Origin of the sequence: Parvularcula mediterranea (genome assembly GCF_013085255.1) — a bacterium.
Classification (GTDB): Bacteria; Pseudomonadota; Alphaproteobacteria; order Caulobacterales; family Parvularculaceae; genus Parvularcula; species Parvularcula mediterranea.
This window is the reverse complement of sequence record NZ_JABFCX010000003.1, coordinates 452,988-505,028: the sequence shown is the minus strand read 5'-3', so window position 1 is coordinate 505,028 and position 52,041 is coordinate 452,988. Positions and strand designations below refer to the sequence as shown.

Sequence of the window (52,041 nt, the reverse complement as noted above, 5' to 3'; positions counted from 1 at the left end):
CAGGTTTTTCATGTGGGTGGGGGATACCCCTGTCTTTTATACACATGTAGATGTGTAAAAGAGACACCTCAAAGGATGGTTTCAAAAGCCAACACAGCCCGGCGGCCACCCCCCCCCACCCAAAAAAAAACCCCCCGCCTCTCTTCCGAACCAGAGGCGGGGGTTTTCTTTTGTTTGGGGTGGGCCTGATCTCAGCGCGCTGAGCCGGGCTTTGCCTCAAGGGTCTGGCAATAGGCGCGGTCATCCTGCCCGCCTTCGAGAACATCGGAGATACGCTCCAGTATGAGATGGGCGCCTTCCTTCGAGACATGATCATCATCCACATAGAGAACGCTTTCGCCTTCTCGCACCCGGCAATCGCTATCGCTGCATAAGAGGAGATGAGGAAAGACGAGACGGGCGCCCGTTGTCTCGGCTTGGTCGCAGAGGATACGGTAGCTTGACCTCTGGCGCTCAAGCACCTCCGAGATCGCCGGCTCGATCGTTCTACGAGAGCCGAAGATCTCCCGGCGTGCTAGCGTCTTGGGAACGTCGACCCCGACCTCCGGTACCGGACCGATGAGGACTACATTTCGCTCCCTCGCTTTCGCAGCAGCGATGCTCCGAGCGAGGCCCCTGGCAACAATACCAGGATTGTCGGCACCCGGACGGCTCTGTTCCTGATCGACAAAGAGGTATGGCGATCCACCTTCGGCCTCCATCCTCGTGCCTTCAACGGCGAGGGGCCAGCGGCTTGCGATCAGCACGGTGTCAATGTCGTCCGAGGTTTCCAAGAGCTCCGCAACTTGATCGAGACGCGCGGTGCAAGCAGCACGGTTTCCGAAATCCGGTCGCCACGCTCCGAGAAGTGGAGGGCAGCCGGCCGTTCCGATGAAGCCGAAATCGAACGCTGGCTGATCAAACCGGCCTTGCGCCAGCGCCGCACCGTGAGAGTCGCCCCAGAGGAGAACGCCGGAGGTTCGTGCCGCCTCAAAGCAATCTGAGGACGGAATATCCGACGGAGCCAGCCGCATGCAACGCTCCCTTAGGAGAGGGGTCGGCTCGTACTTGGCAAAAGTCTGCGCTGCGGGCGGAATACGTCCCGGAAGCCCTTCGGACACAGCAAAAACCGAGGCTCCCCCGACGAGCACTAGCGAAGCGGCGATGGCCGAAAGAGTGATGCCCTTGTCCGAGACCTGCTGCTTCTTCCGAAACGGCTGCTCGATGAACCGCCATGACAGGAAACCAAGTCCAAAGATCGGGACCAGCGACGCAAAAGAGAGGATCAATGGGAGATCAACGCTGGAATTGTAAAGGCGGATATAGGCTAGCACCGGCCAATGCCAGAGGTAGAGGGAGTACGACGCCAGCCCGATCGTCACCAGAACCTTGTGACCGAGAAGCTTGCCCAGGGCCGATCCCTCCCGGCCACCTGCATGGATCATCGCAACCGCTCCCAACGTCGGGAGCAGCGCGGCAAGGCCCGGGAAACGGGTCTCGCTGTCAAAACCGAAGGCCGCGACCATGATCGCAGCCAGTCCGGCCCAGCCGATCCCTTCGGAGGTCCGGTTGGACACTCCGGTCCCCACCGCATGGAGGCCCAAGATCCCTCCAGCCAGCAATTGCCACGCCCTAGAGGGGAGAAGGAAGTAGGCACCCCAAAGATGGGTATAGACGGTCACGGCACTGATCAGCAGCGATCCAACTGCCATCACCCAGAACGCGGGAAGGCGAGGAACCTTCAGCGCAAAGAGCAAAAGCATCAGTGGCGGCAGCACGATGTAGAACTGCTCTTCCACACTCAGGGACCACATGTGGAGGAGAGGATTGAACTCCGCCGTCGTGGTGAAGTACCCGGTGGTTTGCCAGAAGTAGACGTTCGACGAGAAGAAGATCGCCGCGAGGCTCGTTTCTCCGAGGTCTTCCAACTCGGAGGGCAGCATGATCATCGCACCGACGATCAGCGTCACCAGCAGCATCCCATAGAAGGCGGGCAGAAGCCTTCGCGCCCTGCGCAGGTAGAAGTTCGCGAAACTGAACGACTTCTGATCGATTTCAGACGCGATGATCCTCGTGATCAGGAAGCCCGAGATGACGAAGAAGACGTCAACGCCGACGAAGCCGCCAGAGAGGGTCTTAAACCCGGCGTGGAAGAAGATGACGAGCAGCACGGCGATCGCCCGCAGGCCGTCAATGTCGGATCGGTATTTCGTTGCGGTAGGGACCATGGGGGAGATGACACTCGCTTGGTACGGACTGACGTTCTATTCGATTCCGGTGGAAAGGCCGTTAGCGCGAAACGCTTGTGGCTGAGTTAGCCCATGGCTACACCCCGGAAATTGCAGATTCCGGAAGTTTTCACCCACATGGCACGCCAGTTCATCTACTTCATGCAAGGTCTCACCAAAGCCTACGGGGCCAAGAAGATCCTCGACAACGTCCACCTTCAGTTTTACCCGGACGCGAAGATCGGCGTGGTCGGGGTCAACGGCGCGGGTAAGTCGACCCTCCTCAAGATCATGGCCGGCGTGGACCAGGAGTTCACCGGCGAGAGCTACGCTGCCGATGGCGCGAAGGTCGGCTACCTCCCGCAGGAGCCTGAGCTCGACCCCAACAAGACCGTCTTCGAAAATGCGGCCGAAGGCGTCGCGGACATCAAGGCGAAGGTGCAGGAGTTCAACGACGTCTCGATGGAGCTGGCGGAGAACTACTCCGACGAGCTCATGGAGAAGATGTCGACCCTTCAGGAAGAGATCGACGCCCTCGACGCCTGGGACATCGACAGCAAAGTCGAGCTGGCGATGGAGGCCCTGCGCTGCCCGCCGGGCGACTGGCCCGTCACCGACCTCTCCGGCGGTGAGAAGCGCCGCGTGGCGCTGGCCCGCCTGATCCTTGAGAAGAACGACCTCCTCCTCCTCGACGAGCCGACCAACCACCTCGATGCCGAGAGCGTCGCGTGGCTTGAGAACTACCTGCGCAATTTCCCTGGCGCTGTGGTGCTCGTGACCCACGACCGCTACTTCCTCGACAATGTCACCGGCTGGATCCTTGAGCTCGATAGAGCCAAAGGCATCCCGTTCGAGGGCAACTACTCCTCCTGGCTCCAGCAGAAGGCCAAGCGCATGGCCCAGGAAGAGCGGGAGGAGGCCAAGCGCCAGAAGACCCTCGACCGTGAGCTCGAATGGATCAACCAGGGCCAGAAGGCCCGCCAGGCCAAGTCCAAGGCCCGGATCAACTCCTACGAAAAGCTCCGCGACCAGGCCGCGAACGACCAGGTCTCCACCGCCCAGATCCAGATCCCCTCAGGCCCGCGTCTCGGCGGCAAGGTGATCGAGGCCGAGGACCTGAAAAAGGCGTTCGGCGACAAGCTCCTCATCGACGGCCTCACCTTCGAGCTGCCGCCGGGCGGCATTGTCGGCGTGGTCGGCCCCAACGGTGCAGGCAAGACGACCCTCTTCAAGATGCTCACCGGCAAGGAGACCCCGGACGAGGGCTCGATCACGCTGGGTGAAACGGTCAAGCTCGGCTACATCGATCAGACCAGGGAGAATCTCACGGACTCAAACTCCGTATGGGAAGAAATCTCCGGCGGCCTCGACATCATCCAGTTGGGTGAGAAGCGCGAGGTCAACTCCCGCGCCTACTGCACCTGGTTCAACTTCAAGGGCGGCGACCAGCAGAAGAAGGTCGGCGACCTCTCAGGCGGTGAGCGCAACCGCGTGCAGCTCGCCAAGATGCTGAAGGAGGGGGCGAACCTCCTCCTCCTCGACGAACCGACCAACGACCTCGACGTCGATACCCTGCGCGAGCTCGAAGCCGCCCTCGACGAATTCGCAGGCTGCGCCGTGGTCATCTCTCACGACCGCTGGTTCCTCGACCGCATCGCCACCCACATCCTCGCCTTCGAAGGCAACAGCCACGTCGAATGGTTCGAAGGCAATTTTGAGGACTACATTGAGGACAAGAAGCGCAGGCTCGGTCCGGACGCGGACGTTCCGCGGAGGATCAAGTACCGGAAGGCGGAGCGGTAGGCTATATTATGACGCTTAGAGAACAGATTGATAACGCTAAGCGGTCCGTGAGTACGGATGAACTCGCAATAAGCATCGGCGAGATTGGGTCGATGTACGAGGCGAAAGAATTACACATCCTACCAGAATTTCAGCGACTGTTTCGCTGGGGGCCGCAAAAAAAATCTGATTTTATTGAGTCGCTTTTGGTTGGGATTCCAATTCCGCCAGCATTCGCCTACGAGAGGGAGGATGCCACTTGGGAGCTAATCGATGGTCTGCAGAGGATTTCGACCGTACTTGAGTTTCAGGGGCTCCTGAGAGATCCCGACAATCCGGACAAACTATGTGATCCCACTACCTTAGTTGGAGCGAAGTACCTTCCCGGACTCGATGGAGTCGGCTGGGTCCACGGCGGGGCAGACGGAAAGGGAATCGGTAAGGAACTGCAACTCTTCATCCGCAGGGCTAGGATAGATTTTCAGATCTTGAAGTATCCAAGTGACGCAACCACAAAATTTGATCTATTCCAACGACTGAACCGAGGTGGCGCCTACGCGAACGCTCAAGAGGTTCGAACTTGCGCAATGGTTCTCGCGAACGAGGAAGCTACTCGAAAAATTCGAGAAATCGCTAAGAGCGAACCATTCCGAACCGTGTTTCGTGTCAATGAGGACCAGTCGAAAATTCAAAAGGATGTGGAGTATGCCGTCCGGCTGCTTGCCCATGCCTCCAAAGCCTACGAAGGGAAGCTGGACGTCGAAGAGTTTCTCGACAAGGCAATCATCGAACTTCTGCAGGAAGACAATTGGAACGCTTTCCTCGATGATGCTGTTTGGTCGGTTGAGACGCTCCACGCGATTGACGGCGATAAAGTACTACTGCCGCCTAAAAACATCGAATTCAAAACGGTGGAGCGGTTCGCTCTCAGGTCACTTGAAGTCATCGCTGTGGGGGTGCTCATAAACGCCTCTGCTATTAAAGCGCTTCCTAAGCCCGAGGAATTTGTTCGTGAGAGAATTACAAAATTCTGGATGCAGACAAGCGCTCTTGAAGGAATGAGTGGGGCTGGACAACGCGGCACAACGCGTTGGGGTAAGACCCTACCGTTCGGCATGGACTGGTTTGATCCTAGATCTGCGAAATGACCCCCGACGAAGCGTTCGACAGGATCGATCAGGCTAGGCTCAGTAGAGCCAGATCGCTATCCAATACGAAGCAGAAATTCACGAGTAATCTTTTCGGCGTAGATACTTCAAATATTGCATCCCAATCTGTCGTTGTCCTCTGCTACGCCCATTGGGAGGGTTTCTACGCTGATTGTGTCAAGACCTACATCGATTTCTTAGTTGCAAGGGGGCAGAGAGTACGAGAAACAAACTGGCTTTTTATGGTCGGGGTTCTCGATGGTGCCTTTCAAAGTCTCGTGGACCGGAATGCATCTTGGGAGGCGAAGCTTGATTTCGTCGAATCTCTTGAAACTAGGCTCGATACTGATTTTTCCGGGTTCAACCGAACTTGCGTTAAGCCGCGTTCTAATCTTGATGCAGATCAAATCGCGTTGAACGGACGAATTTTGGGAATTCAATTTGAACAGGTCCATCATGATCGGCTTCGAATAAACCGACAACTCGTCAAATGGCGCCATGAAGTTGCACACGGAAATGAGCCAGATCTCTCAGATGTAAACATCGTTGATCATTGTAATCTTACTATCAGTCTTCTGCTGCACATCGCGGACAAATTCCAAGAGAAGATTGTATCGCACCTTTGAGCGTCGAGATCACTGGAGCTGAGCCATGCACCCAACGGTTATCGCGGTAACCATCCCTCTGGTGGCATCTCAAAATGGTTCTCGCATTTCCATCGGTGCCACGACGCTTCGCAGACGGTCCGCCGTAGGCGGAACGATCAGTCTGGGGGACTGATCGTAGGCGGAGAGGGCCACGGCAGTGGCCGGCCAATCGTCCATATTCTTCACCAGCCCGTGCTTGACCGGATTATAATACGTGTACGCGATGTGGTTGGCGAGGTCTTGCTCGTCGAGGATGACGTGCTCCCAGAGCCTGCATTCCAGATGCCGCGTTCGCCGTCTCGGCGGCCTTGCGACTTCTCACCTGTCATTCCGGGGCAGCGCCGGACCCGATCCAGGGATGAGCCCGGAACCCATACCTCCGGCTTATGGGTTCCGGGGTTGCTCTTCGAGCATCCCGGAATGACAGCTAGGGGCTCGGCGCCGAAGGGCGGATTGCGGAGCCATCCGCCGTTACTTTCGGGGCGGAACGGACGGCGGATGGCCTCCGGCAATCCGCCCTACAGGCTACCCAACTTATCCCCGCCCCATCCACCCCGCGCTATCATCCCCCCACGGACAGACGCCGGGAGTTCAGGATCCGTCGCCTGATGATCTGTCCGTGCCGGTGTCATCCGGCGGAGCGGGAACGCGCCAGCGCGTGACCTGATCTGCCTACGGACGCTTCTGGGCGTGAGCTAGGGATTGGCCGTTCAGAAGAGCGTGGTGACATCATGATGCGCTATCGCTTCACTAAGTGAGCGCGTGTCGGCGCTCGCGCGCGGGAGGGGTTGGCACCCCTTCACATCGCGGCAAGCCTCAAAACCAACTCCGCTGCGATGACCGCGCGCGAGCCTCCCATCCCCCCAACAAACCGCCCAAGGGCGGCTCTTCGTGCTGGCGCCCCGTCGGGCTGGAGCAGGTCGCTCGCCGAGTCGGAACAGATTGGCCAAGCCCTCATTCTCCTCGCCCGAACCCTGATAGGGGTCCGGGACGACCGGGTTGCCTCGGCTTGCGCTCTGATCGGCCTTTCTCGCCCGCCCCAGCACGTCATTCGCGCGCGCGGAATGGCGCGGCGGCAACATCGCGCGATCTCGCTGACCAGCGCTAGCCTTCTTCTAAACAAGAGCTTTCCAGGGGCGCATTCTGCCCTTCTGGCCCGGGACCTTCCTGCCAGCTTGTCGCAGGGGAGAGACTCTCGTACGCCGTTTAGAGAAAGTCAGGGAGCCCGCCATGTCGTCCGCTATCGTTCACCTCGCCATCCCCGCCGGCAATCTGGCTGAGACGGTGAAGTTCTACACCGAGGTCTTCGGCTGCACGCTGGGCAACTCCGAAGAGGGACGCTGGCAAGACGTGAACTTCTGGGGGAACGAGCTGACCCTGCACCAGTCGGAGGAACAGCTTCCCAGCGTTCGCCACGATGTGGACATGGGCAATGTGCTGGTCCCGCACTTCGGCGTGCACCTCACGGAAGAAGACTTCCAGGCACTGAAGGACCGGATCGCTAAGGCTGGCCTCACCTATATCGACGAGCCGTACCGCCGGTTCAAAGGCGACAAGTACGAGCAAGAGACCTTTTTCATCGCCGATCCGAACAACAATATCCTTGAGATCAAGACGATGAAGAACCCTGAGGTCCTCTGGCCGTAAGGGCTTCGGACTGCGGGCTTTTCTTCCCCGTGCTGACCTGATGGATTAGGCTCCGGCTATGTCCATCAAGGAAAAGCCGCTCATCAACGCGGCATCGAACATGGCCCCGATGTGGAGCCCCTCCAGCCCGTTCTTCGCAGGGGTGTGGTCGGTGCTGCTGGTCTCCATCTGCATGATCGTCACGATCTTTTTCCAAGGCGCAGGACGTGGAGCAGTCACGTTCTCCGAACTGCTCCCCGCGACGGGGGTGGCAATTATTGTTGGGTTTGCATTGATCGTTGGGTCGATTGCGATGCTGTGGCTCAGGATGCTCATCGGCGAAGACGAGGCGAGGATCGTCATACCGTTCACTGCAGGAGCGTTCCTGGCGATGGGGGTGGCCGTGGTCGCGACGGGCGTGCTTGGTGCCGATTTCGTTGTTTGGGTCGAGGGCCTTCCGCCTCTGCACGGCATGGCACCACGCTAGATGGCCTCGCCGCTGTCCCAATCCCTCGGTGAGCTGACGGTTTCGACGCGCCCTCGGAGTTTCACCGATGTGACGCGGGAGCTGAGCTCATGGCTTTCGGGCGAGGGGGCCGCTGACGGGCTTCTGACGGTTCTGCTTCGGCATACGTCCGCCAGTCTCGTTATTCAGGAGAATGCCGACCCTGACGTGCTCAGGGATCTTGGCGATGCTCTGGACCGCCTTGCGCCGGAGGGGCCGCATTATCGTCACGATGCTGAGGGGCCGGACGATATGCCAGCCCATATCAAGGCGGCGCTGACGAGCCCCACGCTGTCGATCCCGGTGCGCGAGGGGCGGATGCAGCTTGGCACATGGCAGGGTGTCTATATCGCGGAGCATCGGTCGAGCTCGCATAGCCGCAAGCTTTCGCTCCATTTCCTCGGCACCCATCTCTGAGCTTTTCTTATCGCTTCGCGATATGGTAAGGGGAGCCCTTGCGAGGGGGGAACACGGCATGAGTAACGAACAGGTGGCAGCGGGCGGCCCGGTCACGGGCGAGCAGCGGCTGGCTTATCTCGACATCCTGCGCGGTTTCGCGGTGATGGCGATCTTCGCGGTCAACATCAAAGCGATGACGATGCCCTTCGCTTATTACGGCAATCCGAGCCTTTGGGGGACGGAGCTGGAGCAGCTGATCGCGGTGATCCAGAAGTTTATTGTCGACGATAAATGGCGGACGACGTTCACCGCGCTTTATGGCGCGGGTCTCCTGATGATCTGGCAAAGGCTCGAAGCGCGGGGAGAGACGCGTGGGCTCCTTGCACGGAGGAATGGGTTCCTTCTTCTCTTTGGCGCGATCCACATGGTGTTCATCTGGGTTGGGGATATCCTGACGCTTTATGCGCTGATTGGTTTCGCTGCGCTGCTGTTTGTCCGCATGGGGCCGATCAGGCTCTGGATCTTTGGCCTCGTGTTCTTGGTCATCGGCATCGCATGGGCTGCCGGGTTCCAGATGCTATTCAACATCGAAGAGCTGTCGGCGAAGATGGCGCCGAAGTTCTGGTCGCCGACTGAGGAAAGCCTCGCCGTGGAGCTTGCGGCCATGGGCGGCGGGATCACCGAGCAGTTGATGTTCCGAGCGACCAGCGCGGCGTTTGTCCTGCCTGTGATGCTTTTGAGCGGTATGGGGATGATCACGCTGGCGCTCATGCTGCTTGGTATGGCGCTGTTCAAGGGCGGTCTCTACCGCGGGGCTTGGCCGTTTACGTTGGCCCTGCCGCTCGCGGTCGTCGCTCTAGGTGCAGCGTGGGGGCTCGATGCGTGGCAGATCGCGCAGCTTAAGGAGAGCGATTACGCCTTCGAGACCTACAACAACCTCATGGCGTTCGCGATGCTCGACGGCGTTCTCGGTGCTTTCGGATATGGCTGCCTGATCTCGGCGCTCGTCAGCCTGGGGATCAAGTTCTCGGCCTTCGCAGCTGTCGGACGGATGGCGTTCACCAACTACATCACCTGCTCCCTGATCGGGACAACGGTAGGCGGTGGCCACGCGCTCGGAATGTTCGGTGAGACACCGCTGACGCTTCTTGTGGCGATCGTGCTTGGGACCTATGTCGCGATGCTGATTTGGTCGCCGCTGTGGCTGAAATTCTTCCGCTTCGGCCCCCTCGAATGGGTCTGGCGGAGCATGGTCTATAAGACACCTCAGCCGTTCAGGCGATAAGGCGGACCCGCTTCCATCTGGCGTCTGGCGGTTTGGCACGAAGCCTGTAAGCCCGCCCGCCATGGACGCGTACCTGATCGCAGGAGCCCTGGGGCTCGCCCTGACCGCCATTGTCTACTCCGTCGTGGGGTGGGGGAACATCCGCGACTGCATGCTGCTCTGGCTCAGGCGTGACTACTGGACCGGGTACAATGTCGTGGAGTTCCTCTCCTGGGCAACGAAGGCGGCGGTGATCGTGCCGGGCCTCGTCTTCGGGATGGAGATCTGGTGGCTCCACATCCTGACGCTGGGGACGTCGGTCGCGCTGATCTGGGCGTCGATGAAGAAGCTGCTGCCGACCCTGATCGCGTTCAACACGCTGTGGATTTTCCTCTCGATGACGGTGATCGTCCGTCATCTGATGGGGTGAGCCCTCGACCGATTACGGCCATCCCGAAATTAAGGCTGCACCTGAACACTCCAGACATTCTCTACTAGCGTTCAAAGAGCTTGTAGGGGAGATCGGGTGATGAGAATCAAGATCAAAGAAAAAGACCTAACCATTTCAGACCACTTGGCGCGCAGTTGGAAAGTTGCGAGCTGGCTTATCTATGGTCTCTTCGCTCTCGTCCTGATCCTTTTCGGCGCGATCCACATCATCGCTGGCTTCCTCCCCGACTCTCCCGTTGCAAACTACATCCTTCCCGAGATTTTCCGGACGGCGCTGGAAGAGGCTCAGGACGCCGATCCGGGGGAGAAAGGGGACTATTTCAACTTCCTCATTGGTGTGCCTCTTGCGGCAGCGGGCTCTGCAGTGGCGGCGGTCGTTGCGGCCTCTGCGAAAAGCGTCGCAAACCGGCAGCGGCTGGTCCAGGAAATGGGGCTGGTCGATTCGAAGTTGACCACAGGCGGGCCGCACTTTCTCCAACTCGTCAACGCGATCGACGACCTCCATGAGCGCGGCCATCAATTTCGACGCCTTGTCAGAGAGATTATCGACGCCGCCCACGCAGAGAGCGTGCATCCCCTTTCGGTCGTCGCCGACGACGTTGCTTCGGATGATCGCCAGATCACTGCAGGCGAGAGCGTCGATAGACTGAGAGATAAGTATCTGCCGCTGATAGAGGAGAATCTCGATGCCATCGGGTGCTGCTGCGAGGTGGTGTTCGACAAGTTCCAAGTCCTCACCTTCGACCCGTTCTGGGCTCGGGCCATCGAAATCCAGGGAAAGCATTGCGCACCGAACTGGTACAGGATCGAAGAGCGGATGCGGGCGGTGCAGGGGACTCCAGCCAAGGACCCGGATGACTGGTCGCCACGTGCCGTCTCGAGGCAATTGAGGCGCTGGACTTTGGAGAATGACGCCGAGCGAGCGCTTCTGACGTTCCTCTATCTTCCGGCCGACGCAACTCCGCTTGAATTCGTCGGGGCAATCATTCGTCTCGAGACCGAAGAAGGTGAGTTTCCGCGGGCCGAAGCCCTCAAAAGATGGTCAAAGGGCGACGAGAGCACTCTTACGATCGTCAATCGCGGTGCATCTGGCCTTTTCACTTTGTTCTATGCCCTGCCGTCTCAGGAGGCACTCCAAGCCACCGTCTTTAGCCTCTTCCCAAATCTCAACACCTACGAGTCCCGCGGATATTTCCGGACACTGGCTAATAAGAGAAAGATTTCGAGCGACGGGATGCTGGATTTCATCGACGACGCTTTCCTTGCAACAGGGTCACTGATCTATCTCCAAGGCATGACGCCTGAGACGATTTACAGTCTTCCGGAGCGGCTGGAACAGAAGGCCACCTCAAGGACCGGCAGTTCACGGAAGAGAAAACGCGAGCCCTTCAAGGGCGTGTTGCCGATGCGTCTTCAGGGTAATGACGCGGTCGAGATAAAGCGCTCGCTCACCGCTCCGCCAGCTTCCGCAAGACCGGCGCGGCCGTCTACGATCAGGCGACGCTAACGACACACGCGGATTAGGGCTTAGGTAAGAACAGTTTTCGCGATCAGTCCGTCTCCCGCGGGCCTTTTTCCGCGGTCATCAGTATCGCGTCGAGTAGCTCTCGGTTCGTGAAGTTGGGGCCATCGCCATAGCCGGCGAACCAGTGGTGGCTGAGCGGGACGAGCTCTCCATTGATCAGCGTAAAGATCGGATAGCCGCTGTCGCCGCTGATCGCCCGGTAGGCGTGCTCCTCTGAGTAGGGGGCGAAGGCGAGACGGAGTCCTGCGCTTCGTTCCCCCACCGTCCGTGCAGGGATCACCTCACGGTGCTGGTTAAGGAGGAGCGCAGGTATCCGGTGGCCTCGGAACCTGAAGGCGCTGTCGCTGCCGACATCGAGAAGCGGGTAGACGGCGACATCGTCTGGCACGGGGCGATCGAGGAAGGAGACCGTAACGTCAGTCTTCGTCACATACTTGCCTGCGCCATCGAGGACCCTGCCGATCCCACGGCGGCCGATGATCTGGCGCTCGATCAGCGTGCCGTCGGGGGTTGCGAAGTAGACCGGGAAGCCCGCCTTCGCACCTGTGTGCTTGCTCGAAAGGAGGATGTCACGGGCGATGAGAATGCCGCGCCTTGGGTGGACGCCTTTTTCGAGGCCCGGCGGATGACTGCTGAAGGCAACGCCTGAGAAATCGAGTGCGGCGAGCGGGTTGCGCGGGTTCGGCAAGACTGAGGTCTCGTTCCGGTAGATGCCCACGTTTCGCGAGGACGGTATGCCGAGCGTTTCGAGCTGCTGAGCGGCGTGCTCTTCGAGACGCTCGGGATCCGTAGAGCCGATCGCCGTCTCAAGACTGAGAAGACGGATACTCTGCTGCGCGAGAGCACTCTCATGCAGGGAGAGCGTCGTGACGATGAGGAGCAACGCTATCTCGATTAATCTCCGTACGCTGATCCTCATGGCCTGCATGTCCCTAGAGGCTCCAGCCTGCCGGGATGGGGTAGGGCTCACCGCTTTGGATCTTGCCGATGCCGCGGATCGAGCGGGTGAGGCCCATGACCCAGGTCCAGAGAAGGCCGAGGCCGCCGACGATGATCATCGGTATGCCGATGATGGCGAGGACCACGGTGGCGGTGAGGAAGACGCCGATCGAGATGAGGGCACCGTTGATGATGCCTGAGATGACGACGCGCCAGAAGAGGCCGATCTGATGCTCAAAATGGGTGTCCATCTCAGGACCTGCTGACCCCTTGAAGACGTAGGCCAGGATCACGCCAAGGAAGTACGGAACGGCGGTCACCACCGCCACGATGTAGAGCGCGTAGATCGCGATCGCCTTGAGCCTGTCTTCCTCGTTCATCATCCTGCCTTCTCCCCGGTTGCGACGCAGCGAAGCCGCATGTAATGGCCGCCCCGCTATCGAACAACCAAAGGGACCAGAGCAATGGCCACCGAACGCACTCTCTCCATCATCAAACCCGACGCTACCAAACGCAACATCACCGGCAAGATCATCGACAAGTTCGAATCTGCAGGCCTCCGCGTTGTCGCTCAGAAGCGCATCCACCTTTCGGACGCTCAGGCTGGCGACTTCTACGCTGTCCACAAAGAGCGCCCGTTCTACGGCGACCTCGTCTCCTTCATGACCTCCGGCCCGGTTGTCGTTCAGGTCCTCGAAGGTGAAGACGCCATCGCGAAGAACCGCGAAGTCATGGGCGCAACCAACCCGAGCGAAGCTGCTGCTGGCACCATCCGCGCCGAGTTCGCTGAATCAATTGAAGCAAACTCCGTTCACGGTTCGGACGCTCCGGAAACCGCTGCTGAAGAGATCAAGTTCTTCTTTTCCGACGACGAAATCGTTGGCTGAGTTTTTTTAAACTCAATCACAAAGCGGGCTGTGAGGGTAAACGACCTCACAACCTGCTGAGTGCGGCGCACCATTCGCACGCCTCTTGCATTGGTACGGGCAGGAGACACGTGATGAACAAGCGCAATCTCAGACTGCTTCAGACCCTCGCCGTCGCAACCACGCTGACGGCAGGTTCCGCCTCGCTCGGTGAAAACGCCAACAACCCGTTCGGCGTTGCTACCGAAGAGCTGCCCATGACCCATGTGCTGGTCGATGCCGCACGCGCCTTCGAGAAGGTCGACGTCGATAAGGACGGCCTGATCACCGAAGACGAATATGCCGGACAGCGGGTCGTCTATGCCCAACTGGCCCGTTTCAACGGTGTGATCCCTGTCGACGGCCAGACGACGGTCCGTATCCCGGTTCCCGAAAGCCTCAAGATGCCGCTGACCGTCTCGGAACGTGCAGCGATCGATGCCGTCGCGCGCCGTGACTATCACCTGCATGCAGCCGGCAAGCCTGGTCTCGATCAGAGCGCCTGGCAGAATGCCCGCCTTGAGCTGTTCATGCTCGCCGATGCCAATGCCGATGATGCGCTGTCAGGCGACGAGCTTGGGACCTATGCCCGCTATATGGCTGGCGAGCTCTCTGCGGGGCTGCCGAAGTCCTGATTGGTCACAGCGTAGAGCGCCACGGCTGCGGCTGTCGCGACGTTGAGGCTTTCCACTTCCTCCGCGAGCGGGATGGACACGAGGTCATCGCAATGGCCTCTGACGCCTTCCCTTATGCCTTTCCCCTCAGCGCCCATGACGAGCGCTAACGGGCCCCTATGCCTGTAGGCGGGGAGGGGGACTGCGCCCTCGCCCGCGAGACCGGCGGTCCTGAACCCCATATCCTGAAGCGCTTCGAGCGAGCGGCTGATGTTGACCGCGCGGATCACAGGCAGCGTTTCAAGGGTGCCTGCTGCCGCCTTGGCCAAAGCGCCTGAAAGCGGCGGCGTGCGGCGGTCCTGAACAATCACGGCTTGGGCGTGGAAGCCCGCGGCGACGCGGAGGATCGCGCCGATGTTCTGGGGATCGGTGACCTGATCCAGGACAACCACCGGACCTGTCCCATCGGGGGAACAGACATCTTTGAGGCGGGCGCGGGGAAGGTCGCTGAAGAGCCCAGCGACGCCCTGATGGACTGCGCCTTGAGGAAGGAGCTTGTCGATCTGGTGAGGCTTGAGGCTCTCAGCTTTGCCGGGCAGCTTGTGCTGCTCCTCGATCCACGCCGCGGCATTCTGGGTGATGACCAGCCGGTCGAGATTGCGGCGCGCATTCTTGAGCGCAGCCAGCACCGCATGGCGGCCATAGAGCCAGACTGGACCGTCCTCGCGGGGCGGTTTGGTGTGTTTTGAGTTCTTGTGAAGAGCCATCGCCGCCCCATGCCGAATTTTCCTCGCAATAGAAAGAGGAAGCGGTTGCGCGGCCTCGCACCTTTCGCTAGTCGGCTGCTTCGCTCTCGAGCGGCCTTGGAGAGGTGGCCGAGTGGTTAAAGGCAGCAGACTGTAAATCTGCCCGCGTATGCGTACGCTGGTTCGAATCCAGCCCTCTCCACCATTCGCCTCTGGTCGGCGAAGTCGATCAAAACCTCCGGGGGAGGTTTTGAAAGCGGCGAATGCCCCGGCAGGGGCTGGCCTTCCCTCTTAGCTACGATTCTGGTCGGCGACTTTTCTATCTCACGGCGTGTGGCGCCTCCGATGGGGCGGGCCTGACCGGCCCGGACGCCCAGTCGGGCGCCTTCGCGCGGAACGGTCGGGATAGGCGCGCGGCGGCAGAGTTGCTGCCGCTTTCCCTCTGGGGGGAGGCCCACTCACCGCATCATCCGACCGGGCTGTCGTTGTCTCTTTGCTCTCCGGCGCGGGCGTTGTTACAGCTTCGCCATAATAATGTGCAGGGAGGATAAGGGCAGTGGCTCTTGAAACCATCGACCTGGCGGTACTCGCCGTCTACGCGCTGGCACTGATCGGCATTGCGCTGATCGTCAGCCGTGAGCCGAAAGGCCATGAGAAGACCACGGAGGACTACTTCCTCGCTGGAAAATCGCTGCCCTGGTGGGCCATCGGCGCTTCGCTGATCGCGGCCAACATTTCGGCAGAGCAGATCATCGGCATGTCCGGCTCGGGCTACGCCGCGGGCCTCGCGATTGCGTCCTATGAGTGGATGGCGGCGCTGACGCTGCTGATCGTCGGCAAGTTCTTCCTGCCGATCTTCCTCAAGAAGGGCATCTACACGATGCCGCAATTCCTCGACCAGCGTTACGGGCCGAGCGTGAAGTACACGATGAGTGTCTTCTGGCTTGTTCTGTACACGGTCGTGAACCTCACGACGATCATGTGGCTCGGCGCGACGGCGATCAACTCGCTGACCGGCCTCGATATGACGTCGGGTATGATCGCGCTCGGTGCGTTCGCGGCGGCTTACTCGCTCTATGGCGGACTGAAGGCCGTGGCGCTGACCGACATCATTCAGGTCGTGCTTCTCGTCTTCGGCGGTATCCTGATCACCTCGATCGCGCTGAACCAGCTATCGGACGGTTCTGGCGTCATGGCGGGCTTCGGTGTGCTGATGAACGAGCTGCCTGGCCGGTTCGACATGATCCTCGACCGCGACAATCCTGAGTGGCAGAACCTGCCGGGCATTGCGGTGCTGATCGGTGGTATGTGGATGATGAACCTCAGCTATTGGGGCTTCAACCAATACATCATTCAGCGTGCTCTTGGTGCCAAGGACCTTGCGGAGGCCCAGAAGGGCATCCTGTTCGCGGCGGGCCTCAAGATGGTGATGCCGTTCATCATCGTCATCCCGGGCATCGCGGCCGTCATGCTGGCGCCGGACCTTGCGCGTCCTGACCAGGCCTATCCTGAGATGATGAAGCTGGCCCCGGCGGGTATCCGTGGTCTAATCTTCGCAGCGCTCGTGGCCGCCATTGTCTCGTCGCTCGGCTCGATGATGAACTCGATCTCGACGATCTTCACGATGGACCTCATCCGTCCGCTGGCGATGCCGAACGCGTCGCAGAAGACGCTCGTGACGATCGGCCGGACGGTCAGCTTCACCGCTTTGGTGATCGCTCTGTTCCTTGCCAAGCCGCTGCTCGGCAACTCGCCGCAGGTGTTCCAGAACATCCAGAACTGGACCGGCTTCTTCACGCCGGGGATCTGCGCGATCTTCTTCCTGGGCATGTTCTGGAAGCGGACGACAGAACTGGGCGGCCTCGCGGTCGTCGTGGGTTCGGTGGTTCTCAGCCTGATGTGGGGCAACATCTTCCCCGACATGCCGTTCATGTGGCGCGTGTTCGTCGTCTTCTGGCTGGCCATCGCGATGGGTGTCGGCGTCTCGCTGATCACGCCGAAGCCTGCGCCTGAAAAGGTCGTGGACCTTGGCGGCATTCAGTTCTCGACCGGACCGGTGTTCAACATCGGCTCGGTGGTGATCGTGGCACTGCTGATCGCGATCTACGGCATCTGGTGGTAACGCCAGTCACTGCCTGACTTAGAGAGGCCCCGGGAGCGTAAGTTTCCCGGGGCTTTTTCGTGCGCGGCTGACGAGGTTTGCCGCCGAGGGTCCCGGCCTTTAGGTTCCCTCCCATCGCAGACCGTCAGTTGGAGTATCCCATGCGCCGCTTTCTTGCCCTCGCAGCCGCGAGCGCCCTCAGCCTGTCCGCCGCGAGCGCCGCGCCCATTGAGGACTTCAAGCTCCCCGGCGTCGTCTACAACAAGGACATCACCACGCCTGACGCCTTCCTTGGCCACGGCCTCGGCGAGAAGCCGATCCGGCACGATCAGATGGTTGCCTATCTGAAACTGCTGGCGGAGCAGTCGGAGCGCCTCTCGGTCGAGACCATTGGCCACACCCACGAGCGGCGGCCGATCCTGTTCTTCAAGGTGACCTCGCCTGAGCATCAGGGCCGGATCGAGGAGATCCGCGAGGCGCATGTCGCATCACTGGCAGGGGCGGAGATCGACGCGGACGCGCCTTCGATCATCTGGATCAATTACGGTGTGCACGGAGCGGAATCAGCTGGCATGGATGCGGCGATCCCGACCCTTTACCACTTCGCTGCCGCGCAAGGCGAAGAGGTGGAGCGGCAGCTCGAGGAGAGCGTGATCCTCATCGTCGCGATCCTGAACCCTGACGGGCATAGCCGCCGGGTCGATCATGTGGAGACGTTCTCCGGCGCGGTGCCAGTGACGGACCCGGCCCATGCAGTACATAACCTGTGGACCGCGGCGCGGACCAACCATTACTGGTTCGACCTCAACCGGCAGTGGCTCCTGCTGACGCAGCCGGAGTCGCAGGCGTGGGTCTCGGCTTGGCAGAAATGGAAGCCGCAGGTCTCAGGCGATTTCCATGAGATGGGTTCTCAGTCCACCTACTACTTTCACCCTGGCGAGCCGAAGCGGAAGAACCCGCTTATCCCGGACGAAGCGCGGGACATCGCCAAGGGCATTGCCGAGGTCCACAGGGAGTTCCTGGACTCCGAAGGCCAGCTCTATTTTACGGAGCAGGGCTTCGACAATTTCTACATCGGTAAGGGGTCGACCTATCCACAGGTCAATGGCGGCATCGGTATCCTCTTCGAAGTGGGCGCGGCGCGCGGCGGTGCCATCGAGAGCCCCTCCGGTGAACGTTCCTACGCTGATAATATCAGGACGCACTTCAGGACGACCCTGACGACCATCAATGGCACGCTCGCGCAGAAGGAGCGGATTGCGGAGTATCAACGGACTTTCTTCGAGAACGCGAGCGAAGCGGCGGGCGACCATCCGGTCAAAGCTTATGTTGTCAGCGCCGGCGAGGACAGGAGCCGTATGGAGCGGTTTCTCGCCTTCCTCGATACCCACGATATTGATGTACACCAGCTGGAAGAAGACATAACTGTTGGTGAGCGGACGTTCAGTCCGTCCGACAGCTATGTCGTGCCCCTCAACCAAGACCAGCACGTCATGGTGCGCGGCGCCTTCGACAAGGTCACCGAGTTCGAGGAGAACATCTTCTACGACGTGAGCGGCTGGACCGTGCCGTTGGCGTTTGACCTCGACTACGCGCCCCTCAAGCTGCGCATCGAGCGGGGCGAGGATGCTGGCCGGTTCAACGCGAACCTGATCGGCGAGAAGGTCGACGATGTCGACAGCCGCGCCAACGGGCCGGTCGCTCGGTCGAACTATGGCTACATCATGCCGTGGACGGATCGTCTTGCAGGCAAGGCGCTCTACCGCGTGCTGGATGAGGGCCTCCTCGTCCGTGCGGCCAATGAGGCCTTCGAAGTGCGGACGAACAACGGTGTTCAGGACTTCGATGCAGGGACGCTCTTCGTTCCGCTGGCAGGCCAGGAGGAAAGCCCTCAGGCCATTCACCGCCTGGTCCAAACCCTGGCGCGGGAAGAGGGGATCGCCGTGATCCCGGTCGCTTCGGGCGCAGGTGACGATGCGACGGCATCGCTCGGCGGGGCCAGCTTCACGCCTATCGAGAAGCCCTCTGTGCTCGTTGTTTTCGACGACGGGATCGCGCGGTACGATGCGGGTGAGGTCTGGCACTTCCTCGATCAGGAACTGCGTATGCCTGTCACGCTTCGGCGCAAAGGCGAGCTCGGCGACCTCGACTGGTCACGCTATACGCACCTCATCATGCCCGGCGGCGGTCGCGTCAGCCTGCCTGAGGGTGCTCACGAGCGGGTCAAGCGGTGGGTGCGGGAAGAGGGCGGTACGCTGATCGCTCTCCGCCAGTCCGCGCACTGGGCTCAGGATGCGATGCTGGGCGGAAAAGACGCTGCCGAACCGAAGAAAGAAGAACCTGCTGAGGATGCCGAGAAGCTGCGCTTCGACTACGCCGAGATGGGCGTGCGGGACGCAGAGCACCTCGTCCGCGGTGCGATCTTCGCGACCGACCTTGACACCAGCCATCCGCTTGGCTTTGGCTATGGTGACAGGGTGCTCCCCTCGCTGAGGAACACGAGCGCGACTCTCGATTGGCCTATGGACAATCCGTATGCGGTGGTTGCTGCCTATCCTGACGAAGGCAGCGTCCTCACGGGCTACGTCTCCGAGATGCGAGAAGGTGAGATTTCTGGGACCCCCTCGGTGATCGCGCAGCCTGTCGGCAGGGGGCAGGTCATCCTGATGGCGGATAATCCGGTGTTCCGCGGCTTCTTCCTCGGCACGGACAGGCTCCTGATGAATGCCGTCTTCTTCAGTGATCTGATCGACAGTCCGTCAGGCACCTACGAAGAGGAGTGAGGGAGAGGTTGGCCTTCCGGTGTTTCCGGCGCTAAGGCGGCGGAAAACACCAGGAGGATAATCATGGAACTCAAGGGCAAGACCGCTCTCATCACCGGCGGCGCATCGGGCCTCGGCGGCGCGACTACGCGGCTTTTCGCCGAAGCTGGCGCAAACGTGCTGATCCTCGACCGCGATGCGGACAAGGGTAACGCGCTGGCTGAAGAGCTAGGCAGCCACGTCGCGTTCACGACGGCAGACGTGACAAGCGAAGAAGAAGTCTCTGCTGCTGTAGACTTGGCTGGCGAGCGTTTCGGCGCGCTGCACATCGCGTGCAACTTCGCCGGGATTGCCTGGGCGCAGAAGACGGTGGGCAAAGATGGCCCCCACGCCCTCGACGCCTTCAAGAAGGTCATCGACATCAACCTTGTCGGCTCGTTCAACGTGATCCGTTTCTCGGCGCTCGCCATGATGCGGAATGATCCCGATGCGGACCACCAGCGCGGCGTGATCGTCAACACGGCATCGGTCGCTGCCTTTGAAGGTCAGATGGGCCAGGCAGCCTATTCGGCGTCAAAGGGCGGTATTGTCGGCATGACCCTTCCCATTGCCCGTGACCTCGCGCGCGACGGCATCCGCTGCAACACGATTGCGCCGGGCCTCATCAAGACGCCTCTGTTCGAGGGCCTGCCGGAAGCAGCTGTCCAGTCCCTGAGCGAGCAGCCGCTCTTCCCGAAACGCCTCGGCGACCCGGCAGAGATTGCGCATGCGGCAAAGTTCATTGTCGAGAACAACTACGTCAACGGCGAGACGATCCGCTGTGATGGCGGCATCCGTATGCAGCCAAGGTAAGCCGTCATGGGACTGACTTTCTATGACTGCCCTCCCGCTCCCAGCCCACGCAGGGCGCGGATTGCTCTTCTGGAGAAGGGCGCAGAGTTCGACACGAAGATCGTGAACCTTGCCGAGGGCGAGCATTTGTGTGACGCCTACAAGGCGATCAATCCGACCTGCACCGTTCCCGCACTGACGATTGATAGCGGCGAGACGATTGGTGACAATCACGGGATCATCGCCTGGCTTGACGCTGCCTATCCCGAGAACCCGCTGCTCGGTGCGTCGCCGCTCGAAAAGGCGATGGTGGCGAGCTGGAGCGCTCGGTGTGAGATCGAAGGCCTGCTGGCGATCGCAGAAATCGTCCGCAACTTCGCCCCTCAGATGAAGGGGCGCGCGCTGACCGGACCGGTTAACTACGACCAGATCCCGCAGCTGGTGGAGCGGGGCGTTGCGCGTCTCTCGCACTTCTGGGGTGTGCTCGATGAGCGGCTTGAAGGTCGGGAGTTCCTTGCAACCGATAGCTTCAGCTGGGCTGACGTGACCGCGCTCGTTGCCGTCGACTTCTCGAAGGTCGCGCGCCAGCGTCCGGGTGATGAGTACACGAACCTTTGGCGCTGGCGAAAGAGCATCGATGAGCGGCCCAGCGTCAGCGCAACGAATGTTGGCGCGAAGGTCTAGAGCGCTTTCAGGATTGCGGCGGTCACGTCTTCCGTGCCCGCCGTACCACCGAGGTCGAAGGGCCTGAGCCCCTCGCGCAGAACGGTCTCGACTGCGTCCTCGATGGACTTTGCTGCGTCCTCCATGCCCGCGGCGAAGCGGAGGAGCATGGCTGCTGACAGAATGGTGCCGATGGGGTTCGCCTTGCCGGTGCCTGCGATGTCTGGCGCGCTGCCGTGGATGGGTTCAAAGACGCCGGGGGTATCTGGCGCACCGAGGGATGCGGATGGCGCAAGGCCGATTGATCCGACTACGGCCGAAAGCTCGTCGGAGAGAATGTCTCCGAAGAGGTTCTCGGTGACCACCACGTCAAAACTCGACGGGCGAGTGACGAGGTGCATAGCCATCGCGTCGACGAGGACGTGCTTGACTTCCACCTCGGGGAAGTCCGCGCTCACATCGTCAATGACCTTCCGCCAGAGGCGAGAGCTGGCGAGGACGTTGGCCTTGTCGACGGAGCAAAGTTTGCCGCGTCGGCCTCGGGCTGCTTCGAACGCGGTCCACGCGACGCGCTCGATCTCGGCGCGGCTATAGGGCAGGGTGTCCAGCGCTTCTTCGTCCCCCTCCCGGCGATCGCCGAAATAGAGGCCGCCTGTCAGCTCACGGACGACAAGGATATCGGTGCCACGGACGATCTTTTCGCGCAGAGGAGATGCACCTTCGAGCGTTGGGAAGAGCCGCGACGGGCGGAGGTTCGCGAAGAGCCCCATCTCCTGACGAAGGGCGAGCAGGCCTTGCTCCGGACGCGGAGCGCCGGCACGGGCGGCGGCGTCATACTGGGGTCCGCCCACGGCGCCGAGGAGGACGCCGTCTGCAGCCTTGCAGGCTTCAAGCGTTGCCGGCGGGAGCGGTTCTCCCGTTGTGTCGATCGCAGCGCCGCCAAAGGGTTGGCTTGCTGTTTCGAGGGAAGTCCCGGCGTTCTCGCAAACCTGCTGGAGAACGCGGACCGCGCTCGCTGTCACTTCGGGCCCGATGCCATCGCCGGGCAGGATGCATACGGATAATGACATCAAAACGCTCCTTGATCGGCTTCGAAGGCTTCGATGTCTGCTACGGCGCCCAAGAGAACGCCCAACGTATCTCGGCCCTCAAGAAGGCACTTTCTGGAGAAAGGCTCGGTCAAGAACGGCACGACGTGGTTGCCGAAGCGGAGTTCTTCTTCTTCCAGGTAAATCGTTACCTCATGGCCATCACACTCCATCAGGAGCCGGAGGGTGACGGGATCGACCTGCACAGGGAGGAGGCCGTTCTTGAGGGCGTTTGAGCGGAAGATATCGCCGAAGGAGCTGCTGATCACGGCCCTGAACCCGAGAGCCGTCAGGGCCCAGGGCGCATGCTCGCGGGAGCTGCCACAGCCAAAATTGTCACCTGCCACGATGACCTTCACCGCTTCGGGATCCCGTGCGTTGAGGGGATGAGCCATCTTGTTCCCGTGCTGATCGAAGCGCCAGTCGCGGAAGGCAAAGTCACCCAAACCATCGCGGTCGGTCGTGGTGAGAAATCTCGCCGGGATGATCTGGTCCGTGTCGATATTCGTCTGGGGCAGGACGATCGTCTTGCTCGTCAGCTTGGTGAAGGCTTCGATCATGCCTCGGCTCCGAGGGTTCTAGGGTCGGTCAAATGGCCGGTGACAGCGCTGGCTGCAGCGGTTGCCGGGCTGGCGAGGACGGTGCGGACGCCTTCGCCCTGGCGGCCACGGAAGTTTCGGTTGGAGGTGGAGACGACGAGTTCTCCTGGCTCGCCGCGATCGCCGTTCATGGCGATGCACATGGAGCAGCCGGGCTCACGCCATTCTGCGCCCGCCTCGCGGAAGACCGCGTCGAGCCCTTCGGTCTCGGCCTCGCGCTTGACGGCCTCGGAACCGGGGACGACCAGCATACGGACCTTCTCATCTACGCGGCGTCCACGGAGGATACTTGCAGCGAGGCGTAGGTCTTCGATGCGCCCATTGGTGCAGCTGCCGACAAAGACGCGGTCGACCTTGATGGAAGAAAGCTCCTGCCCCTCGTGGACACCCATGTAGCCGAGCGCGACATCGCTGGCTGTGCCCTCCGGGACGGATCCTCCGAGGCCTGCAGCTTCATGGGGGCTGACGCCGTAAGTGCCCATCGGGGTGATGGCGGAGGCGTCGAGGGTAACGCTGGCGTCGTATGTGGCATCGGGATCCGAGCGGAGTTCAGACCACGAACGAACGGCTGCATCCAAATCGTCCGGCGCGCCAGGACGGCCCTTGAGATAGGCGAAGGTGGTCTCGTCGGGAGCGACCATGCCTGCGCGCGCGCCTGCTTCGATGGAGAGGTTGCAGAGAGTCATGCGGCCTTCCATCGACAGGGCTTCGACAGCCTCGCCTGTGTACTCGAGGACGTAGCCAGTTCCGCCATCCATGCCGAGGCGGGCAATGACGGCGAGCGCCATGTCCTTGGCCGTCACACCATCCGTGAGCTGACCTTCAAAGTGGACGCGGTAGGTCTTGGGCTTGCGCTGAAAGAGGCACTGGGTTGCGAGGACGTGGCCGACTTCCGTCGTGCCGATGCCGAAGGCGAGAGCGCCGAAAGCACCGTGGGTGCTGGTGTGGCTGTCGCCGCAGACGACAACGCGGCCTGGGTGGGTGCGGCCAAGCTCCGGCCCAACCATATGCACGATGCCGCGACGGGGGTCGTCGAGATCGAGAAGTTCGATGCCATGCTCGCGGCAGTTCTGGCGCAGGGTTTCGACCTGATGCTTGGCTGCTTCGGTGGCGTAGGGGAGCTCTCCGTCCGGACCCGGGGGAAGTGTCGGGACGCTATGATCGATGGTGGCGAGGGTCAGATCAGGGCGACGGACCTTGAGGCCGCGCTCCTTAAGGACCGTGAAAGCCTGAGGGCTCGTGACCTCATGGACCAGATGCAGGCCAACATGGAGGATGGCTGGGCGGTCGGGGGCTTCCTCCGTGACGGTATTCCGTTCCCAGACCTTCTCGAACAGGGTCTTGCCGGTCATTCTGCGGGCACCAGCCTGTTCGATGCGCCCGCGACGAGGGTGCGGAGCTGGTCGTCGGTCACTTCGTGATGCTCGTCGGCAAGGCGCTTAAAGCCTTCGAAGATGGCGTCACGCATGTCGACCGGCGGCTCGTGGCCCAGCTCTTCGAGGCGGGCGAAGAGGGCATGCTTGCCGGAATGCTTTCCCAGGACCAGCGCGGAAACGGGCGCGCCGACGTCTTCGGGGGACATGATCTCGTAGGTCTTGCGGTTGCTCAGCATACCGTGCTGGTGGATGCCTGCCTCGTGGGCGAAGGCGTTCCGTCCGACTACTGCCTTGTTACGCTGGACCTTTTCACCGGTGATATCCTCAAGGGTGCGCGAGGCGTCGAAGAACTTGGTCGTGTCGAGATTGGTGGAGACGCCATAGAAATCACGGCGTGTGCGGAGGGCCATGACAGCCTCCTCCATGGCGCAGTTGCCTGCACGCTCCCCGATGCCGTTGATGGTGCATTCGATCTGGCGAACGCCAGCTCTGACGGCAGCGAGGCTGTTGGCGACGGCCATGCCGAGGTCGTCGTGGCAGTGGGCGGAGAAGACGATGCCTTCTTCGGGCTCCACCGCTTCGATCAGATAGCTGAAGACATCGAAGACTTCGTCCGGCGTGACGTAGCCCACGGTGTCGGGGACGTTGAGAGTGGTCGCACCGGCTTCGGCAGCCGTGCGCATGCATTCCGCGAGGAAGGACTTCTCCGTCCGCATGGCATCTTCGGCGGAGAACTCGACGTCCTCGAAAATCGAACGCGCGTAGCGGACGCCGGAGTCGATGGCGTCGAGGACTTCGCCCTTGCGCATCTTCAGCTTGTGCTCGCGGTGAAGCTTGCTGGTGGCGATGAAGAGGTGGGCACGCTTGCGCTGGGCGGCCATCAGGGCTTCGGCGGCGGCGTCAATGTCGCGCTCGGTGACCCGGGCGAGGGAGCAGACAATCGGGCCGTCGGCCTCTTCTGCGATGGCCTGCACGGCCTCGGCATCACCAGGAGAGGCGGCGGCGAAGCCCGCTTCGATGACGTCGACCTTCAGCTCCGACAAGCGGCGGGCCATGCGCAGCTTGCCCTTCATGGTCATCGAAAAACCAGGGCTTTGCTCGCCATCGCGAAGGGTCGTGTCGAAAATTCGTACGGTTTCAGGCGGTGTGTACGTCATGACGCTTCGCTCCTCAGTAATTAGCGACTTGGGGGTCGAGGCCCTGTTCTCTCAGGGCGCTGATGATACGGTCCATATGTTCAGGACCCGTTGCTTCGACGGAGATGTCGAGGTGTGTTTCTTTTGCGGGCAGGTCGTTGAAGACCTTGTGGTAGGCGACGTCGATGACGTTGCCGCCGGCATCCCCGATGGCTGCGGAGACGCGGGTGAGCTCTCCGGGAACGTCCATCAGGGCGATCCTGAGGCGTGCGAGGCGACGCTGACGTGCGAGATCGCGCATCAGGATCGAGGAGAGGAGGCGGGCGTCGATATTGCCTCCGCAGATGACGCTGCCGACAGTCCTTCCACGGAAGAGGGAGGGGTGCGCGAGGATCGCTGCGAGGCCTGCGGCGCCTGCGCCTTCGGCCAGGGTCTTCTGTGTGCCGAGGAGGAGGGAGAGCGCGCGTTCGAGAAAGCGTTCTTCGACAGTGACGATCTCGTCCACCTGGCTTGCGACGACGCGGCGGGTGAGGTGGCCGGGTGCGCAGACGGCGATGCCTTCGGCCAGGGTCATGCCGCCGCAAGCGCGCTCTGTTCCGCGCACGGCGTTGATCATACCGGGATAGAGAGCCGTCTGTACACCGATCACCCTGATGTCGGGCCTGATCGCGCGCGCAGCGGTCGCCATGCCTGCGATCAGGCCACCGCCGCCGATGGGGACAACGAGGGTGTCGATTTCGGGGCTCTGATCCAGCATTTCAGCCGCGATGGTGCCCTGTCCCGCGCAGACGTGGGGATCATCGAAGGGGTGGACGAGGGTCAGGCCCTCGCGTTCGATCAGCTGCTCGACGTGCGCACTGGCGGCGTCATAGTTCTCGCCGTGGAGGATAACTTCCGCACCGAACCGGCGGGTTTCTTCCACCTTAACCGAGGGAGTGTGGTCGGGCATGACGATGACGGCGCGGATGCCCAGGAGCTCCGCATGCCGAGCAAGCCCTTGGGCGTGATTGCCTGCGGAGGCTGCAATGACGCCAGCGGCTTTTTCCTGGTCCGTCAGTGACAGGAGTTTAGCGAGGGCACCGCGCTCCTTGAAAGCGCCGGTCACCTGCATGTTTTCGAACTTGAGGTGCAGTTCGCAGCCCGTCAGCTGCGAAAGCTTCGGGCTCGGCAGGCAAGGGGTGACGGCGACGTTGCGCCATGCGGGATCAGCCTTGCCGGTGACCGCGCGCCACTCTTCATCGGACAGGCCAAGCGGGTTCAACTGCAGGCGGCGTGGCGCCTCGGCGACGGCAACATCAGATGACGGCGGCATGGGGTATTTCCTTCCACCGGCTGGGTTTTTCGCGGCTGCGGCGCTCGAGCTTCACGCGCCTGACATTGTGAAGGCGTTCGATCTGCAGGCGGAGGGTTTCGATGGAGCGGCCGTTACCCGTGGGCGAGACTTGCACGCGGGTCTCGACACCGCCTCCGACTTCCTCGACGAGGAGGGAGCGCACGCTCCAGCCGCGCTGCTCAATGACGGTCCAGACCCGGCGAAGCGTTCCGTTCACGTCATCGCTTTCGATCGTGAAGGTTTCAATCGTGGCGCGTCGAGTGTTTGGGGAGAGGTGCAGGCTCATCGTATCAGCCCTCCATCATTTCGTCATTGGCCTTGCCCGGCGCGACCAGCGGCCAGACGTTCTCGGCAGGATCGATGATCGCGTGCATCAGGATCGGCCCCTCGGCTGCGAGGAAGCGCTCGATCCCCGGAGCGACCTCGTCGCGGGCGGAGATGGTGAAGGCATCGATGCCGAAGGCCTGGGCAACCTTGGTGAAGTCGGGGTTGTCCGACAGGTCGACTTCGGAGAAGTTGCCGTCGAAGAACAGCTCCTGCCACTGACGGACCATCCCGAGGCGTGAGTTGTTCAGCACCAGGACCTTCAGAGGGATCCGGTAGCGGTTGAGGGTCGCCAGCTCCTGAATGTTCATCATGAAGCCGCCGTCGCCATTGATGGAGACGACGGTGCTTTGGGGCTCAGCCAGCTTGGCGCCGACGGCTGTAGGCAGGCTGAAGCCCATTGAGCCGAGGCCTCCTGAGGTGAGGTGCGCCTGGGGCCTGGTGAAGTGGCAGTGCTGAGCCGTCCACATCTGATGCTGGCCGACGTCGGGCACGGCGACGAACCCTTCGCCTGCAGCGAGGGAGAGGTCGCGGAGGAGGGCGGGCGCGTAGATGCCTTCGCCGGGAGCATCGTATGGCGCGACGTACTCAAACTTCCAGCCAGCGGTGGTCGCGAGCCACGGGTCGATGTGCCCTGGCTCTGGATAGAGGCTGTCGAGGCTAGGCCCGAATTCTCCGTGAACGGAGACGTCGGCGTGGCGGAGCTTGGAGATCTCCGATGCATCACGGTCGAAATGGACCACGCGGGCCTTGGGCGCGAAGCCGTCGAGGCGGCCCGTGGCGCGGTCGTCGAAGCGGCCACCGATATTGATGAGGAGGTCGCACTCCTGCACCGCGAGGTTCGCCGCGCGGCTGCCATGCATACCCAGCATGCCGAGAAGCTGCGGATGATCAGACGGCAGAACACCGAGGCCGTGCAGCGTGCAAGCCGCAGGGATGCCTGCGCGCTCGACCAGCCTGCGGACAGCGTCCACCGCCCCTGCGCGCGTGATGCCGCCGCCCAGATAGAAGAGCGGACGCTCCGCATCGCGAATGGCGGCTTCGCAGCGGCGGAGGCCGTCATCATCGAGAGCGGGGGCAGGTGCGCGCTCGACATTGACCGGCGCGGGATGCGCCGCTGCCTGCTGAACATCTTTAGGGATGTCCACCAGGACGGGACCGGGCCGACCGCTCGCAGCGATCTCGAAAGCCTCGGCGATGACGCCCGGCACATCGGCGGCGTCACGGATGATATAGCTGTGTTTGACGATCGGCATGGTGATGCCGAAGATGTCGACTTCCTGGAAGGCGTCCGTACCCATGACGGGCTGGGCAACCTGGCCGGTGATCGCGACCATCGGCACACTGTCCATATAGGCATCGGCGATGCCTGTGACGAGGTTGGTTGCTCCGGGTCCGGAGGTTGCGAGGCAGACGCCGGGCTTGCCGGTCATCCGCCCGAAAGCCGCAGCGGAAAAGGCGCAGGCCTGCTCATGGCGGCAGAGAATGTGGCGCAGCGATGAAGAAGTCAGAGCGTCGTAGACAGGCATGATTGCGCCGCCGGGATATCCGAAGACGGTCTCCACACCCTGTGCCGCCAGTGCGTCGACAAGCAGCTTGGCTCCTGTCGCGGCCTCTGTCTGAGGTTCTTCGGCGGCTTCCTTCATCGCTGCGGCTGTCATGGCGCGCTGCCCATATATCGTGCGAAGTCGTCCGCCTTCGGACGAGAAGGCTCGCGTGTGGGCGGAGCCTTCATGGGGCGGTGCTGACGCTGGTCAGGGCTGTGGCGCTCTGTCTGGGGAGGCGTCTTGGGCATGGGACTATTCCTGATTGGCGGAGTTCGACCCTGGCTCTGCATTAAGCCAGGTCATCTGTGAGCGGAGCTTGCGGCCGGTTTCCTCGATCGGGTGCTCGAGATCGGCGGCCAGCATCTGGCGGTAGGCGGGCTTTCCGGCCTGGTTCTCGGTGATCCAGTCGCGGGCGAAGGCGCCGGTCTGGATGTCCTTGAGGACGGCGCGCATCTTCTCGCGGGAGTTCTCGTCCACGACGCGGGGGCCTGATTTGAGATCGCCATAGATGGCCGTTTCGGAGATGAACTCGTGCATCTTGGCGAGGCCGCCTTCGTGGAGGAGGTCGACGATCAGCTTCAGCTCGTGAAGGCACTCATAGTAGGCAAGCTCTGGCGCGTAGCCTGCTTCCACCAGCGTTTCGAAGCCCATGACGACCAGCTCCGTCGCGCCGCCGCAGAGGACGGCCTGCTCACCGAAGAGGTCGGTTTCGGTCTCGTGCTTGAAGCTCGTTTCGAAGACCGCCGCTGCGGTGCCGCCGACACCGTCAGCGTAGTGAAGAGCGCGGTCGCGGGCTTCGCCTGACGCATCCTGATGGATGGCGAAGAGGCACGGGACGCCGCGGCCTTTCTCGAACTCCCGGCGCACGAGGTCGCCGGGGCCCTTGGGGGCAACGAGGATGACGTCGACATCTTTAGGCGGCTCGACCTGACCGTAGAGTACGGAAAATCCGTGGGCGAACATAAGGGTGTCGCCAGCCTTGAGGTTTGGCTTGACGTCGTTCTCGTAGATCTCCTTGTGCGCCATGTCCGGCGCCGTCAGGGCTATGTAGCTAGCCTCTTCGGCTGCTGCGGCAGGGGTGAGGACGCGGAAGCCGTCTTCCTCGGCCTTGGTCTCCGAAGCGCCGCCGCGGCGGGCGCCGATGATGACGTCCATGCCGCTGTCGCGCAGATTGCGCGCGTGGCTGCGGCCCTGGCTGCCATAGCCGATGACGGCGATTGTCTTACCACTGAGGACCGGCGTTACGTCGTCCTTGGTGTATGCTCTCAGTTGGTCACCCATGGCTTCAGCCCTCCTGCAAGGTGGTAGCGCCGCGGCTTGCCGATCCGACGAGCGCAGCGAATTTGTCGAAGACACCGCCGAAGCGGTTGGGCTCAGGCATGACGAGGTCTTTCGCCCGCTGGTCCCAGTCGATGGCCGCATCGATGCGGCGGCTCTCAACGTCGATAGTGATGGTGTCGCCTTCGTTCACAAGGGCGATTGGTCCGCCTACGGCAGCCTCTGGCGAGACATGGCCGATGACGAAGCCGTGGGAGGCGCCGGAGAAGCGGCCGTCCGTGATCAGAGCAACCTTGCCCGCAAGGCCCTGGCCTGCGAGGGCGCCGGTGATGGCGAGCATCTCGCGCATGCCCGGGCCACCTTTGGGACCTTCATAGCGGATGATGACGACGTCGCCTTCCTTGATGGCGCCTTTCGAGACCGCCTCGAAGCACTCCTCTTCGCTGCCGAAGACCTTTGCAGGTCCTTCAAAGCGGGAGGTCGAGTAGCCTGCGGTCTTGAGGACTGCGCCTTCGGGGGCGAGGTCACCGTAGAGGATGCGCAGGCCGCCGGTCTGCTTGACCGGGTCCCTCACGGTGCGGACGACTTTCTGGCCTTGGGTTTCCTCGAAGGCGTCGAGCTCTTCGAAGAGCGTCCGACCACTGACGGTCGGCACGTCTTCGATCATGCCCGCCTCGCGCAGGCGCTGGCCGAAGAGACGGCAGCCGCCAGCAGCGGTCAGGTCCTCGGCCATATAGCGGCCGCCGGGTTTCAGATCGGCAATGACAGGTGTCTCGCGAGACAGCTTGTCGAAGAGCTCGATATCGAACGGGACGCCTGCCTCCGCCGCGATCGCTGCGATGTGGAGGACAGCATTGGTGCTGCCGCCCGACGCGACAACGGCGGTGGCCGCGTTCTTGAGCGACGCTTCGGTCACGTAGGTGCGCGAGCCCTTGCCCAACGCATGTTCTGCGATGAGGCGGCCGCAGCGCTCGGCCTCAGCGGCCTTGCCCGCGTCGACGGCGGGGACATCGCCTGCGCCCATCGGCGCTATGCCGAGGAAGGCAAGGGCCATGGCCATCGTATTGGCCGTGAACTGACCACCGCAGGACCCGGCGCCGGGGCAGGCGCTGCGCTCGATCTGGTCGAGCTCGGCTTCGTCGATGGAGCCCTGGGCGTGAGCCCCAATGGCCTCGAAAACGTCCTGCACGGAAATTTTCTTGCTGGCCGAGCAGCCCGCTGCGATCGTGCCGCCATAGAAGACCAGGCCCGGGACGTCGCAGCGGGCGAGCGCCATGGCAGCCGCGGGGATGGTCTTGTCACAACCGACCAGCACGAGGGCCGCGTCGAGGGCGTGACCCCTGACGGCGAGCTCGATCGAGTCTGCGATGATCTCGCGACTGACGAGGGACGCGCGCATCCCCTCATGGCCCATGGTGATGCCGTCGGAGACCACGGGCGCACCGAACTCGACGGGCCATCCGCCTGCATCGCGGATGCCCTTCAGCACCGGTTCTGCGAGGTCTTTCAGGTGCATGTTGCAGGGGGTGACGGAGGAATAGGTGTTTACCACCGCGATGATCGGACGGTCGAAATCCTCATCTTCGAACCCGGTGGCGCGCAGCATGGCGCGCGCGGCCGCCCTTGCGGGTCCTTTGGTGATGGCGTCGCTGCGTTTGGGCGGTCTCATGGGGTCTCTCGGTGGTCGTTCAGAGGGGTACAGGTGAAAAAAAAGCTCCCTGTCGGGAGCTTCGCGTCGGTCAGGCCGTGCCGTTCCGATGCCGCTCCCTAGGGGCTTTCGGTAATAAGGAGGACGAGAAGGACCGATACGACGGGTACGTCGTTTACGGGAAGGGCGAGCTTGTTCAGCGGCGCGTTCATCGGTCGTTTCCACATCGTGGCTGCGTGGGCGTAATCCCTCGCTAGCGAAACTTGGCTAACATGGGATTTATCGCGCCGCAACAGCGATGAAGCAGAAAAATGCTAATTTAGGCTCTGTTGAGCAAATTAATGCGTTAACAGGGTCGAAACAGGCGGTATATGGTCACGCTCTCGCGGCAGCAGGTGCGACGTCGGAGCTGCCCGAAGATGCCTCAACCCCTTGAGGACGCACCCACTTGATCTTGTGACGGGCTTCGTCCCAGTGCTGAAGGATGTTCGCGGCCTTCGCGCTTCCGGTCTCCTGGAGGTGCCTGGAGATGAGGTCGCGGCAGGTCTCTTCTGCCTCGCCAAGGGGGCCAGCGACGACGTGCTCCGTGTTCAGAAGGTCATCAAGAGCGTCCGTCTCATCAAGGACAAAAGCCTGACCACCGGTCATGCCTGCCGCGAAATTGTCGCCCACCGGGCCAAGGATGACGGCCACGCCGCCCGTCATGTACTCGCAGCCATTGGCGCCGCAGCCTTCGATGACGGTGGTGGCGCCTGAGTTCCTGACGGCGAAGCGTTCGCCTGCCTTACCCGCAACGAAGAGCGAGCCTGCGGTTGCGCCGTAGAGGCAGGTGTTGCCGACCAGGACACCGCCGCCGGGTTCGTCACGGAAGCCGAGCACGACAATCTCTGCACCGGATAGGCCCTTGCCGACATAGTCGTTGGCGTCGCCTTCCACTTCGAGGCGGAGGCCTTGCGTGCCAAATGCGCCAAGGGATTGACCGGCTGAGCCCTGCAGCTTCACCGTGAGGTGGCCAGCGGGGAGCGTGCCAAAGTTCTTCCAGATGTGATGGCTCGTCCGTGTGCCGACGGCTCTGTGGACGTTCCGCACGGTGTAAGTGAGCTGCATCTTCTCGCGCCGCTCCCAGACAGATTGCGCGTCGAGCACGATCTGGTCATCAAGCGTCGCGTCAGGCTCATGCCGCCCTTCGCGGGTCGAGCGGGGAGGGGCCTGGCCCTCATCAGCGCGCACGAGCATCGGGTTGAGGTCGAGGTCATCGAGATAGTCGGGACCCCGGCTGACCTGACGAAGCAGGTCAGGTCTGCCGATCACTTCCTCGATGCTTCGTGCGCCAAGCGAGGCGAGCATCTCGCGGATCTCGTCGGCTATGAAGGTCATGAGGTTGACGACGTGGTCCGCCGCACCGCTGAACCGTGCGCGGAGGTCCTCATCCTGCGTGCAGACGCCGACCGGGCAGGTGTTCGAGTGGCACTGGCGCACCATTAGACAGCCCATCGCGACGAGCGACAGGGTGCCGATACCGAACTCCTCCGCACCCAGCATAGCGCCCACGAGAACGTCCCGGCCTGTCCTGATTCCGCCATCCGTCCGTAGGGTGACGCTTTCCCTAAGCTCGTTCAGGGTCAAGACCTGATTGGCCTCGGCGAGGCCGAGCTCCCATGGGCTGCCTGCGAACTTGATGGAGGTCTGCGGGCTCGCGCCCGTGCCGCCGACATGGCCCGAGATGAGAATGGCGTCAGCCTTTGCCTTCGCCACGCCCGCCGCGATGGTGCCAACGCCTGCAGAGCTGACGAGCTTCACGCAGACGCGCGCGGTCGGCGAGATCTGCTTGAGGTCGTAGATCAGCTGGGCAAGGTCTTCGATCGAATAAATGTCATGGTGCGGAGGAGGTGAGATCAGCGTCACGCCCTTGGTCGCGTGGCGGAGCTTGGCGATGTAGGCGTTGACCTTGAAGCCGGGAAGCTGGCCGCCCTCGCCGGGCTTGGCGCCTTGTGCGACCTTGATCTCGATTTCGCGGCACTGGTTGAGATACTCGGCCGTCACACCGAAGCGGCCAGAGGCGACCTGCTTCACGGCGGAGTTCATGTTGTCGCCATTGGCGAGGGGCGTGTAACGCTCTGGGTCTTCGCCGCCTTCTCCGGACACGGACTTTGCGCCGATACGGTTCATCGCGACGTTGAGGACGCCGTGGGCCTCGGGGCTGAGCGCGCCGAGCGACATGCCGGGGGTGACGAAGCGTTTGCGGATGGAGTTGACGCTCTCTACCTCGTCAAGTGGGATGGGTTTGCCGACCGGCCGGAAGCTAAGAAGATCGCGGAGCTGGATCGCTCCCTGCTCGCCCAGCGCTTCGGAATAGCGGCGGTAGGCATCGCGGTCATTGTTGCGCACGGCCTTCTGGAGATCAGCGATCAGCTTTGCCTCATAGGCATGGCGCTCGCCTACCGACCGTACACGGTAGAAGCTGCCAACGGGCAGCTTCGCCACGCCGTCCTCGCCGGGCCAGGCCTTGTCGGAGAGCTCACCAAGCTTTCGCTCGAGGCCCTGAAGACCGATGCCAGAGATGCGCGAGGAGGCCGTGGGGAAGTACTCAGCCAGCAGGGTCCGCGACAGGCCTAGGGTCTCGAAGTTGCAACCCCCTCTGTAGGCGGAGAGAACCGAGACGCCCATCTTGGAGAGGATTTTCAGAAGGCCATTCTCGATAGCCGTTTTGTAGGCAAGGCAGGCTTCGCCGAGGGTCTTACCGGGATACTTTCCTGCTGCGTGCGCCGCACCAATGCTCTCGAAGGCGAGGTAGGGGCTGACGCAGGTGGCGCCGACACCGATCAGGACGGCGGCGTAGTGGCTGTCCATGCACTCTGCCGAACGCACCGTGAACGAACAGTTGGACCGCAGGCCCGCTTCGAGAAGGCGGCGGTGGACGCCTCCTGCAGCAAGGATCATCGGAACCGGGATGCGGTTCGGCCCCTGTTTCTTGTCGCTGAGGACAATGTGGCCGGAGCCTGCGCGCACGGCATCGCAGGCTTCGTCGAGGATCCGATCGAGGGCGGCTTTCAGCGCCGTGCCGCTGCCATCGCCGCGCTCGAAGGTGCAGTCGATGACGTGCATCGAGAGCTTGTCCTGCAGCCGCTCGAACATGCCGTTGGTGAGGATCGGGCCTTCGAGGACGAAGACATCCGTCTGCGTCTCATCCTCGGCGAGGATGTTGCCTAAGTTCTTGAACCGAGTCTTCAGCGACATGACTCTGCCTTCGCGAAGGGGGTCAATGGGCGGGTTGGTGACCTGACTGAAGCGCTGGCGGAAATAGTGCGACAGCGGACGGTATTCGTTGGAGAGGACGGCGAGCGGCGTGTCGTCGCCCATGGAGCCGATGGCTTCCTTGGCGTCCATGACCATCGGCTTGAGGATGAGGTCGAGGTCTTCGCGAGTGAAGCCGGCTGCAACCTGACGATGGCGCAGCTCGGTATCTTCGAAGAGGCGGTCTTCAGGTCCCGGGCCGATTTCATCATCAAGCTCCACGACCTGTTCGAGCCAGTTGTCATAGGGATGCTGCTCGGTCAGCATGGTGATGGCTTCGTCGGGGCGGAAGAGTTCGCCTTTCTCGAGATCAAGAGCCAGCATGCCGCCCGCCGGGACCGAGCCGCGCTCCACAACGCGCTTGTCTCCCAGCGGGCACATGCCGCTCTCCGAACCCACGGCGAGGAGGCCGTCTTCGGTCACAGCGTAGCGTAGGGGCCGGAGACCATTACGGTCGAGGCCAGCCACGGCCCAGCGTCCGTCGAAGGCGCAGATGGCGGCTGGGCCGTCCCACGGCTCCATCACCGCGTTGCAGTAGCCATAGAGCGCCTGCACCTCGCGGCTCATGATGGAGGAGCGCTTGGACCAGGCCTCGGGGATGAGGAGGGCCTTGGCCATAGGCGCGGACCTTCCGCCGCGCACGAGGATCTCGAAGACGGCGTCGAGGGCGGACGAGTCCGAGGAGCCAGGCTGGACGACCGGCTTCACATCGTCATCATACTGATCGAAGACAGACGCGGCCATCTTGACCTCGTGCGCCTTCATCCATGCGACGTTGCCGGAGAGGGTGTTGATCTCGCCATTGTGGGCCAGCATGCGGAAGGGCTGGGCCAGCCGCCATTCGGGGAAGGTGTTCGTTGAATAGCGCTGGTGGAAGATCGCGAACGAGCTTGTGAAGCGCTCGTCCTGAAGGTCGAGGTAGAACCGGTCGATCTCCTCGGCGAGGAACATGCCCTTGTAGATGATGTCCCGCGGGCTGAGCGAGCAGACGTAGAAGTCGGGCAGGCGCTCGGCGAGGGCCTGCTTTTCGATGCGTCTGCGGACGATGTAGAGCGTGCGCTCCAGCTCGTCGTTCGGGCGGCCTTGGGGATCGTGGAAGAGGATCTGCTCGATCTCAGGGCGGACATCGTTGGCTTTGCGACCAATGATAGTGGAGTTTACCGGCGTCTGGCGCCAGCCGTAGAGGCGAAAGCCGAAGCGGAGCACTTCCGTTTCGACGATCGTCCGCGCCCGATCCTGAGCATTGAAGTCGGTACGCGGAAGGAAGACCTGGCCCACGCAGACGGGCGCGCGGGTCGGCTCGTGCCCGCCCTTGGCGACCTTCGAGCGGAAGAAGTCCTGCGCCACGTCGAGCCGGAGGCCTGCGCCGTCGCCTGTCTTGCCGTCGGCAGCGACGGCGCCGCGATGGTAGACGGCCTTCAGTGCTTCGATGGCACGGGTAACGACTTCGCGGCGGGGCTTACCATCGGTAGCGGCGACGAGGCCGACACCGCAGGCATCGCGTTCATCGCTAGGATCGTAGAGGCCGAAGGCTTCAGGGCGGGTCATGGCGTCACCGGTTCGTAGTTGCGCGCGTCATACTGACGGTTCTGCTGGCCGATGGTTTCGGCGTCGGCAGAGGCGCTCTTTGTGCTGATATATTTGTGGATACCGTCGGCAGCCTTGCGGCCGTCATGGATCGCCCAGACGACGAGGCTTGCGCCGCGGACAATGTCTCCGGCTGCGAACACGCCGGGCAGGGCGGTAGCGAAGGTGCGGGGGTCAGCCTTGATAGTGCCCCACGGGTTGAGGGTCAGGCCTTCCTCGCCGAACGCTTTCGGCAGGTCTTCGGGGCTGAAGCCAAGAGCCTTGATGACGAGGTCCGCTTCGAGGTCATCGTCGGCACCCTGAACTTCCTCAGGAATCTGGCGACCTGAGATGTCTGGTGCGCCAAGAGCCATCTTGGCCACGCGCACTCCGGTCAGCTTTTCCGCGCCGCCTAGGACCATCTTGGGCGAGGCGAGCCAGCGGAAGAGGATGCCTTCTTCCTCGGCGTTCTTCACCTCACGGGCACTACCCGGCATGTTCTCGCGGTCGCGGCGGTAGACGCAGGTGACGGAAGCTGCATCCTGACGGATGGCTGTCCGTACACAGTCCATTGCCGTGTCGCCGCCGCCGATCACGATGACTTTTTTGCCCTTTGCATTGAGGGTCCCGTCATCGAAGAGGGGCACGTCATCGCCGAGACCCTTGCGGTTCGAGGCAGTGAGGTAGTCGAGTGCGCGGACGACCCCCTCATTGCCCACGCCCGGAACGCTTAGCTCCCGGGCCTTGTAGACCCCTGTTGCGATGAGGACAGCGTCATGCCGCTCCCTCAGATCCGCGAAGCTCAGCGTGCTGCTGATTTCGACATTCAGCTCAAAGCGGACGCCAGATTGTTTGAGCCTCTCCACACGCCGAGCCACGACGTCTTTCTCCAGCTTGAAGCCGGGGATACCGTAGATAAGAAGACCGCCAGCCCGGTCGTAGCGGTCGTAGATCGTCACCTGATAGCCAAGCGCGCGGAGCGAATCGGCAGCGGAGAGGCCACCGGGGCCTGAACCGATGATGCCAATATGCTCAGGCCGCTCGCGCTTCGGCTTGATCGGGTCGATCCAGCCCTCTTTCCAGGCATTGTCGGTGATATACTGCTCCACCGCACCGATGGTCACTGTTCCGTGCCCTGACTGCTCGATGACGCAGGAGCCTTCACAGAGGCGGTCCTGCGGACAGATGCGGCCACAGATTTCGGGCATGGAGGATGTCGAGGCGGAGAGCTCGTAGGCTTCATGCAGCTCGCCTTCTGCTGCGAGGCGGAGCCAGTCGGGGATGTGGTTGCCGAGGGGGCAGCCTGATGAGCAGAAGGGCACGCCGCATTGCGAGCAGCGTGAGGCCTGCGCCTCGGCCTGCGCTTCCTGGAAACCCTGATAGATCTCCTCGAAGTCCTCCCGGCGGAGCTCCGGTGTGCGTTTTTCAGGGCCCTTTTGGGGCTTATCGATAAATCGCAGCATGTCGGTCATCACGGGTCTCCGGAACAAGGCTGGAGCTGAACGGAAGCCTGGTAAGCGATAAAACGCTCTCCAGAAGGCTCGGATTGATAGAACAAGCTAATTCAAGACGCAAATGCAAAATCCGGCGAGTGTCAGCGGGATTGCGAGGGTTCCTGCGGCGGCCAATGCTCTCTCCCGCGGGTTTGCGTTTCACGCCGGGCATACCCAAAGTCTTGGGCAGGACATCGACCTCTCACAGAAAGGCTCCGCCCCGTGCGCAAGACGCTTCTTCTCCTCGCTGCCAGCTCCATCGCCCTTGCCGGGTGCGACTTCGTGGAGGGCGTTCGCGAGGGCGCCCAGAACGCCGCCAAGGAGGCGGCTGAAAAGGCCGAGGCCGCCGAACAGGGCTTCGAGATCCCCTATGAGAAGTTCACCCTCGACAATGGCCTCGAGGTGATTCTCCACGTCGACAAATCGGACCCGATCGTCGCCTTCTCCACCGTCGTCCACGTCGGCTCGAACCGCGAGAAGCGGGGCCGCACAGGCTTCGCCCACTTCTTCGAGCACATGGCGTTCAATGATTCGGAGAACGTCCCGCGCGGCTGGAACCGTAAGGCTATCCCCGAGTGGGGTGGCCAGCGGAACGGCGGTACCTGGTCTGATGGCACGATCTATTACGAGGTCGTGCCCACCGATGCCGTGGACAAGATCCTGTGGATCGATAGCGACCGCCTCGGCTTCATGATCAATACGGTGACCCAGGCTGCGCTTGAGCGCGAGAAGCAGGTGGTGAAGAACGAGAAGCGCCAGCGCGTCGATAACGCGGCTTACGGCTTCACGACGGAGGTCATCAAGAAAGCGCTGTACCCTGACGACCACCCCTACAGCTGGACGGTGATCGGACAGCTTGAAGACCTGCAGAACGCGACCCTCGATGATTTGAAGGAGTTCTACGACCAGTATTACGGCCTCGCCAATGTGACCTTCGCGGTCGCTGGTGATTTCGACCCGGCCGAGATGCGCGAGAAGATCGAATACTGGTTCGGTGAGCTGCGGAGCGGCCCTGACGTTGAGATGCTCGAGCCGCGTCCGGTCACGCTCGAAGAGACGAAGAGCCTCTACTGGGAAGACAATTTCGCAACGCTGCCAGAGCTGCGGCTGACCTTCCCCACGGTGGCGAGCCTCAATGACGACGAGATCCCGTTGCGCGTGCTTGGCGCGGTGCTCGGCGGTTCGAAGGGCTCTCCGCTCTACGAAGTGATCGTGGATGAGAAGAAGTTGGCGCCAGGCGTGTCGGCCTATAACAACTCGCAGGAGATCGCAGGCGAGTTCACCATCCGTGTACGTGCCAATGCCGGCACAGACCTCGATGAGGTGAAGGTCGCCATCGAAGAGGCGCTCGCGCGCTTCGAGGAAGAGGGCGTCGATCCGGCTGAATTGCAGCGGATCAAGGCGGAGCAGGAGACAGGGCTTTATGCTTCGGTCTCAACGGTGCTTGGCAAGGCAAACCAACTGGCTACGAACAACGAGTTCGCGGGCGATCCGGGCTATACTGGCGTTGAGGCGAAGAAGCTCGAAACGCTGACTGCTGACGATGTGATGGCGGCCTACAACGCGCACATCAAAGGCAAGCCGATGGTCATCACCAGCTTCGTTCCTCAAGGGCAGGCTGAGCTGGCTGTCGAGGGTGCGACCCTCGCGGAGGTCGCCGTGGAAGAAGTCCGCGCCGACGTGGCGAGCGAAGAGGTGAGCCAAGGCGAAGAGGCGGAGTATGAGCGGACCCCTTCGCTCGTCGATCGCTCGGAGCCTGCGTTCGGCGAGCTTCCGCTCTTCTCCATGCCAGAGATCTACCAAGCGTCTATCGGCGGCGCGCGTCTCCTCGGCGTCGAGAGTGACGAGACGCCTGTGGTGACGTTCGACATCTCGATCGACCATGGCGGCTTCTTCGACCCTGACGGTAAGCGTGGTGCTGCTGGCCTTATGGCTTCGCTGATGAACGAAGGCACCGCCTCGAAGACAGCCGCTGAGTTCGAGCAGGCGGCGGGTCTTCTTGGCTCCTCGATCTCCATCGACGCTGGCAGTGAGGACACGGTGATCACCGTCACGACCCTCGCCCGGAATTTCGAAAAGACGATCGACCTCGTCCGTGAGCTGATCGAAACGCCACGGTTCCTGGATGCGGATTTCGCCCGCGTGCAGCAGGCCACCCTGACTGGCATCAAAGGTCGTCAGGCCAGCCCCGGCGCCATCGGCAGCCTTGCCTTCCAAAAGCTGCTCTACGGTGAAGATCACCCCGCTGGTCCGTCGATTAGCGGAACCGAGAACAGCGTTTCGGCCCTGACCGTTGCGGACATGCGCGAAGCCCACGAGGCGCTGCTTTCCTCATCGGTCCGCTTCCACGTGGTCGGCGATGTCGATGCTTCGCGCGCTGAGGAAGGGCTGACCGAACTGGCCGAGCTCTTCTCAGGCGATGCGGACAAGCCTGCGCTTCCCGCACCTTCGCCGGAAGAGCAGGACGCGCGCGTCTTCTTCATCGACGTGCCGGGCTCGAAGCAGAGCGTGATCCTCGCAGGCAAGCTTATCGTGCCAACCTTCGATCCTGCACACACGAAGATCGACTTTACCAACGAAAAGCTCGGCGGAGGGATCAGCGGCGACTTTGCCCAGGTCCTCCGTATCGAGAAGGGTTATACCTACGGCGCCTACTCGGGCATCTCGAACGGCACGCTTCCCCAGCGCTGGCAGATGGGGACAAGCGTTCGCGCGAACGCGACTGGTCCATCGCTCGAAATCATCCGTGAGATGATTGATCAGTACGGCCCGACCTTCGATGAGAGCGATGCCGAGATCACCCGGCAGAAGATCGTCAAGGACAACACCCGCGCCTATGAAAGCCTCGGTGCCAAGCTTGGCCTGCTGCGCTCCATCTCGCGCTACGGCAAGCCGCTCGACTTCCTTGAGCAGGAGCAGGAGCTCTTGCTGTCGATGGAGGTCGCTGACTTCCAGGAGGTTGCCGCAGAGCATCTGCAGGAAGACGAAATGATCTACGTCATCGTCGGTGACGGCGAGACCCAGCGCCAGCCGGTCACAGACTTCGCCGGTGGCTCGATCGTCGAACTGCCTGCTTCGGGCGAGTAACCGCAGGCGTTCACCTTATCGCGTTCGCGCTCTTTCTTTGAGGCGCGAACGCACTACTGTCCGGCTCATGTGAGGGGCCGATCCGGAGGAAAACATGGTTCGCATGGTCGACGTGGCGAAGGAGGCGGGGGTCTCCCTCAAGACCGTCAGCCGCGTCCTCAATAATGAGCCGCGCGTCCAGGAAGCCATGCGCCAGCGTGTCCGCGAGGCGATGGACCGCCTCGGCTACGTGCCGAGCGCCACGGCCCGCAGCCTTAGAAGCCGCCGCAGCTTCCAGATCATGCTGCTCGTGCATGACGTGCGCTCGTCATTTGTCAGTACAGTGCAGTTCGGCGCGCTCCAGGCCTGTCAGGACCTCGGCTACAATCTCCGCCTCGCCATGGCGCCCACTGACGTGCTGGTCAGCGAGGAAGCGCTGACGGGCTGGATGAACAAGGCGATGCAGAACGGCAAGCCTGACGGCATCGTGCTCGTTCCGCCGCTCGCCAACGACAAGGTCGTGGAGACCGTCGTTGAGAAGCTCGGTATCAAGACGGTCCGCATTGGCGTGACGAGCGTAGAAGACACCGAGGTCCGTGCAACGGTTACGATCGACGACCGTCAGGCCGCTGAAGATATCACCCGCCACCTGATCGATCTTGGCCATAAGCGGATCGCCTTCCTTAGGGGCAGGGAAGACCAGGACGCCACCGAGACGCGGTACCGCGGCTATTGCGATGCGCTGGAAGCGGCCGGTCTGGCCGTGGACAACGACTTGGTCCTCCCCGGACTGTTCGACTTCGACTCAGGCATCAAGCAGGGCCTCTGGCTCCTCGACCTACCCGAGCCGCCAACCGCAGTCTTCGCAGCAAATGACGACATGGCCGCTGGTGTCGTCACAGCAGCCTACCGGCGCGGCATTTCGATCCCGCAGCAGCTCTCCGTCGTCGGCTTTGACGATAGCGAGATAGCCGTCCGTACACTGCCTGCGCTCACCACGGTGGTGCAGCCTCTCGAAGCGATGGGGAAGGCAGCGGTGGAAACCGTGATCGAAGCGGCGGGGACGTCGAAGCTCGCGCTGCAATCGAAGCTCCTCGACTATCATCTGCGCATCCGCGAATCGACGGCTGAGCCAAAGGGCAGCTGAGCTCGTTAGCTGCATCGCGGCCCCCTTCACCTGAGAGACCATGCTAGAACCCAGCAAAGCTCCCGGCCGGGAGCGCGTTTGGAAAGTGGTTCGTCATGGTGAAACAGTGTCTTCTTGCGGCTGCGTCCGCGCTCGCATTTTATGGGGCCGCGTCGGCGCAATGGACAAACCACTATCCGAAGCTCGATGACTTTGGCCACCACGTCTATCTCGAGCAGCACGAATTACCCATTTTTGCCGGTAGTCCCACTGATCCCGCAGAAGCTCCTGACGGCGAGCGCATCGCCTTCTCCGCTCACGGATGGATCTGGATCCTCGACATCGAAAGCGGTGTCGCCACCCGGTTGACGAAGGGCCCCGACATGGATGCCCGGCCCCGCTGGTCCCCCGACGGCAAGCGGCTGGCCTTTGTCAGGGACGAAGGGGACGACACGGCGGTTGTCGTCATCGATGTGGCCTCCCGTCGCGAAGACATCATCGACAGCGCTGGCATCGATCTTGACCCGGAGTTTTCCCGCGATGGCGCGTACCTTTTCTATAGTTCAGCGCCCGAGGGCAGACTGTCTCTTTTCCGTCGTCACCTTGCATCGGGCGCCGATGAACAGCTGACAGACCTCCCTCAGGTGGAGCGCAACCCGCGAGCGCTGGCCAATGGCAACGGGCTCCTCTACCTCCACGGGGGAGGCGCGTTGCGCGGCCTCAGGCACCGTGATTTCCTGACCGGTAGCGATGAGTTGGTAGTGGCCGAGACCCTTGCCTATCATCTGACTGCGGATGTTCACCCAAGCCTCAACCTCGCGGTCTACACGGCGCCCATCGACAATGCGCAGCATCTCTTCGCCGTCGACCTCGGCCAACCGAGGGTACGCCACAGGCTGACGAGCGGCGACGCCTTTGCGCTGACCCCGAGCTTCAGCGGGGATGGTGAGAGCGTACTTTTCTTGACGCTCGACGAAGATCGCCAGTTCGAAATGATGCGCGTCCCGACCTATGGAGGAGCCGCCGAGAAGGTGGCCATCGAGCGCTGGGACTATGGCGCATCGACAGGAACCCTCAGTATCGTGACAACCGATGAGGAAGGGCAGGAAGTGCCTGCAAGGGTCGTTGTCACCGGCCCCGGCGGGCATCCTGTAGCGTCTCAAGATGGACCAACCTTCGTCGACCCGAACAGTGGCAGGCGCTATTTCTACACCGACGGTTCTGCCGAGCTGACGGTTCCTGCCGGACGCTACGAAGTCCTCGCGGTGCGGGGCCCCATGACCCCTGTCGTCTCGACCAGCGTACGCGTCGGCGGCCGGAGGACGGTTGAGGCAGAGCTGGAGCTCTCAACGGTGTGGGATGCAGAGGAGGCGGGCTATACGTCTGCGGACTATCACGTTCACCTGAATGGTGACGGCCACCTCCGCGCCGAGCATCGCCATGCCCTGGCGCAAATGGCCGGCGAGGACCTTGATCAGCTCGCGCCCATGTCCTGGAACCGCTGGGAACGCAGGATTGATGCGCCGATCCTTGGCGATATCACTAGGAAAGACGGGCGCACGGTCTGGCAAGGCCAGGAGGTTCGCTCTCACTTCCACGGTCACGTCGGCCTTCTTGGTAATGATGAGCCGTTCGCGCCCTGGTTCTTTGGACCTCGGAACCCGACGCTCGGCAATCCGGACCTGACCAATGGTGATGTGGTGGACTTCGCTGCGGAGCAAAACATCTCGGCGACCTATGTTCATCCGTTCTCTGAGGATGGTGACCTCATGGAGATGTTCCTCGAGAGCCCTTATCCGCCGGAGCTCGTGCCTGACGGCATTCTCGCGGACCGGCTGGGCATCGAGATCGTCTGTGCCTGGACGCCGCCGCTGACGAACTCCGCCATGTGGTACCGGTTCCTGAACATTGGACGTCCCGTCTATGCGATGTCGGGTACGGATGGGTGGGTCGACTTCCACAGGACCCCGCCCATGGGCACCGGGCGCAACTACATCCCCGCAAGCACTGCGGACGCGCCTGCGGAGATTCTCGCCGCTGCGATGGACGGGAAGGGTTTTGTCACCACCGGGCCTGCTCTGGTGTTCGAGGTGGCGGGTGTCGTACCGGGAGGCGTCACGGAAACTGGTGAAGCGCCCTTCACGCTCGATCTCGCAGCGGCGATGGATGTCGACCGCGTGGAAATCCTGATCAACGGCGAGGTGGTGGAGACCTTCGAGGGGGTCACCGCTGGCGAAAGCCAATCCTACGAAGGCACCCTGGAGCTTACCGACGGCGGTTGGGTTGCAGCCAGGGCGTATACAGATGAAATCAAGAGCGATGCCTGGCCAACCACCCACGCGAGGCCCTTCGCACATTCCTCGCCAATCTGGATTGGATCGGTGGGATCGACTGACCCTGACGCGGAAATTCTCGCAGCCTCTGAGCTAGCTGCCATGCTGGACGCCGCAGAGGAGACGATGAAACGCGCCTATGGTGACCGCTACGGCCCAAGGCTCGAGGCCCGCTTTACGCAGGCTCGCGCGGCCCTCGCGGAGATCGGCGGTCAGTAAGACAAGCAGGCGGACGGCCGGGGCGTCGTTCCGGCCGTCCGCTGGTTTCAGCTGCGTCTCTTCCTGAGAAATGCAGCTGCTGCAAACGCGCCGACACCGAGACCCACGCCGGGGAGGGGGACAGGTTCGGCTGCCACCTCGATGTCGACGGCCCAATCCCCAATGGAACCACCAAGCTCATCGGGGAAATAGTCGTACACGAACAGAGCCACCGTCCTTGTACCGACGAGGCCGTCGGCGAATTCTGCCAGCGTCCGGACCTTCGGTAGCCAAGGCAGGTACTCGTTGGTGATGTAGTCATAGTCATCGGTCGGCTTATAGGATCCCGTGACTAGGTTGTTCACCGGGACGCCAAAGTCCGCTTCGTCGTCGAAAGTGACTTCGATGCCATCGACGGCGATGTCATCAATATCGAACGTGTTTCCTGATCGCAGAACCACGCCGCGCTCCCACGCCTGTCCGTCCTCGGACAGGAGGAGAAGCATCGCGTCGAGCTGCCGCCAGCTGTCATGCGTCAGTCCTTCAAGGCGAACGTTCATATCCGTGATCGGCGCCCCTGCATGGATCTGCAGAAATGGCGTCTGCGGAGTTGTGGGACCGGAGGCACTGATCGGGACCTCCGCTCCATAGTTGAAAGTCACCGTCCCTGCTTGCGCAAAGCCTAAGGCCGCAGTTGCGATCGCTAGTGTGGTCGAAGCCCGTTTCATCAGCTCGCCCCTTTCTTCTCTTTCCCAAGCCCTGCGCCAGGGAGCTTCGGCGACCCTAGGTGGCCGCATCCCAGGGCGGGAGTGAGAGAACGACGAACACGGAGGACTGCGCGACCAAGCGACGCCACGCTCCGTAGTACCGCCGTAACCAGTATCCATCTGCGATGAACGCCGCACATCCTGCGACGAATTTGGTCGCGCGACCGCCTCTTTCGGTGCATTCTTCCCGCGAGCAAAAGGACCGTTCAACGCGCATGGAAAGCAGGTCGGAACGCGCGCCGCTCCTCATTATCAATGCAGGAGTTTGGCTCCTGTTCATGGCGTTCCAGACGCTGATCACGTTGCTCGAGGGCGCAGCGCCCTACGATGTCCCGCAGCGTGGCGGTACCTACGTGCTTTCGGCACTCCTGACGTTCGCGGGGAGTGTGATCCTGAGCGGCGAAGTCGAACGGCGTGGCCGCGGGGCGTGGCCTTTCGGCGTTGCGGTTACAGCGGGCTGCATCGTCGTGCATGCCCTCATTGCGGCGGCGATCTACAAGAGTTTCCCGCCGCTTCCCTACTTCGAGAATCGCAGCTTTACCCAGCTGGGACTCGCTGCGGCGCTCTACGGCCTCCCGATCGTCCTCAGCGCTCTCTTGGGTGCACTGACATTTCAGTATGGCCGTGCGTTTTCCGCGATGCGGGCTCTCTCGGCAGAGCGTGAGGCCGCGATGAAGGAGGCTCAGCTGACGACGCTGCACCAGCAGCTGCGGCCCCATTTCCTGTTCAACACGCTCAACACCGTGTCGGCTTTCATCCTGAGGGGCGAAAACATGAGCGCGGAGCGCACCGTGCTCCTGCTGTCTGACCTTCTCCGAAGATCGCTCTACGAGTTCGACGATCACACCATTCCGTTATCGGAGGAAATGGAGATAGCATCGATCTATCTCGAGATCGAGGGCGTCAGGTACGAAGAACGCCTGACCGTGGAGCAAGATATCGACGCTTCAGTCCACGGCTGGCCTGTGCCGCCGTTCCTCCTCCAGCCTCTGATCGAGAACGTCGTCAAGCATGCGGTATCCATCCAGCGCGAGCCAGTCCTTCTGTCGGTTGCAGCGAAGGAGGAGGGCGGCCGGCTCCACATCACGATTGAGGATGATGGGCCCGGCCTGGGCTCCGGTTCAAGCCAAGGAGGGATTGGCCTTGAGAATGTGCGGCGACGTCTGAAACTTCTCTACGGAGAGGGTGCGTCGTTCACCATCGAGAGCCGCGAGCCCAGCGGTGTTCGGGCCACTATCCACCTCCCTCGAGAGGTCGTCTGATATGCTGCGTGTCCTGATCGTCGATGATGAGCGAATGGCGCGGGAGCGGATCAGTCTCGCCGTTGCCACGATGGCCGGTGTCCGTGAGATCGGTCAGGCGTCGGACGCCCGGGAAGCGATTATGCTCGTCATGAAGGAGAAGCCTGACGTGGTTCTCCTCGACATCGAAATGCCCGGCGCTTCGGGGTTTGATGTGGTGCGGGAGGCTCTTGAAGAAGGCGCGGCCTGCGCGTTTATCTTCGTGACCGCCTATGATCAGTACACTATCGAGGCTTTCGAGCATGAAGTCGCCGACTATCTCCTAAAGCCCGTCGCCTTCGAACGGCTGAAGAAAGCCCTCGACCGGGCCGAGAAGCATCTTTCCCTGCGATCGGCGGAGGAGCGGGCGGAGCGACTTGCCGCGCTCCTGGCGTCCATGGAAGAGGGCAGCCGCCAAGAGAAAGATAGCCCCTGCTTGTGGGTGAAAGTGTCAGGCGCAATGGTCAGGGTGCCTGTCGAAACGATCCAGCGCGTGTCCGCGGACCGTGACTATGTGCGGATCGTAACCGCCACGGACACCCATCATAGCCGTTCGACCATGGCCTCGATTGAGAAGGAGCTTGCGGGCTCGGGAATGATCCGCGTGCACCGCTCGCATATTGTTCGGAAGGGCGCGATCCGCAGGTGGACTCGCCGCGGACCTAACAGGCGCGCCATCGAGCTTGATGATGGAACGCTGCTGCCAGTCGGCTCAACCTTCTTCGGGCTGATCGACGAGATCATGGCGGAGAAGACCAGCGGACGCTGAGCCCTAGGAGAAGAGCTGCAAGGCCGCCGGATCGAAGTTCCGAAGGTTGGGGAGCGAGGCACTGATCTCGCTGTCGCTCAGGCCCCACCATTTGCCCAATGGCTCTGCCAGCTGCTCCACCGAGAGCGTAGGTGCCAACCTCCCGCTGCCGACGTCGCGGTCATTCCCGAGTTCAGTCGCAGGGACACTGCCGAAGATGTTCCGTCCACGCACGGCACCACCCATGACGATATGGTGGCTACCCCAGCCATGATCCGTACCATCGCCATTGACCGAGAGGGTCCGACCAAAGTCAGACGCCGTGAAAGTCGTCACGCTCTGGGAGAGACCAAGGTCGCCTACCGCTTGGTTGAACGCAGCGAGCGCTCCGTCGATCTCGCCGAGGAGTGCCGGAAGGTCCGCCGCTTGGCTGGAATGGGTGTCGAAACCGCCAATGCCGACAAAGAAGATCTGGCGCGAGGCAAAGAGCGCTGACCTGATCGACATGGTCTCCGCGACTGCCTTCAATTGGGCGCCGAGGCCCGTTTCGGGGAAGGTCGTCGCGAGGGGGACGCCTCCGCCCCGGGCCTCGTCGAACGCGGTATTGGCATCAATCCCATTGCGGAACTTATTGGCGATGTCCTGCGCAAGGATGTTGCTCCCAGCGAATCCTTCCGCACGGAAACGATCCTTTGCCGCGGCAAGGAAGCTGGCAAGCTCCGGATTGTTCCCGCCGTCGTCAAAGCGTTCAAGCGCTCGAATACCCGTCGTTCCGCTGAGCGAAATCTGGTAGGGCGCTGCGATATCACCCGTCAGGAACGGGCCCACGCCGGCGGTCGAGAGCGTCGTGAAGACTTCGCTGCCGGCATTTGCGCCAGCTGCAAGCGCTGCGTCAGCGAACAAGCCGCCCCAGCCAAGCTGCGCGCCTTCCGGTGCACTGGCCTGCCAGGTCGCCTGCTGGTCATTGTGTGAGAAGAGCCTTGGCGGTACACGGACAGCACGATCAATGACCCCCTGCGCGGTGACCGGTTCAACCAGTGGACCGACATTCGCAACGAGAGCTGCCTGACCCTGATCGAACAGCGCATGCAGCTGCGGCATCTCCGGTGGTAGGGCGAAGGCGCGACTACCGAAGGACGACTGATTGTCGAGCGTCAGCGGAAGCAGCATCTCCCGCGCACGGGACGATCCTTGCGCATTGAGCAGCGTCTGCCGCACGGAAGCGAAACTATCATACGAGGGCTGATCATAGGGCAGCAGGAGATCGTGGGTATCGAGCCCTCCAAACAGGAACACACAGACCAGCGCCTTGTATCCGCTGACATCGGCAGCATGGGCAGTCAGCGCACCGGGCATACCGTAGAGCCCGGCTCCCGCCAGCGTGGAAGCGGTCGCGGTACGGAGGAATTGACGTCGGTTGATAGGCATCTCTCTCTCCTTACCGCTGAACCAGATAGTCTGGCGACGACATGACCATCAGCACTGCGAAGCCTACGAAACTCTCTGCGACATCCGGGTCCGAGTAGGTTTCAGGCGGCAGCTCTTCCAGCGTCTGGATGAGCCGGGTTCGCGTATCTTCGGACATGCTGCCGTAGAGAAGCTTGTCGCTGAGGTGGTCGATCAGGGCCGCAGGCGTCGCTGCGAGCGCAAGTTCATCGGTGTAGTCCGGAACGAACGTCCGCCTCGCCTGGATCTCGCTGAACGGGACCGAGGAGAGGTCAAAGGCCCATCGCCCTGACCAGAACTCGTCCTCTTGCACCTTGAACGTACCGTAGGAGAGAAAGTTGATGTACCCCGCGGTGCTCGACGCGTTGACGATCTGCAGCTCGGGCGCCGTCATGCCGAGATCTCCCGAGAGTGTCCCCGGCGCGACATAGCCTGGCCTGTAGAAGTTGAAGACCGATGGCGAGCGGAAGGGGTGCTGGCCTAAGATGTCGATGGGCGAAGTGTTGAACAGCGGACCCGCATACTCCGGGAACGACATGTCCGCCTCGAACGCCCTCAAGAAATGCGCCACGCGCAGGACAGGCTCACGAATCTTGCCGAACTGGTCAGCATTAAGAGCATTATCGCGTTCGGCGTCGGGATCGAAGAGGACCGCAGCGAGTGTTGCTTTGAGATCACCCTTGCGGCCTTCGCCCACGCTCGTGCCGTTCGGCAGAAGGTAAGTCCCGCTGTTGAAGGCAGTCGCGACCCTCTCGATATAGTCCGGCTCCGGATTGCTCGTGACAAAGCGCTGGATCAGCTGCTTCCCGACAAACGGGCCGACATTGGGGTGCGCCATGATGTGGTCGAGGGCCAAGTCGATGCTTTGCGTCCCTGAGGTCCCCGCCGGGATCGTCGTGCCGAGGAAGCTCTTCTCTTCCTGGGAATGGATACCCTCGAACATGGTCAGAGGCTGCGCGACAGCGACGACTGTCCGCGGGATCGATTCCTCGAAGCCTCCGGAGTAGAAGAAGGCGTCGTCAAAAAGGCCCGTAAAGACCTTGGCGAGCCCGGTAATGTCGTCATTGTCGAACGTTTCGATAGGCTCGCCATCGGTGCCGAGCACCGGAGAACCGTCCGTGTTCAGCTCAACGAGACCGATGGTGAAGAGCTGCAGGATCTCCCGCGCGTAGTTCTCATCGGGTACCCGCCCCGTCGCCGGATCGCCCTTCTGGTTGCCCAGATAGGTCAGGTAGTCGGCCATCGCCGGGGAGTAGGTCACGTCCTCCAGCAGGTCGCGGTAATTGCCGAACGCATGCTCCTGCAGGATGTCGAGATAGTAGCCGAGGGTCTGGGGGAAGAGCTCGAGGATACCCCCGCCGCTATTGGAGACCACAAGGAGCTGCGAAAGAGCGAAGACCATCCGCTGGCGGAGCTGGTCGTCAGCCTCGGCTGCCCGCCTCCAGAACACCCAGGTGGTCGCTGCGAGGTCGAACATGTCGACAATCTCGCCCGGCGGCCGTGTGCCCAGGTCATAGTAAGCCTGCGCTTCCGTGAGGAAGGAGGCGGTCGGCTTGTCGAACTCGGCCAGGATCCATGCGGACTCGTTGGTGCCGGTCAGTGCCGCGACCTCGGCGTCCGTGGGCCCGAAGGTCGCCATCGTCAGCATCCGCGATGTCGACTGCTCGGTCAGGAAAGCCCCGGTCGCTGCCGGAGGGGGCGTACCGCCTCCGCCTCCGCCGCCCGTTCCGCCACCACCAGAGGGTGGAGGGGAGCTCCCGCCATCACCACCTCCGCCACCTGAACAGGCGGCGAGCGCGACCAGCGCAAGTGTTGCTAGGCCTTTCGACAAGCGTCCCGGCATGACGTCGGATCCTCCCTGACAGCAGCCTCGACGCTAGCATGACCGAACACCGTCCGGTTTGCCAATTCTGATCAAACTGTATCGCAGTGTCGCACCGCCAGGGCGCGACTGCGGCGTGGCGGCTAACCCCCTCGCGTTGCGAGATAAACTTGCCGTCCACCGTCCCTCAGCGAGGTGATGATGATGGCATTTCCGTCCTTGCTGGGTGCGGGATGCAGGTCGCAACGGAAGGGGCCGCGTGCAGGCCTGTGACCTTCGAACCGGTCAATGGTTTCCGTCTCGCCGTTCTCTTCATCGTGGAGGAGGAGGTCGACAGTCTCTTGATAGGGGGTGTCGAGCACCATCTCTCCAAGGCGGTCGAGAGGTCCCGGCGGAAGGTGCCTGACGTGGACATTCTTCTTGATGAGCTCCGGGGCGATAACGCCTCGCCGCGTCCCGCGGGGGCATGTGTCATCGAAGAGGGCGAGCTCTCCCGCGCGCCAGAAATAGAGCTGACGATCGTTGAGCCATAAGACGTGCGACGTCGCATCGGCAAGGAGACGGACATCTGTCCCGTCCGTGCCGCAGGTGAGGCTCACCCCTTGTGTACCGTTCCAAGGGCCACCGGGCTTCCGCCAACGGAGCTTTACGGTGAACCGCTGGCCGTTCGGAGAAATCTTCGCGTGGTTGAACCAGTAGTGGTAGCGCCGCACGGCATGCTCAAGCCGCTGCTTGAGCGGCAGGTGAGCCAGGAGAAAACGCACAGCATCGCGAAGTGACAGGATCAGCTCCTCGCCGTCACCGTCGAGAGTGAGCTTCCAGACGCCATCTTCCTCCGGGTGCCGATTGTCCATGAACGACTCCGACCCCCCGGCATAGCCATAGCCCGGACGCAGCGCATCAAGCCTCGCCATGTTGAGCCCCAACCCAAAGCTGGCGTCCGGCGCCACGGCATAGAGGGGGCGGCCGAGGGTGGCGGCATCGCGGCCTGAGGCATCGAACACCCTCGCGATAAACCGCTCACCGTCTCGGGCATTGAAGGCAAAGCGCTCCCCACCGCCGATCCATTGGGCCATCGGGCCCTGCTGCCAGCTCCAGGCGCTTGTCTCTCCTATGTCGGTCCAGCGCCCGTCAGCAACATCAACGATGCCCACACGGACGGTATCGCTCGGCTCAGGCTGACGCTCCGCGAAGCTCATGCGGTGCACGAGCACTCTGCTCGCCGCGTCATCGAGAACCGAGATATCGTAGTAGCTATGGCTATGCGTCTGGCCCTCAGGCGTTCCGAAGGTCAGTTGGCGGATGGAAAAACTGCTCATCCCATGATCCGTTTCTTGACTGCGCGAAGGGGGGCGAGGAACGGCTCGGCTGCTTTCCGCTGTGCGCCTTTGCGCCTGATCCGGTGGAGGGCGTCTTGCCAGTCCTCATCGGAACCTGACGAGCGCACCGGGATCCTGCT

The 52,041-nt window shown here is 62.1% G+C and carries 40 protein-coding genes and 1 tRNA gene (1 of these 41 cut by a window edge); 21 read left to right on the top strand and 20 right to left on the bottom strand.

Translation table 11 applies throughout. From position 1 onward, the window contains the following. Nucleotides 1–191 precede the first annotated feature (191 nt). On the bottom strand, nt 192–2,207 hold the full coding sequence (locus tag HK107_RS11215; RefSeq protein WP_173199784.1) for an acyltransferase family protein: 2,016 nt from the start codon (nt 2,205–2,207) through the stop codon (nt 192–194). A gap of 138 nt (nt 2,208–2,345) precedes the next feature. Between HK107_RS11215 and ettA the strand changes: the two genes are divergently transcribed. The 9 genes from ettA (at nt 2,346) to HK107_RS11170 (ending at nt 11,535) form a co-directional block, all read left to right on the top strand. Next, entirely contained in the window at nt 2,346–4,010 is a 1,665-nt protein-coding gene (gene ettA / locus HK107_RS11210) for an energy-dependent translational throttle protein EttA (RefSeq protein WP_173199782.1), read from the top strand. 47 nt (nt 4,011–4,057) lie between these two features. After that, the gene (locus tag HK107_RS11205; RefSeq protein ID WP_198912394.1) at nt 4,058–5,137 is read left to right on the top strand and encodes a DUF262 domain-containing protein; all 1,080 of its coding nucleotides are present in this window, start codon (nt 4,058–4,060) and stop codon (nt 5,135–5,137) included. Further along, nucleotides 5,134–5,763, top strand: coding sequence for an MAE_28990/MAE_18760 family HEPN-like nuclease (locus HK107_RS11200; protein ID WP_173199777.1), 630 nt, complete (start codon nt 5,134–5,136; stop codon nt 5,761–5,763). Before HK107_RS11205 ends, HK107_RS11200 begins: the two co-directional genes overlap by 4 nt. 1,251 nt (nt 5,764–7,014) lie before the next feature. After that, nucleotides 7,015–7,431: a VOC family protein gene (locus tag HK107_RS11195; protein WP_173199775.1), complete on the top strand. Its 417-nt coding sequence runs from the start codon at nt 7,015–7,017 to the stop codon at nt 7,429–7,431. Nucleotides 7,432–7,489: 58 nt separating this feature from the next. Further along, complete coding sequence (locus HK107_RS11190) at nt 7,490–7,897, top strand: hypothetical protein (protein ID WP_173199773.1); 408 nt, start codon at nt 7,490–7,492, stop codon at nt 7,895–7,897. Continuing rightward, nucleotides 7,898–8,332, top strand: a complete 435-nt coding sequence (locus HK107_RS11185; protein WP_173199771.1) for a secondary thiamine-phosphate synthase enzyme YjbQ — start codon at nt 7,898–7,900, stop codon at nt 8,330–8,332. A 58-nt stretch (nt 8,333–8,390) separates the two neighbouring features. Continuing rightward, nucleotides 8,391–9,599, top strand: a complete 1,209-nt coding sequence (locus HK107_RS11180) for a DUF418 domain-containing protein (protein WP_173199769.1) — start codon at nt 8,391–8,393, stop codon at nt 9,597–9,599. 61 nt (nt 9,600–9,660) lie between these two features. Continuing rightward, nucleotides 9,661–10,008, top strand: a complete 348-nt coding sequence (locus HK107_RS11175; RefSeq protein WP_173199767.1) for a hypothetical protein — start codon at nt 9,661–9,663, stop codon at nt 10,006–10,008. 99 nt (nt 10,009–10,107) lie between these two features. Further along, complete coding sequence (locus tag HK107_RS11170) at nt 10,108–11,535, top strand: hypothetical protein (RefSeq protein WP_173199765.1); 1,428 nt, start codon at nt 10,108–10,110, stop codon at nt 11,533–11,535. Nucleotides 11,536–11,578: 43 nt separating this feature from the next. Here HK107_RS11170 and HK107_RS11165 read toward each other — a convergent pair whose 3' ends face one another. Then, nucleotides 11,579–12,472 carry a hypothetical protein gene (locus HK107_RS11165; protein ID WP_173199763.1) on the bottom strand — a complete coding sequence of 298 codons (894 nt, stop codon included), beginning with the start codon at nt 12,470–12,472 and terminating at the stop codon, nt 11,579–11,581. A 13-nt stretch (nt 12,473–12,485) separates the two neighbouring features. Further along, nucleotides 12,486–12,875, bottom strand: a complete 390-nt coding sequence (locus HK107_RS11160; protein ID WP_173199761.1) for a hypothetical protein — start codon at nt 12,873–12,875, stop codon at nt 12,486–12,488. Between the two features lie 81 nt (nt 12,876–12,956). On the opposite strand from HK107_RS11160, the gene ndk reads away from it, so the two are divergent. Beyond that, a complete protein-coding gene (gene ndk / locus HK107_RS11155) occupies nt 12,957–13,379 on the top strand; it encodes a nucleoside-diphosphate kinase (protein ID WP_173199759.1) in 423 nt (140 codons plus the stop codon). 113 nt (nt 13,380–13,492) lie between these two features. After that, a complete protein-coding gene (locus tag HK107_RS11150) occupies nt 13,493–14,032 on the top strand; it encodes a hypothetical protein (RefSeq protein ID WP_173199757.1) in 540 nt (179 codons plus the stop codon). Here the strand turns inward: HK107_RS11150 and HK107_RS11145 are convergent. After that, a complete protein-coding gene (locus HK107_RS11145) occupies nt 13,990–14,778 on the bottom strand; it encodes a TrmH family RNA methyltransferase (RefSeq protein ID WP_173199755.1) in 789 nt (262 codons plus the stop codon). The two genes, HK107_RS11150 and HK107_RS11145, sit on opposite strands and share 43 nt — an antisense overlap. A 98-nt stretch (nt 14,779–14,876) precedes the next feature. Here HK107_RS11145 and HK107_RS11140 point away from each other — a divergent pair. The 5 genes from HK107_RS11140 to HK107_RS11120 all read left to right on the top strand — a co-directional run bounded on the left by HK107_RS11140 (nt 14,877) and on the right by HK107_RS11120 (nt 21,135). Further along, nucleotides 14,877–14,962: transfer RNA gene (locus HK107_RS11140), tRNA-Tyr, on the top strand. Nucleotides 14,963–15,313: 351 nt separating this feature from the next. Continuing rightward, nucleotides 15,314–16,879, top strand: coding sequence for a sodium/sugar symporter (locus HK107_RS11135; protein ID WP_173199752.1), 1,566 nt, complete (start codon nt 15,314–15,316; stop codon nt 16,877–16,879). Between the two features lie 140 nt (nt 16,880–17,019). Next, nucleotides 17,020–19,641, top strand: coding sequence for a M14 family zinc carboxypeptidase (locus tag HK107_RS11130; protein WP_173199750.1), 2,622 nt, complete (start codon nt 17,020–17,022; stop codon nt 19,639–19,641). 63 nt (nt 19,642–19,704) lie between these two features. Further along, entirely contained in the window at nt 19,705–20,472 is a 768-nt protein-coding gene (locus HK107_RS11125; protein WP_173199748.1) for a 3-hydroxyacyl-CoA dehydrogenase, read from the top strand. A 6-nt stretch (nt 20,473–20,478) separates the two neighbouring features. Next, entirely contained in the window at nt 20,479–21,135 is a 657-nt protein-coding gene (locus HK107_RS11120) for a glutathione S-transferase family protein (protein WP_173199746.1), read from the top strand. On the opposite strand, the gene leuB is transcribed toward HK107_RS11120, so the two are convergent. The 11 genes from leuB to HK107_RS11065 form a co-directional block, all read right to left on the bottom strand. Continuing rightward, nucleotides 21,132–22,184 (bottom strand): 3-isopropylmalate dehydrogenase, encoded by a 1,053-nt coding sequence (gene leuB, locus HK107_RS11115; RefSeq protein WP_173199744.1) that lies wholly within the window; start codon nt 22,182–22,184, stop codon nt 21,132–21,134. The genes HK107_RS11120 and leuB overlap by 4 nt on opposite strands. After that, entirely contained in the window at nt 22,184–22,762 is a 579-nt protein-coding gene (gene leuD, locus HK107_RS11110; RefSeq protein WP_173199741.1) for a 3-isopropylmalate dehydratase small subunit, read from the bottom strand. The genes leuB and leuD overlap by 1 nt, the downstream gene beginning before the upstream one ends. Next, on the bottom strand, nt 22,759–24,153 hold the full coding sequence (gene leuC / locus HK107_RS11105) for a 3-isopropylmalate dehydratase large subunit (RefSeq protein ID WP_173199739.1): 1,395 nt from the start codon (nt 24,151–24,153) through the stop codon (nt 22,759–22,761). The genes leuD and leuC overlap by 4 nt, the downstream gene beginning before the upstream one ends. After that, entirely contained in the window at nt 24,150–25,334 is a 1,185-nt protein-coding gene (locus HK107_RS11100) for a 2-isopropylmalate synthase (protein WP_173199737.1), read from the bottom strand. Before HK107_RS11100 ends, leuC begins: the two co-directional genes overlap by 4 nt. A 13-nt stretch (nt 25,335–25,347) precedes the next feature. Beyond that, nucleotides 25,348–26,625, bottom strand: a complete 1,278-nt coding sequence (locus HK107_RS11095) for a threonine ammonia-lyase (RefSeq protein ID WP_173199735.1) — start codon at nt 26,623–26,625, stop codon at nt 25,348–25,350. After that, complete coding sequence (locus tag HK107_RS11090) at nt 26,609–26,932, bottom strand: ACT domain-containing protein (RefSeq protein WP_173199733.1); 324 nt, start codon at nt 26,930–26,932, stop codon at nt 26,609–26,611. The genes HK107_RS11095 and HK107_RS11090 overlap by 17 nt, the downstream gene beginning before the upstream one ends. Nucleotides 26,933–26,936: 4 nt before the next feature. Further along, complete coding sequence (gene ilvG, locus HK107_RS11085; protein ID WP_173199731.1) at nt 26,937–28,631, bottom strand: acetolactate synthase 2 catalytic subunit; 1,695 nt, start codon at nt 28,629–28,631, stop codon at nt 26,937–26,939. Nucleotides 28,632–28,769: 138 nt separating this feature from the next. Further along, nucleotides 28,770–29,798: a ketol-acid reductoisomerase gene (gene ilvC, locus HK107_RS11080; protein WP_173199729.1), complete on the bottom strand. Its 1,029-nt coding sequence runs from the start codon at nt 29,796–29,798 to the stop codon at nt 28,770–28,772. A 4-nt stretch (nt 29,799–29,802) separates the two neighbouring features. Next, on the bottom strand, nt 29,803–31,464 hold the full coding sequence (ilvD, locus tag HK107_RS11075) for a dihydroxy-acid dehydratase (RefSeq protein WP_173199727.1): 1,662 nt from the start codon (nt 31,462–31,464) through the stop codon (nt 29,803–29,805). A 354-nt stretch (nt 31,465–31,818) separates the two neighbouring features. Beyond that, nucleotides 31,819–36,285, bottom strand: coding sequence for a glutamate synthase large subunit (gene gltB, locus HK107_RS11070; protein ID WP_173199724.1), 4,467 nt, complete (start codon nt 36,283–36,285; stop codon nt 31,819–31,821). After that, the gene (locus HK107_RS11065; protein ID WP_173201479.1) at nt 36,282–37,766 is read right to left on the bottom strand and encodes an NAD(P)-dependent oxidoreductase; all 1,485 of its coding nucleotides are present in this window, start codon (nt 37,764–37,766) and stop codon (nt 36,282–36,284) included. The genes gltB and HK107_RS11065 overlap by 4 nt, the downstream gene beginning before the upstream one ends. Nucleotides 37,767–38,018: 252 nt before the next feature. Here HK107_RS11065 and HK107_RS15995 point away from each other — a divergent pair, with 252 nt between their 5' ends. The 3 genes from HK107_RS15995 (at nt 38,019) to HK107_RS11050 (ending at nt 44,540) form a co-directional block, all read left to right on the top strand. Then, nucleotides 38,019–40,883 carry a M16 family metallopeptidase gene (locus tag HK107_RS15995; protein ID WP_173199722.1) on the top strand — a complete coding sequence of 955 codons (2,865 nt, stop codon included), beginning with the start codon at nt 38,019–38,021 and terminating at the stop codon, nt 40,881–40,883. A 94-nt stretch (nt 40,884–40,977) separates the two neighbouring features. Next, nucleotides 40,978–42,009: a LacI family DNA-binding transcriptional regulator gene (locus tag HK107_RS11055; RefSeq protein WP_173199720.1), complete on the top strand. Its 1,032-nt coding sequence runs from the start codon at nt 40,978–40,980 to the stop codon at nt 42,007–42,009. A 95-nt stretch (nt 42,010–42,104) separates the two neighbouring features. Beyond that, nucleotides 42,105–44,540 carry a CehA/McbA family metallohydrolase gene (locus HK107_RS11050; protein WP_173199718.1) on the top strand — a complete coding sequence of 812 codons (2,436 nt, stop codon included), beginning with the start codon at nt 42,105–42,107 and terminating at the stop codon, nt 44,538–44,540. A 47-nt stretch (nt 44,541–44,587) separates the two neighbouring features. On the opposite strand, the gene HK107_RS11045 is transcribed toward HK107_RS11050, so the two are convergent. Next, complete coding sequence (locus HK107_RS11045) at nt 44,588–45,247, bottom strand: hypothetical protein (protein ID WP_173199716.1); 660 nt, start codon at nt 45,245–45,247, stop codon at nt 44,588–44,590. Between the two features lie 254 nt (nt 45,248–45,501). Between HK107_RS11045 and HK107_RS11040 the strand changes: the two genes are divergently transcribed. After that, complete coding sequence (locus HK107_RS11040; protein WP_173199714.1) at nt 45,502–46,548, top strand: sensor histidine kinase; 1,047 nt, start codon at nt 45,502–45,504, stop codon at nt 46,546–46,548. A 1-nt stretch (nt 46,549) separates the two neighbouring features. Next, entirely contained in the window at nt 46,550–47,335 is a 786-nt protein-coding gene (locus tag HK107_RS11035; RefSeq protein WP_173199711.1) for a LytR/AlgR family response regulator transcription factor, read from the top strand. Nucleotides 47,336–47,338: 3 nt separating this feature from the next. Here HK107_RS11035 and HK107_RS11030 read toward each other — a convergent pair whose 3' ends face one another. The 4 genes from HK107_RS11030 to HK107_RS11015 form a co-directional block, all read right to left on the bottom strand. Continuing rightward, nucleotides 47,339–48,742: a DUF1501 domain-containing protein gene (locus HK107_RS11030; protein ID WP_173199709.1), complete on the bottom strand. Its 1,404-nt coding sequence runs from the start codon at nt 48,740–48,742 to the stop codon at nt 47,339–47,341. Nucleotides 48,743–48,752: 10 nt separating this feature from the next. Further along, complete coding sequence (locus tag HK107_RS11025) at nt 48,753–50,603, bottom strand: DUF1800 domain-containing protein (protein ID WP_173199707.1); 1,851 nt, start codon at nt 50,601–50,603, stop codon at nt 48,753–48,755. 122 nt (nt 50,604–50,725) lie between these two features. Next, on the bottom strand, nt 50,726–51,901 hold the full coding sequence (locus HK107_RS11020) for a hypothetical protein (protein WP_173199705.1): 1,176 nt from the start codon (nt 51,899–51,901) through the stop codon (nt 50,726–50,728). Beyond that, nucleotides 51,898–52,041, bottom strand: partial view of a glycosyltransferase family protein gene (locus HK107_RS11015; RefSeq protein ID WP_173199703.1) — the 3' portion only. It continues 819 nt past the right edge of the window; only the last 144 of its 963 coding nucleotides appear in the window; its start codon lies beyond the right edge, outside the window — the gene reads right to left on this strand; it ends in the stop codon at nt 51,898–51,900. Before HK107_RS11015 ends, HK107_RS11020 begins: the two co-directional genes overlap by 4 nt.

Coding starts and splice junctions, on each gene's coding strand:
- HK107_RS11020 (WP_173199705.1), bottom strand. CDS start 51,901: ATGAGCAGTTTTTCCATCCGCCAACTGACCTTCGGAACGCCTGAGGGC.
- HK107_RS11180 (WP_173199769.1), top strand. CDS start 8,391: ATGAGTAACGAACAGGTGGCAGCGGGCGGCCCGGTCACGGGCGAGCAG.
- HK107_RS11145 (WP_173199755.1), bottom strand. CDS start 14,778: ATGGCTCTTCACAAGAACTCAAAACACACCAAACCGCCCCGCGAGGAC.
- ettA (WP_173199782.1), top strand. CDS start 2,346: ATGGCACGCCAGTTCATCTACTTCATGCAAGGTCTCACCAAAGCCTAC.
- ilvC (WP_173199729.1), bottom strand. CDS start 29,798: ATGGGTGACCAACTGAGAGCATACACCAAGGACGACGTAACGCCGGTC.
- HK107_RS11055 (WP_173199720.1), top strand. CDS start 40,978: ATGGTTCGCATGGTCGACGTGGCGAAGGAGGCGGGGGTCTCCCTCAAG.
- HK107_RS11215 (WP_173199784.1), bottom strand. CDS start 2,207: ATGGTCCCTACCGCAACGAAATACCGATCCGACATTGACGGCCTGCGG.
- HK107_RS11200 (WP_173199777.1), top strand. CDS start 5,134: ATGACCCCCGACGAAGCGTTCGACAGGATCGATCAGGCTAGGCTCAGT.
- HK107_RS11035 (WP_173199711.1), top strand. CDS start 46,550: ATGCTGCGTGTCCTGATCGTCGATGATGAGCGAATGGCGCGGGAGCGG.
- HK107_RS11130 (WP_173199750.1), top strand. CDS start 17,020: ATGCGCCGCTTTCTTGCCCTCGCAGCCGCGAGCGCCCTCAGCCTGTCC.
- HK107_RS11125 (WP_173199748.1), top strand. CDS start 19,705: ATGGAACTCAAGGGCAAGACCGCTCTCATCACCGGCGGCGCATCGGGC.
- HK107_RS11175 (WP_173199767.1), top strand. CDS start 9,661: ATGGACGCGTACCTGATCGCAGGAGCCCTGGGGCTCGCCCTGACCGCC.
- HK107_RS11040 (WP_173199714.1), top strand. CDS start 45,502: ATGGAAAGCAGGTCGGAACGCGCGCCGCTCCTCATTATCAATGCAGGA.
- HK107_RS11050 (WP_173199718.1), top strand. CDS start 42,105: ATGGTGAAACAGTGTCTTCTTGCGGCTGCGTCCGCGCTCGCATTTTAT.
- HK107_RS11170 (WP_173199765.1), top strand. CDS start 10,108: ATGAGAATCAAGATCAAAGAAAAAGACCTAACCATTTCAGACCACTTG.
- HK107_RS11030 (WP_173199709.1), bottom strand. CDS start 48,742: ATGCCTATCAACCGACGTCAATTCCTCCGTACCGCGACCGCTTCCACG.
- ndk (WP_173199759.1), top strand. CDS start 12,957: ATGGCCACCGAACGCACTCTCTCCATCATCAAACCCGACGCTACCAAA.
- HK107_RS11045 (WP_173199716.1), bottom strand. CDS start 45,247: ATGAAACGGGCTTCGACCACACTAGCGATCGCAACTGCGGCCTTAGGC.
- HK107_RS11195 (WP_173199775.1), top strand. CDS start 7,015: ATGTCGTCCGCTATCGTTCACCTCGCCATCCCCGCCGGCAATCTGGCT.
- HK107_RS11185 (WP_173199771.1), top strand. CDS start 7,898: ATGGCCTCGCCGCTGTCCCAATCCCTCGGTGAGCTGACGGTTTCGACG.
- HK107_RS11190 (WP_173199773.1), top strand. CDS start 7,490: ATGTCCATCAAGGAAAAGCCGCTCATCAACGCGGCATCGAACATGGCC.
- ilvD (WP_173199727.1), bottom strand. CDS start 31,464: ATGAGACCGCCCAAACGCAGCGACGCCATCACCAAAGGACCCGCAAGG.
- HK107_RS11025 (WP_173199707.1), bottom strand. CDS start 50,603: ATGCCGGGACGCTTGTCGAAAGGCCTAGCAACACTTGCGCTGGTCGCG.
- HK107_RS11150 (WP_173199757.1), top strand. CDS start 13,493: ATGAACAAGCGCAATCTCAGACTGCTTCAGACCCTCGCCGTCGCAACC.
- HK107_RS11120 (WP_173199746.1), top strand. CDS start 20,479: ATGGGACTGACTTTCTATGACTGCCCTCCCGCTCCCAGCCCACGCAGG.
- HK107_RS11165 (WP_173199763.1), bottom strand. CDS start 12,472: ATGAGGATCAGCGTACGGAGATTAATCGAGATAGCGTTGCTCCTCATC.
- HK107_RS11100 (WP_173199737.1), bottom strand. CDS start 25,334: ATGACGTACACACCGCCTGAAACCGTACGAATTTTCGACACGACCCTT.
- leuD (WP_173199741.1), bottom strand. CDS start 22,762: ATGATCGAAGCCTTCACCAAGCTGACGAGCAAGACGATCGTCCTGCCC.
- HK107_RS11160 (WP_173199761.1), bottom strand. CDS start 12,875: ATGATGAACGAGGAAGACAGGCTCAAGGCGATCGCGATCTACGCGCTC.
- ilvG (WP_173199731.1), bottom strand. CDS start 28,631: ATGACAGCCGCAGCGATGAAGGAAGCCGCCGAAGAACCTCAGACAGAG.
- HK107_RS11095 (WP_173199735.1), bottom strand. CDS start 26,625: ATGCCGCCGTCATCTGATGTTGCCGTCGCCGAGGCGCCACGCCGCCTG.
- leuC (WP_173199739.1), bottom strand. CDS start 24,153: ATGACCGGCAAGACCCTGTTCGAGAAGGTCTGGGAACGGAATACCGTC.
- gltB (WP_173199724.1), bottom strand. CDS start 36,285: ATGACCCGCCCTGAAGCCTTCGGCCTCTACGATCCTAGCGATGAACGC.
- leuB (WP_173199744.1), bottom strand. CDS start 22,184: ATGTCATTATCCGTATGCATCCTGCCCGGCGATGGCATCGGGCCCGAA.
- HK107_RS11065 (WP_173201479.1), bottom strand. CDS start 37,766: ATGCTGCGATTTATCGATAAGCCCCAAAAGGGCCCTGAAAAACGCACA.
- HK107_RS11090 (WP_173199733.1), bottom strand. CDS start 26,932: ATGAGCCTGCACCTCTCCCCAAACACTCGACGCGCCACGATTGAAACC.